The following is a 48344-nucleotide window of genomic DNA, read 5'->3' as shown; positions in this document are numbered from 1 at the left end:
CGGCGAGCGCGGCCAGGGCGGCCCACCGCGCGTCCCCCGTCGCGACGACGAGCGGCGCGGCCCCCGCGAGGAGGCACACGGCGGCCGTGAGGGTGGGCACGACCGCGCGCGCGAGCCGGGTCCGGCGCGCGCCGAGCGGGACGAGGGCGTCGACGACGGGCGCCATCTCCGCGGTGCGCGCGCCCTCGGCCCCGAGCACGGCGGCGCCGAGGCCGGCCACGACCAGCACACCGAGGAGCCCGAGCCCGGAGCCGAGACCGGGGACCTGCTGCGCGACGACGGTCAGCGCGCCGAGGCCGACGAGCTGCGCGAGCGCGGAGGGGCTGCGACCGAGGAGCACGAGGTCGGCCGCGACGACGGCGCCGAACGGGCCCCGCACGACCCCGAACCGCCGCGGCCGCCGGACGCGCACCCGGGCTGCGCCCGCCCGGCGCAGGGCGCGGCCGAGGTCGCGCGTGTCGACCGAGAGCACGGCGCCGCCCACCTGGTCCGCGACCGCGCTCTGCGCGCGCAGGACGGTCGCGCCGAGCGACTCCAGCCCGCGCCACCAGCGCAGCACGAGGACCGCGGCGACCGCGAGGAGCCCGACCGCGACGAGCGGGGGCGCGGCGAGCGCGGGCAGCCCGGGGCGTCCGGCGGCGACGAGCGCGAGGCCCGCCACCGGCACGGCCGCGACGGCGACGTCGCTCGCCCGCGCGAGCACGGCCGCGGCGCGGGGCGACGGCTGGGCGAGCCCCGCGACCGTGACGAGCAGGAGACCGAGCGCGCCGCCCGTGAGCACGGCCCGCAGCGACGGGCCGGCGTCGAGACCGGCGGCGACCGCGACGACCGCGGTCCCGACCGCGCCGACGACGCCGCCGAGCAGCACCGCCCGGACGAACGACGGCACGACGAGCCCACGCCGGTCCGCCGGCGTGGGCACCCACCAGCGCACGCCCGCGCTGCCCACGCCCACCGGCCCGAGCCGCACGACCGTCCCCGCGAGGAACGCGAGCAGCGCGGCCGTCCCGAGCGCCTGGACCCCGCCCGGCCCGAGCACCTGCCCCGAGCCGGTCGCGGCCCCGCCGTCGAGCGACGAGCGGAGCATCGTGGCGAGCCCGACCACCCAGACCGTGGCGAGCGCGACGGACACGACCGCGTACGCGACGTCGACGACGATCTCCCCCGGTCCGGCGTCCGCGCGCGCCGCCGCGGCGCGCACGGTCAGGCGCCGCAGCTCGCGGCCGGTGAGCAGCTCGTCGGGGTCGGTCCGCGGCGCGTGCACCGCGGTGCCCTCACCGTCGTCGCGGCCCGCGCGTCGTGTCGACCCGGGAGCTCCGTCGGGGCGGCGCGCGTCGGCCACCGTCAGCGCACCGCCAGGAGCGCGTCGTGCGCATCCGCCGGGTCCAGCGCGACGCACGCGTCGTCGCCGACGAGCAGACCGCGGGCGCCGGTCCGGGCGACGAGATCGGGGTCGTGCGTCGCGAGGACCACCGCGACGCCGTCCCGCGCGTCGTCGACGAGCAGGCCCGCGAGCCGCTCGCGCATCCCCGGGTCGAGACGCTGCTCGGGCTCGTCGAGCACGAGCAGCTCGCGCGGGCGCGCGAAACCCGACGCGAGGAGGAAGCGGCGGCGCTGGCCCGACGAGAGCGCCGACGGCAGCGCGCCCGCCTGGTCGGCGATCCCGAACCGGTCGAGGAGGGCGTCGACCACGGCGCCCGCCCGGGCCACGCCGTGCCCGCGCGCGACGAGCACGAGGTGCTCGCGCACGGTGAGCGCGGGGAAGAACGCGTCGTCGTCGAGCACGCCCGCGACGCGCGCGCGGAAGTCCCGCTCACGCTCGTCGACGTCGCGACCGAACGCCCGCACGACGCCGCCGAGCGGCGCCTGCAGGCCGAGGACCGTGCGCAGGAGCGTCGACTTGCCGCTGCCGTTCGCGCCGATGACGACCACGAGGTCGCCGGGCGCCACCGTGAGGTCGACGGGAGCGCAGACCGCGACGTCCGCGTAGCCGACGCGCAGGCCGCGCGCCTCGAGGACGGGAGCCGCGGACGGCACCGTCAGGCCTCGGTCGCGGGCCCCGTGGACCCCGCGTCCGCGGCGAGGATCTCGCGGACGCGCGCGACGTCGTCGTGCATCTGGGCGACGAGGGGCTCGATCCCGTCGAAGCGCAGCGTGGGGCGCAGCCGCTCGACGAGCTCGAGGACGACGTCCTCGTCGTAGAGGTCGAGGTCCGCGCGGTCGAGCACGTAGGCCTCGACGCGGCGCTCCACCCCGTCGAACGTCGGGTTGGTCCCGATCGAGATCGCGGCCGGGAGCCGCACGTCCGGGTGCCCGGGGTCGGCGCTCGCGAGCTGGGGCCGCTCGAGCCAGCCCGCGTACACGCCGTCAGCGGGAACCATGCCGCTGATCGCGCCGAGGTTCGCCGTGGGGAAGCCGAGCTCGCGGCCGCGCGCGTCGCCGTGCACGACCGTGCCGCGCACGCGGTGCGCCCGCCCGAGGATGCGCGCGGCCTCGCGCACGTCGCCCGCCGCGAGCAGCGCGCGCACGCCCGTGGAGGACCACCGCACCTGCGAGTCACCGGGTGTCGCCTCGTCGGTGACGGGCACGCCCTGGTGCTGGCCGACGTCGTCGATCGCCACGACGTCGAAGCCGTGGCGCGCGCCGAGCTCGACCATCGTCGCCATGGTGCCCGCGTTGTCGCGCCCGAACCGGACGTCGTGCCCGACGACGACGGCCCCGGCGTGCAGACCGTCGACGAGGTAGGTGCGCACGAACTCCTCGGGGGTCTGGCGGGCGAAGTCGAGCGTGTACTCGACGAGCAGGACGGCGTCGAGACCCGTCCCCGCGAGCAGCTCGACCCGGTCGGCGATGCCCGTGATGAGCTCGGGCGCGCTCTCGGGGCGGTGTACGACGGCCGGGTGCGGGTGGAACGTCACCGCCACGGCGCGCGCGCCGCGCTCGCGGGCGAGGTCGACGATCCGACCGAGCACCTGGGCGTGGCCGCGGTGGACGCCGTCGAAGTTGCCGATCGTCACGACCGACGGGCCGAAACCCGGGGGAACCTGGCTGAGGTCCGTCCACAGGTGCACGCGAGAACTCCTCAGGTGAGCGGGTGGCCGGCGACGTGCGGCCCGGGCGGGCCGACCGCGCCGCCGGAGGTCGGGCGGGCCGCCGGGGAGACGTCGGCACCGCGCTGGACAAGACTGCCACGCCCGGCGCCCCGCGCCGAACCGGAGGGTCAGGCGGGGGCGAGCACGAGCACGGGTCGCGCGAGGTCCGCGCCGCCGCGGCGGGTGTCCTCGACGAGCGCGACGAGCTCGCCCGCCGGGGAGATCGCCGCCGTCGTCCCGGGCGCCCCCGTCGCGGGCACCCACTGCCCGTACGACAGCGCCGTCGCCTCCGGCGCGGTGAGCTCGCGCACGGGGAACGTCGCGCGCGCGGCGTCGGCGAGGGGCAGCGTCGCGAGGACGCCGTCCCGGTCAGCCTGCGCCTCGAGGTCCTCGAGCGTCGAGGCGACGTCGAGCCCGTAGCCGCCCACGCGCGTGCGGCGCAGCGCCGTGAGGTGCCCGCCGACCCCGAGGGCGTCGCCGAGGTCGCGCGCGAGGGCGCGCACGTACGTGCCCGAGGACACGGTCACGGCGACGTCCACGTCGAGCGCGGGTGGCGCGTCGTCGGGCAGACCGGCCTCGCCCGGCGCCACGGGACGCACGTCGAGGACGTCGAAGCGCGAGACGACGGCGGGCCGCGCGGCGAGCGCGACGTCCTCGCCCGCGCGGGCCCGGGCGTAGGCGCGCTTCCCGTCGACCTTGATCGCGCTCACCGTGCTCGGCACCTGGAGGATCTCTCCCGTGAGGTCGGCGACCGCGCGGTCGAGGTCGGCGCGCGCGACGCCGGACGCGTCGGCCGCGGCGACGAGCTCGCCCTCGGCGTCGTCGGTCGTCGTGGCGGCGCCGAGCCGGATCGTCGCGTCGTAGTCCTTGTCCGCGCCGACGACGTACGTGAGGAGCTTCGTCGCGCGGCCGACGCCGAGCACGAGCACGCCCGTGGCCATCGGGTCGAGCGTGCCGGCGTGGCCGACCTTGCGCGTGCCCGCGAGGCGTCGGGCGCGCCCCACGACGTCGTGGCTCGTCCACCCGCCCGGCTTGTCGACGACGACCAGGCCGTCGGGCGCGGTCGGCGGCCGACGCGGGGCACGGTCGCGCGGGCCCTCGGTACGCGCGCTCATCGGGCCTCCCCCGCCGCCGCGCGGCCGGGACCGTCCGACGGGTCGACCGTGCACCGCACGAGCACCGCGAGCACCGGGTCGTCGTCCGCGTGGGCCGGGGCCTGGACGGCGAACAGCGTGTTGAGCAGCATGCCGCGCGCCACGAAGTCCCGCGCCTCCTCGTCGCTCGCCCCGGCGCGCGTGCGGTACAGGTCGAACGCGCGGGCCAGCACCTCGCGCGCCCGGGTGCCGAGCACCGGGTCGGAGCCGAGCACGAACCCGTGCATGAGGACGCGGAGCTGGTCCGGGTCGGCGATGAGCCGCGTGTACGCCTCGCCCATCGCCGACTTCGCGCCGGGGCCGGGCGGGACGGCCTCGAACCGCGCGACGATCTCGCTCGCGACGCGGTCGAACACCTCGCGGAACAGCTCCTCCTTGGTCCCGAACAGCCGCACGACGTACGGCTGGGACACCTGCGCCGCGCGCGCGACCTGGTCGGTGCTCGTGCCCGCGTAGCCGCCCCGGGCGAACACCGCGGTCGCCGCGTCGAGGATCTGCTCGCGGCGCTCGTCGCGCGTCATGCGCCGGGCCGGTGCGTCGGAGGTCATGGTTGACAGGTTATCAGTCGATAACTAGCGTCACTCAGGTAGTAATCAATCAATGCTTACAGTCTGGGAGGCCTCGGCCATGTCACTCCCCTCGACCCACGTCGCACCCGGTCGCGCGACCGTCGCGGACGCCCCGGAGCGCCGCCCGCCCGCCGCGGACACGCCCACCGCCCTGCGCGCGACGGAGCGCCGCCCGCGGCCCGTCGCGCTCGCCCTCGCCGCGGCGTCGCTGCCCATGTTCATGGCGACGCTCGACAACCTCGTCGTCACCGGGGCGCTGCCCGTGATCTCCGAGGCGCTCCGGCCGACCGTCGAGCAGCTCCAGTGGTTCGTCAACGCGTACACGCTCGCCTTCGCCACGCTCATGCTGCCCGCGGCCGCGCTCGGCGACCGCCTCGGCCGGCGCCGCGTCTTCGTCGGCGGCATCGCGCTGTTCACGCTCGCCTCGGCGGCCGCCGCCCTCGCCGACACCCCGGGCGCGCTCGTCGCGGCCCGCGCGGTCCAGGGCGCGGGCGCGGCCGCGATCTTCCCGCTGTCGCTCACCCTCCTCGTCGGGGCGGTCCCGGCCGCGCGCCGCGCGCTCGCGATCGGCGTCTGGGGCGGCGTCTCCGGCCTCGGCGTCGCCCTCGGCCCCCTCGTGGGCGGCGCCGTCGTCGAAGGGCTGAGCTGGCAGGCGATCTTCTGGCTCAACGTTCCGGTCGCGGCCGTCGGCGTGCCCCTCGTGGTCGCCGCGCTGCGCGAGTCCTTCGGCCGCCGGCAGCCGTTCGACGTGCCCGGCCTGCTCCTCGCCGGCGGCGGTGTCCTGCTCGCCGTGTGGGGCATCGTCGACGCCGAGCGGCGCGGCTGGGGCTCGGCCGCGACCCTCGCGACGCTCGCCGCCGCGGTGACGCTCCTCGTGCTCTTCGTCGTGCGGGAGTCCCGCACGGCGCACCCGCTCGTCCCGTTGCGCCTGTTCCGCTCGCGCAGCTTCAGCGCCGCCAACGTCGCGAGCCTCGCGTTCGCGGTCGGGATGTTCGGCGCGGTGTTCCTGCTCACCCAGTTCCTCCAGGTGGGCCAGGGCTACTCCCCGCTCGAGGCCGGCGTCAGGACCCTCCCCTGGACGGCCGCGCCCATGGTCGTCGCGCCGCTCGCGGGCGTGCTCGCATCCCGGGTCGGCGTGCGCCCGCTCGTCGTCACCGGCCTCGCGCTGCAGACCGTCGCGCTCGGCTGGATGGCCCTCCTCGTGGACGCCGACCCGAGCGCCTACGGCACGCTCGTCCCGGCGTTCGTCCTCGCCGGGGTCGGCATGGGCCTGACGTTCGCACCCGTCGCGACGGCGGTGCTCGCCGAGGTCGCGGACGCCGACCACGCGACCGCGAGCAGCGTCAACGCGACCCTGCGGGAGATCGGCGTCGCGCTCGGAGTCGCCCTGCTCACCGCGGTGTTCCTCGCCGCGGGCGGCGCGCTCACGCCGACCGCCTTCGCGACCGGGCTGGTCCCGGCCCTCGTCGTCGGGACCGTCGTGCTCGCCGTCGCGACCGCCGCCGCGCTCTTCCTCCCGCGGGGCGCCGGACGCTGACCGCGCCCCGGGCACGACGAAGGGCCGGTGATCGCACGCGCTGCGTGCCGCCACCGGCCCTTCGTCCGCGGTCGGCGAGGTCAGCCCTCGTCCGCCTCGTCGTCCTCCGCCGTGCGGTACGGGTCCGCGTCCCCGGCGAAGGTCTTCCCCTCGCGCAGGGCCGCGAGCTCCGCGTCGCGGCGCCGTGCCTCGACGAGCGCGGCGTCGAGGTGCGCGGCCGTCTCGGGGACCGAGTCCAGGTGGAACTCGATCGTCGGCGTCAGGCGGATCCCCGTCTGCTTGCCGACCTCGGACCGGATGAGGCCCTTCGCGCTCTCGAGCGCCGCGGCCGTCCCGGCCCGCTCCTCGTCCGAGCCGTAGACCGTGTAGAACACCGAGGCGTTCTGCAGGTCGCCCGTGACGCGCACGTCCGTCACGGTGACGAACCCGAGGCGCGGGTCCTTGATCCGCGTGTCGAGGAGCTGCGCGACGATCTCCTTGATGCGGTCGGCGAGCTTCCTCGCCCGAGGGTTGTCGACCATGTCTTCTTCCTTTCGTGCCGAGCGTTCCGGCCACCGGCGACGACGGACGCCGACGTGCCCCGGGTGGAGAGACGCCCGGGGGCGGCCACGAACCGTGACCGCCCCCGGGCGTGACGAACGTCAGGAGCGCGGCTTCTCGCGCATCTCGAACGTCTCGATCGTGTCGCCGACCTGGAGGTCGTTGAACGAGCCCAGACCGATACCGCACTCGAAGCCCTCGCGGACCTCGGTCGCGTCGTCCTTGAACCGCTTGAGCGACTCGACCGTGAGGTTGTCCCCGATGACCTTGCCGTCGCGCAGGACCCGCGCCTTGGCGTTGCGGCGGATCTCGCCCGAGCGGACGATCGACCCGGCGATGTTGCCGAACTTCGAGGAGCGGAAGATCTCGCGGATCTCCGCGGTGCCCAGCTGGGCCTCCTCGTACTCCGGCTTGAGCATGCCCTTGAGCGCGGCCTCCACGTCCTCGATCGCCTGGTAGATGATCGAGTAGAAGCGGACGTCGACGCCCTCGCGCTCGGCCAGGTCCTCGACGCGCTCGCCGTACTTCACGTTGAAGCCGATGATGATCGCGTTGTCGACCGTCGCGAGGTTGACGTCGTTCTGCGTGATGGCACCCACACCGCGGTGGATGACGCGCAGCTGGACCTCGTCGCCCACGTCGATCTTGAGCAGCGCGTCCTCGAGGGCCTCGACGGCACCGGACACGTCGCCCTTGAGGACGAGGTTGAGGGTCTCGACCTTGCCCTGCTGGAGGGCCTGCGTGAAGTCCTCGAGGCTGATGCGCTTGCGGCGCTTGGCCAGGAGGGCGGCGCGCTCGGCGGCCTCGCGCTTCTCGGCGATCTGGCGCGCGGTGCGCTCGTCGGGCGCCACGAGGAACGTGTCGCCCGCGCTCGGCACCGACGCGAGACCGAGCACGAGGACCGGACGGGCGGGGCCCGCCTCGGTCACGGCGTTGCCGTGCTCGTCGAACATCGCGCGGACGCGGCCGTGGGCCGTGCCGGCGACGATCGCGTCACCGACGTGCAGCGTGCCGGACTGGACCAGGACGGTCGCGACGGCGCCGCGGCCCTTGTCCAGGTTCGCCTCGATGGCGACACCGCGCGCGTCCTTGTCCGGGTTGGCGCGCAGGTCGAGCGAGGCGTCCGCCGTGAGCAGGACGGCCTCGAGGAGGTCGTCGATGCCCATGTTCTGCTTCGCGGACACGTCGACGAACATCGTGTCGCCGCCGTACTCCTCGGCCACCAGGTTGTACTCGGTGAGCTGCTGGCGGATCTTGGCGGGGTTGGCCCCCTCCTTGTCCACCTTGTTGACCGCGACCACGATCGGCACGTCCGCCGCCTGGGCGTGGTTGAGCGCCTCGATCGTCTGCGGCATCACGCCGTCGTCCGCGGCCACCACGAGGATCGCGATGTCCGTGACCTGGGCGCCACGGGCACGCATGGCGGTGAACGCCTCGTGACCCGGGGTGTCGATGAACGTGATAGCCCGCTCGGTGCCCTCGTGCTCGTGGCGCACCTGGTACGCACCGATGTGCTGGGTGATGCCGCCGGCCTCGCCCGCGACGACGTCCGTCTGGCGGATCGCGTCGAGGAGCTTGGTCTTTCCGTGGTCGACGTGACCCATGACCGTGACGACCGGCGGACGAGCCATCAGCTCGTCGTCGCCCTCCGCCTCGAGCTCGGCGTCCAGGTCGATGTCGAAGGACCCGAGCAGCTCGCGGTCCTCCTCCTCGGCCGAGACCATCTCGATGACGTAGCCGAGCTCGGCCGCGAGGGTCCCGAAGGTGTCCTCGTCGAGCGACTGCGTCGCCGTCGCCATCTCACCGAGGTGGAACAGGACGGTCACGAGGCTCGCGGGGTTCGCGTCGATCTTGTCGGCGAAGTCGTTGAGCGAGGAGCCGTGGCGCAGGCGCACGACGGTCGAGCCGTTCCCGCGGGGAACCTGCACGCCGCCGAGCGACGGCGCCTGCATCTGCTCGAACTCCTGGCGCTTCGCGCGCTTCGACTTGCGCCCGCGGACCGGACGACCGCCGGCGCGCCCGAAGGCGCCCTGCGTGGAACCACGACCCGCGCCACCGCGGCCGCCGCCACCGGGACGACCGGCGAAGCCGCCGCCGGGGGCACCGCCACCGGGACGACCGCCAAAGCCGCCGCCACCGCCGCGACCTCCGCCGCCACCGCCCGGACGACCACCGGGAGCGGGGCGCTCACCGGGGCGACCGATGGAGGTGCGGCCGGGCATCATGCCCGGGTTGGGGCGGGGGCCGCCGGGGCGCGGGGCGGGACGCGGCCCGCCCGGACGGGGACCGCCCGCACGGTCGCCGGACGCCGCCGCGGCACCCTCGGTGCGCTCGGGACGCTGGCCGGGCCGGGGCATGCCCTGGCTCGACGCGAACGGGTTGTTGCCCGGGCGCGGGGCGCCGGGACGCGGGCCGCCCTGCCGGGGCATGCCCTGGCTCGGGGCGAACGGGTTGTTGCCCGGGCGCGGCGCGCCGGGACGCGCACCCGAGCCACCGGGACGGGGCGCGGGCGCGTTCGTGCCGCCACCCGGCTTGGGGGTCGCGGTGGGCTTCTTCTGCCCCGGCGCGGGCGCGGGACGCTGCGCGGCGGGGGCCTGCGGTGCCGGGGCCTGAGAGGCCGGGGCGGCAGGGGTCGGGGCCTGCGGCTCCGCGGGACGCGGGGCGGCGGGAGCGGGAGCCGGCGCCGAGGGCGCGGCGGGCTCGGCCTTGGCCGCGGGCTTCGGGGCCGGCTTCGGCGCGGCCGGACGGGCGGGGGCGGGTGCCGCCGCGGGCTTGCTCGCGCCGCCGCCCCCGGCGGGGAAGGCGTCGCGCAGCTTGCGGACCACCGGTGGCTCGATGGTCGAGGATGCCGAGCGGACGAACTCACCGAGCTCCGTCAGCTTGGTCATGATGGTCTTGCTCTCCACCCCGAGCTCCTTCGCGAGCTCGTAGACGCGGACCTTTGCCACAACTCTCCTGTCTCGGCCCGCCCCGGACAGGGAGGACCGTCGTTAGTGCTGGGTGCTCATCGCTGGGTACTCATCGGGTGCCCATCGGCTTCTAACCCGCTTCCTTGTCGACGTGTCGTGCAGTGCGGTCCCGCGGGACGGGACCGTGACGCATGGCTCAGCCGTGCTCCTCCGCCTGCGCCTCGATCACGGTGCGGACCGCGGCGAGGTCGAGGGGCCCCGCGACGCGCAGGGCCCGCGGGACGGCCCGCCGGCGTTCCGCCGCCTCGAGGCACCGGGTCGACGCGTGGAGCCACGCACCGCGACCCGGCAGCGACCGCCCGGCGTCCACCACGAGCCGCGGCTCGTCGGTGCTCGCGCCGGACCGGTCGAGGACCAGACGGAGAAGAGCTGACCGCAGGTCGCGCTCCCGGCATCCGACGCACGTGCGGACAGGACCCGGGCCCGTCGGGACGGGGCGGGTCGTGGTGTCCGGGGGCATGGTCGAGGTGCGGGCGCGCGGCCCGGTCGATGACAGTCTACCGCGCCGACCCGTCATCCGTGACCGTTCCACGCCCGGCAACTACCGGTCGGCAGTGCGAGGACCTGCGGGAGCGGCCCCGTCCGACCCCTCGGCCGGCGCGCCGCCCTCGTCCGAGCGGATGTCGATGCGCCAGCCCGTGAGCTTGGCGGCGAGGCGGGCGTTCTGCCCCTCCTTGCCGATCGCGAGCGAGAGCTGGAAGTCCGGGACGACGACGCGCGCGGCGCGAGCCGCCTCGTCGACGACCGTGACGGAGGACACACGCGCCGGGGACAGCGCGTTGGCCACGAACTGGGCCGGGTCGTCGCTGTGGTCGACGATGTCGATCTTCTCCCCGTGCAGCTCGGCCATGACGGCCCGCACGCGGGAGCCCATCGGACCGATGCACGCACCCTTGGCCCCCAGGCCCGGGACGCGCGACCGCACCGCGACCTTGGTGCGGTGGCCCGCCTCGCGGGCGATCGCGGTGATCTCGACCGATCCGTCCGCGACCTCGGGCACCTCGAGCTCGAAGAGCTTGCGCACGAGGTTCGGGTGCGTCCGGCTCAACGTGATCTGCGCGCCCTTCATTCCCCGCGCGACCTCGAGCACGTACGCGCGCAGACGCTCGCCGTGCACGTACTCCTCGGTCGGCACCTGCTCGTGGGGCGGGAGCACGGCCTCCGTGCCGCCGACGTCGACGAGCACGACGCGCGGGTCGCGCCCCTGCTGGATGACGCCCGCGAGGACCTCGCCCTCCTTGCCGCGGAACGTGCCGAGGATCTGGTCGTCCTCCGCGTCGCGCAGTCGCTGCACGATGACCTGACGCGCCGTCGACGTGGCGATCCGGCCGAAGTCGGCCGGGGTGTGGTCGAACTCGGGACCGTACTCGACCGGGCCGCGCGGCACGTCGGGGTCGTCGGACTCGGGCGCGGGCAGCTCCTCGCGCGCCCACACCGTCACGTGCCCCGTCTTGCGGTCGAGCTCGACGCGCGCGCGGGTGTACGCGTCCGGGGTCCGGTGGTAGGCCGACAGCAGGGCCTGCTCGATCGCGGCGACCAGGACGTCGAGGCTGATGTCCCTCTCGCGCTCCAGCAGGCGCAGCGCGCTCATGTCCACGTCCATCGTCAGGCCTCCTCGTCGTGGGCGGTCGTGTCGTCGGTCGAGGCGTCGTCCGCGTCGTCGAGCCCGGGCAGGTCGGCCTCGAGCGCACGCTTGAGCTCGACCTCCACGTGGCCACGGACGACGTCCGCCAGAGGCACGACGCGCTCCGTCACGACCCCGCGCTTGCCGGGGACGTCCAGGTGCAGCTCGGTCTCGACCGGGGAGCCGGACCGCAGGCGCCCCTCGACCGTGCCGCCGTCGGCGAGCACGAGGCGCACGAGACGGCCGCGCGCGCGCCGGAAGTGGCGCGGCTCGGTGAGCGGGCGGTCGGTGCCGGGCGTGGAGACCTCGAGCGTGTACGCACCGTGGAGCCGGTCGACCGCGTCGAGCGCGGTCGAGATCGGGCGCGTCGCCTCGGCCACGGTGTCGAGGTCGAGGTTGCCCTCGACGTCGTCCGGGAGGTCGAGGACGACCCGCACCACCGACCGCGCGCCGGCGCGCGACACCGCGACGTCCTCGAGGTGGAGTCCTGCGTCGCGGACCGCGGGCTCGACGGCCTCGCGGACGCTCTCGCGGAGCGCGTGCGTCGCCGCGTCGCCTCCTGATGCCTTGCCGGGCTGACCGCCCGCCTGCCCTGCCATCACTCAGCTCCTGTCCGTGTCCCACGCCGGGTACCCAGACGACCGGTGTGTTGTTGTCGCGGTTCTCCCGGCGATCCGCTCGCCGGGACGTTCGACCGGGGACCAGCCTAACGACTCGCAGGCCCCGAACGTGACATCATCGCCCCCGATGACTCCCCACGCGACCCCGGACGACGCCGCGGCACGGCCCCGACGGCCCCGCGCGGCCCGCACGAGCCGCCGGGCGCACGCCGTCGTGCCGGTGCTCGCGGCGGTCCTCGCGACGAGCGTCCTGGCGGCCGGGTGCGGCGTCCGCCTCGAGACGCCGCCGCCCGCCGAGCCCTCCCCCGACGCGGTCGAGACGGCGCGCGCGGGCGCCGTGGACGACGCGCTCGCGGTCGCCGGTCTCGTGGCGGACGTCACGCCGCTCGTCACCGACCCGGCGGCCCTGGAGGTGCTCGAGCAGGCGTCCACGTTCGCGACGCAGCACGCCGACGCGCTCGGCGGCGTCTACGACTCGGGCCTGGGCGACCTCCTCGACCCCGACGACGGCGCGTCGGTGGGTGCGGACGGCGCACCGGACGAGCCCGCGCCGGAGGAGGCCGCGACCGATGGCGTCACGACAGGCGACGTCGCGACCGACGACGTGGTCGCGGCGCTCGTCGACGCCGCGCAGCGCGCCGGCGCCTCGGCCGACGTCGTGCCCGACGCCGGGCTCGCGCGCCTCCTCGCGTCCGTCGCCGCGTCCGAGCACCTCACGGCGCAGCGGCTCGCCGCGGTCACCGGCTCGACCGTCCCGGACGCCGCGGTCCCGCCCGCGCCCGTCGTCGAGGACGCGCCGGCGGGGGTCGGCGCCGCGGACCTCGCGACGCTCGTCGAGAGCGAGGACGCCGCCGGGTACGGCTACGAGGTGCGCGCGGCCCAGACCGACGGGGACGTGCGCACCGCCGCCGTCGCGCGCGCGGCCGAGCACCGGGCGCGCGCCCAGGCGTGGGCGGTGGTCGCGGGCACCGACGGGACCGCGCAGGACCCGCGGCGCGTCGCCTACGCGCTCCCCGACGACCAGGACGCCGCCGCGCTCGCGCGTCAGGTCGAGTCCGACCTCGCGCAGGCGTACGCGAGCCTCGTCGCCACCGCCGCCGCGTCGTCACGGTCCGCCGCGGTCGCGCTCCTCGCGGAGACGTGGGCGAGCGCGGTCGCGTGGGGCGCCGAGCCCGTCGCGTTCCCCGGGCTCCCGGAGCGGGCCGCGGGCTGACGCCCGCAGGTGCCGCCGCAGGACCGACACCACGACGACGCCGACGCCGACACGGGTGATGCCACCAAGGTGACGCCACGAGGGTGACGCGATGTGGGTGACGCCGCGGCGCGCGAGGACCGGCGCACCGGTCCCCCCGCACGGCGCGTCAGCCGAGCAGCTCGGCCACGCGGGCCGCGACGTGCTCGACGGCGTCCGCGACGGGCACCTGGACCGACTCGCCCGCGCGCGGGCGGACCTCGACGACGCCGTCGGCGAGGCCGCGGCCCACGACGAGCAGGAGCGGCACGCCGAGCAGCTCGGCGTCCTTGAACTTCACGCCGGGCGAGACCTTGGGACGGTCGTCGTAGACGACCTCGACGCCCCGGGCCGTGAGCTCGGTCGCGAGGCGCTCGGCCTCCTCGAACACGCTCGCGTCCTTGCCCGTGGCGAGCACGTGCACGTGCGCCGGCGCGACGTGCGCGGGCCACGCGAGCCCGGCGTCGTCGTGGTTGGCCTCCGCGAGCGCCGCGAGCACGCGCGTGACGCCGATGCCGTACGAGCCCATGGTCACGACGACCTGCTTGCCGTTCTCGTCGAGCACGGTGAGGCCGAGCGCCTGGGCGTACTTGCGCCCGAGCGCGAAGATGTGGCCGATCTCGATGCCTCGCGCGAGCTCGAGCGGGCCCGACCCGTCGGGCGCGGGGTCGCCCGCGCGCACCTCGGCGGCCTCGACGGTGCCGTCGGCGGCGAAGTCCCGCTCGGCCACGAGGTCGAACACGTGCTTGCCGGGCTCGTTCGCTCCGGTGATCCAGCGCGTGCCCGCGACGACGCGCGGGTCGAGGAGGTAGCGCACCGAGTGCCGCTCGGGCACCTCGCCCTCGGCGACGGTCGCGTCCGCGGGGGCCTCGCGGCGCGCGTTCGGGCCGAGGACCTGCGGGCCGATGTAGCCCTTGACGAGCTCGGGGTGCGCGGCGAAGTCGGCGTCCGTGGCGGGCTCGACCTCGGCGGGCTCGAACGCCGCGCCGACGCGCTTGAGGTCCACCTCGCGGTCGCCGGGCAGCCCGACGACGACGACCTCGCGGCGGCCGTCGGGGTGCGTGAGCGCGAGCACGACGTTCTTCAGCGTGTCCGCCGCCGTCCACGCGCGGTCGGGGCGCGGGAAGCGCGCGTTCGCGAGCGCGACGAGCGACTCGATCGTCGGGGTGTCGGGCGTGTCCTCGACGTGCGCGGCCGGGGCGTCGGCGTAGTCGACGTCCTCGGGGACGGGCGTGACGACCGCCTCGACGTTCGCCGCGTACCCGCCCGGCGAGCGCACGAACGTGTCCTCGCCGATCGCGGTCGGGGTGAGGAACTCCTCCGAGCGCGAGCCGCCCATGGCGCCGGACGTCGCGGCGACGATCACGTACTCGAGACCGAGCCGGTCGAAGATGCGCCGGTACGCCGCGCGCTGCGCCTCGTACGAGCGCTCGAGGCCCTCGTCCGTCGTGTCGAACGAGTAGGCGTCCTTCATGACGAACTCGCGGCCGCGGATGAGGCCCGCGCGCGGGCGCGCCTCGTCGCGGTACTTGGTCTGGATCTGGTAGATCGTCAGCGGCAGGTCCTTGTACGACGAGTACAGGTCCTTGACGAGGAGCGTGAACATCTCCTCGTGCGTGGGCGCGAGGAGGTAGTCGGCCTCCTTGCGGTCCTTGAGCCGGAAGATGTTGGGTCCGTACTCCGTCCAGCGGCCCGTCGCCTCGTACGGCTCCTTGGGCAGCAGCGCCGGGAAGTGCACCTCCTGCGCGCCCGCGGCCGCCATCTCCTCGCGGACCACGTCCTCGACCTTGCGCAGCACGCGCAGGCCGAGCGGGAGCCAGGTGTAGATGCCGGGGGCGGCACGACGGATGTAGCCCGCCCGCACGAGGAGCTTGTGGCTCGCGACCTCGGCGTCGGCCGGGTCCTCGCGCAGCGTCCGGACGAACAGGGTGGACAGGCGCAGGAGGTCGGCGCCCCGGACACGGGTGGAGCCCGCGGCGGGCGCGCCGGACGTGACGGAAGACATGCGCCCCACCCTACCGGCGGGGAGGATGTCCCCATGCCCGAGCTGCCCGAGGTCGAGGCCCTCGTCCGGTTCCTCGACGACCGCGCGACCGGCCGCACCGTCGTCACCGCGGACGTCGCGCAGATCGCCGCGCTCAAGACGTTCGACCCGCCGGTGACGGCGCTCATCGGCCGGGTCGTCGTGGGGGCGCGACGGCACGGCAAGTGGCTCGACCTGGTGCTCGCGCAGCCTCCGGGCGGCCCGGCGACCACGGCGCCCGACGCCGAGCTCCACCTCGTGTTCCACCTCGCCCGGGCCGGGTGGCTGCGCTGGTCGGAGAAAGCCCCGACGACGCCGGTGCGCCCGCGTCTCGGCGGGGGCGGCGGCGGCAAGGCCGCGGTGCTCGCGCTGCGCGTGCGGTTCGACGACGGGTCGGGCTTCGACCTCACCGAGGCGGGGACGCGCAAGCGTCTCGCCGTCCACGTGGTGCGTCGGCCCGAGGAGGTGCGGGCCGTCGAGACGCTGGGGATCGAGCCGCTCGACCCGGCCTTCACGCCCGAGGCCCTCGGCGCGCTCATGGCGGCGCGCAACCAGCAGGTCAAGGGGCTGCTGCGCGACCAGTCGTCGATCGCGGGGATCGGCAACGCCTACTCCGACGAGATCCTCCACGCGGCCCGGACGAGCCCGTTCAAGCTGACGCGCTCGTTCACGCCCGACGAGGTCGCGCGCGTGCACGCCGCCGTGGGCGAGGTGCTCGCCGAGGCGGTCGCGGCGTCGTCGGGCAAGCCGGCCGCCGAGCTCAAGGACGCCAAGCGCGCGGGGATGCGCGTGCACGGACGCACGGGGCTGCCGTGCCCCGTGTGCGGGGACACGGTGCGCGAGGTGAGCTTCGCCGACCGCAGCCTGCAGTACTGCGCGACGTGCCAGACGGGCGGGCAGGTCCTCGCCGACCGCCGGATGTCGCGCCTGCTCAAGTGAGGCCGGGGCCGGGCGCCGGACTCAGAACAGCACGGTCGCGTACGTGCCGACCTGCTCGAACCCGACCCGCCGGTACGTGGCGAGCGCGCGCGTGTTGTAGTCGTTGACGTAGAGCGAGACGACGGCCGGGCGGTGCCCGGCCGCGCCGTCGCCGTGCACCTCGCGCGCGAGCCGCACGACGGCGGCCATCCCGGGCGCCGCGAGGCCCTGGCCGCGGTACCGCGGGTCGACCCACACGCCCTGCACCTGCGCGACGAGCGGCGTCACCGCGCCGAGCTCTGCCTTGAACACGACGTGCGGCGCGCCCTCGCGCTCCCCCGCCGTCCGGACGAACGAGCGGCCGGCGAGCACGAGCGAGCGCACGCGCTCCTCGTACGCGCGCCCTCCGCCCTCGACGGGCGAGTAGCCGACCTCCTCGGTGAACATCGCCACGCACGCCGGGAGCACGATCGGCACCTCCGCCGGGACGGAGCGGCGCACGCCCGGGTCCGGCGCGACGTCCGGCTCGCGGTCGATCGCGAGCGACGGCTGGTTCGCGCGGATCTCGCGCGGGCTCGGCCAGTGCGGGGCGAGCAGGTCCCACAGCGCGAGCACCGCGTCCCGCTCCCCCACGACCGAGGACGAGCGCCGCCCCGCGTGGCGCGCGAGCTCGGCGAACGCCGTGACCGCCGCGTCGGCGCGTGACGCGTCGAGGGTCCGGGGCACCACGGGGACGAGGTTCGCGCCCGCCCAGCACACGGCCTCGAGCGGCCCGGCCGCGGGGAAGCCCCACGCCTGGCCGCCCGCGGCGTGCAGGCCCGCACGCTGGGCGACGACGAGCCGTGCCGCCGCGAGCGTCGACGCGACCGGGTCGCCCGCGCACACCGCGAGCGCCTCCGGGACGTCCGCGTCGAGGAGGACGCGCGCCCGCGCGTCGAGCCCGGTGCGCGCCCGTGGCCGCAACGCCGGGACGGACGGACGCCAGCGGGCCACGGGGACGTCAGCCGACCGTGACGACCGGGGGTCCGGCCTGGGCGTCGTTCTCCGGCGTCATGGTCTCCGCGATGCGCAGCGCCTCCTCGATGAGCGTCTCGACGATCAGCGACTCGGGCACCGTCTTGACGACCTCGCCCTTGACGAAGATCTGGCCCTTGCCGTTGCCCGACGCGACGCCGAGGTCGGCCTCGCGGGCCTCGCCCGGGCCGTTGACGACGCAGCCCATGACGGCGACGCGCAGCGGCACCTCCATGCCCTCCAGGCCGGCGGTGACCTTCTCCGCGAGCGTGTAGACGTCCACCTGGGCGCGGCCGCACGAGGGGCACGAGACGATCTCGAGCTTGCGCGGGCGCAGGTTGAGCGCCTGGAGGATCTGGTTGCCGACCTTGACCTCCTCGACCGGCGGGGCCGAGAGGGAGACGCGGATCGTGTCGCCGATGCCCTTGCTCAGCAGCGCTCCGAACGCCGTCGCGGACTTGATCGTGCCCTGGAACGCCGGGCCCGCCTCGGTCACGCCGAGGTGCAGCGGCCAGTCGCCCGCCTGGGCGAGCAGCTCGTACGCGCGCACCATGACGACCGGGTCGTTGTGCTTGACCGAGATCTTGAAGTCGTGGAAGTCGTGCTCCTCGAAGAGCGACGCCTCCCACACGGCCGACTCGACGAGCGCCTCGGGCGTCGCCTTGCCGTACTTCGCGAGCAGGCGCGGGTCGAGCGAGCCGGCGTTGACGCCGATGCGCAGCGACACACCGGCGTCGGAGGCGGCCTTGGCGATCTCCTTGACCTGGTCGTCGAACTTGCGGATGTTGCCCGGGTTCACGCGCACCGCGGCGCAGCCCGCGTCGATCGCGGCGAACACGTACTTGGGCTGGAAGTGGATGTCCGCGATGACGGGGATCTGCGACTTCTTCGCGATCGCCGGCAGCGCGAGCGCGTCGTCCGCGCTCGGCACGGCCACGCGCACGATGTCGCAGCCCGACGCGGTGAGCTCCGCGATCTGCTGGAGCGTCGCGTTGATGTCCGTCGTCGGGGTCGTCGTCATGGACTGGACGCTGATCGGTGCGTCGCCGCCGACCTCGACCTTGCCGACCTTGATCTTGCGACTGGCACGTCGCGGCGCGAGGACCGGCGGAGGGGCGGCAGGCATTCCGAGGTTGATGGGTACGCTCACGCCCCTAGTATCCCCCGCCGGGCGTCCGACGCCGCACGTCGGGGGTGTCCGGGACGTCACCTTCCCGCCGGGTCCGGCGCATCTTCGCGGACCCTCCACGCGCGAGACGCCGGGCGCGCGCACGCCGACGGCGGTCGGCGGCGCTAGGTGAGCCGTATCGGGTTCAGGACGTCGGCGAGGATGAGCACCGCCCCGACCCCGAGCAGGACGAAGAACATCACGTACGCGACCGGCATCATCCGGGCGACGTCCGCGGGACCCGGGCGCGGGAGCCCCCGCACCCGGGCGACGGTGCGCTTGGCCCCCTCGTAGAGCGCGTTCACCACGTGCCCGCCGTCGAGCGGCAGGAGCGGGATGAGGTTGAACACGAAGAGCGCGACGTTGAGCGCGGCGAGCAGCGAGAGGAACCCCGCGACCTGCGTCACCACGGCGTTGTCGCTGTCGGCGATCGCGACGGCGATCTGCCCGACCCCGACGATGCTCACGACGCCGTTCGGGTCCCGCTCGCCCCCGCCGAACGCGGCGGACGCGGCGTCGGCGACCTTGACGGGGAGGGTCGCGATGATGCCGACGGTGCCGCTGACCTGCTGCCACGTCAGCTCGAGCGCGGGGCCGACGCCGGCCGACCGGCGCTCCGCGGTCGGCGTGAACCCGACGTACCCCGCGGGCTCCGTGACGGGCTCGCCCACGTCGTCGACCACGAGGGTGCCGTCCGCCGCGACCACCTGCCGCTCGACGGGGACCGGCGTCATGGTGAGCTCGACCCGCTGCCCGTCGCGCTCCACCACGACGGGCACGGTCTCGTCGGCGGCCCCCTGGATCGCCCCCGACAGCTCGTCCCACGAGTCGACCGGGACGCCGTCGAACGCGACGATCGTGTCGCCCGCCTCGAGGCCGGCGGCGGCCGCCGGCGACTGCGGGTCGGTCGCGCCGCACTCGCTCTGCTCCGCCGTGACGGCCGGGGGGACGCACGGCGTGACGTTGCCGACCGTCGTCGTCACCGTCGGCACGCCGATGCCCACGGCGACGACGAGCGTGAGCACCACGGCGACGAGGAGGTTCATGACGGGGCCGCCGAGCATGACGACGACCTTCTTGGGCGCGGAGAGGTTGTAGAACGCCCGGTGCTCCTCGCCGGGGCGGATCTCCTCCGTGCTCGCGTCCCGCGCGTCGGCGACGACCTGCGAGAAGAAGCCGTTCCGTCGTGGACGCGCTCCGGCCGGTGCGGGCGGGTACATGCCGACGAGCCGCACGTAGCCGCCGAGCGGGACCGCCTTGAGGCCGTACTCCGTCTCGCCCTTCGTGCGAGACCACAGCGTCGGGCCGAACCCGACCATGTACTGGCTCACCCGGACGCCGAACCGCTTCGCGGGCACCATGTGGCCGATCTCGTGCAGGCCGATGGAGACCACCAGGCCCACCACGAAGACGGCGATGCCGATCACCCAAGCCATACGGTCCTCACTCGGTCGTTCTCGTCGTCGGTCGCCGCCCGACCGCGCTCAGCGGCGGTCCAGCAGCTCGTTCGCGCGGGCGCGCGCCCACGCCTCGGCGTCCGCCACGTGGTCCAACGTCACGGCGTCCGCGGGGGTTCCGTCGTGCGCCGCGAGCACGCGGTCCACGGTCGCCACGATGTCACCGAAACCTGCGCGTCCGCTGAGGAACGCGGCGACGGCCTCCTCGTTCGCCGCGTTGTACACGGCGGGGTGCGTCGCGCTCGCCGCGACGGCCGCCCGCGCGAGCCCCACGGCCGGGAACGCCGCGTCGTCGAGCGGCTCGAACGTCCACGACGTGGCCGCCGACCAGTCGCACGGCGGGGTCACGGGGTCGAGCCGGTCGGGCCACGAGAGGCCGAGGGCGATGGGCAGGCGCATGTCCGGCGGCGACGCCTGCGCGATCGTGGAGCCGTCGACGAACTCGACCATGGAGTGCACCACGGACTGCGGGTGCACGACGACCGTGATGTCGTCGGCCGGGACGTCGAACAGCAGGTGCGCCTCGATGAGCTCGAGGCCCTTGTTCATGAGGCTCGCGGAGTTCACCGTGACGACCGGGCCCATCGCCCACGTGGGGTGCGCGAGGGCCTGGTCGACGGTCGCGGACTTCACGGCGTCGGCGTCCCAGCCGCGGAACGGGCCGCCCGACGCGGTGAGGATCAGCCGTCGCACCTCCGCGCGCGTGCCGGACCGCAGGCACTGGGCGATCGCCGAGTGCTCGGAGTCCACGGGCACGATCTGGTCGGGGCGCTGCTGCGCGGCGCGCACGAGCGCGCCCCCGGCCACGAGCGACTCCTTGTTCGCGAGCGCGAGCGTCGAGCCGGCGCGCAGGGCCGCGAGCGTCGGGCCGAGGCCGACGGACCCCGTGACGCCGTTGAGCACGACGTCGCTCCCCCGGCCCGCGAGGTCGGCGGCCGCGTCCGGACCGGCGAGCACCTCGGGGACGTCGCCGCCCGCGGACGCGGCGGCCAGGGCCGCGACGAGGGCGTCGGCCCGGGCCGGGTCCGCCACGCCGACGGCGCGCGCGCCCGTCTCGACGGCCTGACGTGCCAGCAGGTCCACGTCGCCGCCCCCCGCGGAGAGCGCGTCGACGCGGAACCGGTCCGGGTGCCGGCGGACGACGTCGATCGCCTGGGTGCCGATCGAGCCCGTCGAGCCGAGGATCGTCACGGTGCGGGAAGTGCTGCGCGGGGTGGAGTCGGGCATGGGCCCATCCTCCCAGGACCTCGGGGCGCGCGCGGACGTCCCGGCCGCCCGAGCGTCGGTCAGCACGCCGGTCAGCGCGCCGTCCACGCGAGCGTCCAGCGGAAGAAGAGCCGGCGCCGCAGGCGCGCGCCGGGCAGGACCGCGCGCGCGACGCGCGCGATCTCGTCGACCGAGTGCTCCGGGTCGCGCACCGGCATGCCGCGCGTCCACGGCACGGTCTCGCCCGGGCGGGCACGCCGCGGGTGACGGACGAGGCCGACGAGAGGGCTGAGAACGGCCGAGACGAGGTCGACCGCGAGGTCGCGACCGGTCCGGACCCGCGCCAGGCCGACGACGAGCAGCCGGCCGCCCGGGGCGAGGAGGTCCCGGGCGTGCCGGAGCGCCGGCTCGAGCTCGAGGTGGTGCAGGACGGCGACCATCGTCACCGCGTCGTACGCGTCGGGCGAGGCGCGCCCGGGCTCGGGCGCGCGGACGTCGCCCGGTCCCCGGACGTCGTCGAACCTCGCCAGCCGCACCGTCACGTGCGGGTCGCCGGCGAGCCGCGCCGTCGCGGCGGCGACCATGCCCGGGTCCGCGTCGACGCCGTGCACCTCGGCCGCACGCCTGCGCAGCGCGCCGACGAGCGCGCCCGCGCCGCACCCGACGTCGAGCACGACCCGCGCGCCGCGCGGCACCCGGCGCACGACCCAGGGGTGGAAGTGCGCGTTGTGGTCCCACGGGTGCCGGGCGTTGACCGCGGCCAGCCACGCGGCGGCGCGCCGGACGAGACGGTGCGACGACGTCCGGGGGTCGAGGGTCACGGTCGGGCCGTCACTCGACGCCGAGCAGCACCTCGATCGCGCGGGCGAAGAACGCGTCGACGGGGCCCTCCGCGTAGCCGTCGCGACCACGCGCGCGACCGAACGTCGCGGAGCGGATCTCCGCCGCGGTGATCGGCACCTGCCGGTCGAAGTAGGCGACGAGCCGGTCGCACAGGTCGTCGACGTCGTCGATGTCGTACGCGGGCTTGCCCCGCTCGGCGAGCGCGAACTTCTCGCCGTCCGGGCGTCCGAGCCGGCCGTAGAGCGTGCGCGCCCGCTCGGCGAGCGCGTTCATCCACGCCTGCTGCCCGTGCGCGGCCACGTACTCGGCGCGCTGGCGCGCGATGAACGCGCCCTCGAGACGGTCGAGCGCGGCGTCGACCTCGTGCGTGTCGTACCCGCCGCGGACCAGGTCGAAGACCGACGCCTGGATGTCGGTGCTGGTCAGACGGTCCGCCACGCGACCCTCGTACACGTCGCGCGCGTGCTCGAAGAACTCGTCGACCTCCTCGGGGTCGTACCCGTTCCGGGTCCTCGAGACCGTGGTGAACAGCGAACTCACTCGTCCTCCTCTGCAGCGAGCTGCCCGCAGGCGCCGTCGATGTCACTGCCGCGGGTGTCACGGATCGTCGTCGGGATCCCGTGCCCGCGCAATCGTGCCACGAACTCCGCCTCGACGGCAGGGTCGCTGGCCGTCCAGATCGAGCCCGGGGTGGGGTTGAGCGGGATCGGGTTGACGTGCACCCAGCCGCGACCGCGCGCGTTGAGCTTCTCGCCGAGCAGGTCCGCGCGCCACGCGTGGTCGTTCATGTCCTTGATGAGCGCGTACTCGATGCTCACGCGGCGCCCGGTCACCTCGAAGTAGTGCCGCGCCGCGTCGAGCGCCTCGTCGACGCTCCACCGCGTGTTGATCGGCACGAGCTCGCCGCGCAGGTCGTCGTCCGGGGCGTGCAGCGACAGCGCGAGCGTCACGGGGATGCCCTCGTCGGCGAGCTTGCGCATCGCCGGGACGAGGCCGACCGTCGAGACGGTGATGTTGCGCGCGGACATCCCCAGGCCGTCCGGCGCCGGCGCGACGAGGCGCCGCACGGTGCCCATGACGGCCTTGTAGTTCGCGAGCGGCTCGCCCATGCCCATGAACACGAGGTTGTTCAGGCGCGCCGGGCCACCGGGGATCTCACCGTCGGCGAGCGAGCGGGCCGCCGCGCGCACCTGCTCGACGATCTCCGCCACGGAGAGGTTGCGCGTGAGGCCGAGCTGGCCGGTCGCGCAGAACGGGCACGCCATGCCGCAGCCCGCCTGGCTCGACACGCACAGGGTCGTGCGCTGCGGGTAGCGCATGAGCACCGACTCGACCTTGGCGCCGTCGAACAGGTGCCACAGCGTCTTGACGGTCGTGCCGCCGTCGGCCTCCATGCGGCGCGCGGCGGTGAGCAGCGGCGGGAACAGCGCCTCCGCCAGCAGGTCCCGCGTCGCCTTCGGCAGATCCGTCATCGCCTCGGGGTCGCGCGTGAGGTGCGCGTAGTAGTGCGTCGCGAGCTGCTTGGCACGGAACGGCTTCTCGCCGAGCTCGACGACGGCGTCCCGCACCTCCTCGGGCGCGAGGTCGGCGAAGTGGCGCGGCGGCTTGCCGCGCCGCGGCGCGGACATGACGAGCGGGAGCGGCTTCGACTCCGCGGAGGGGCGGACGGAACGGACGGTCATGAGGAGGTCCAAGCGTGGGGGGGTGTCGCGGACAGGGCGCCCGCGGGAGATCAGACGGCCAGCGCGAGCAGGACGTACACGAACGGGGCGGTGAGGAGCATGGAGTCCAGCCGGTCCAGGATGCCTCCGTGGCCGGGCAGGAGCGACCCCATGTCCTTCAATTCTAGGTCCCGCTTGATCATGGACTCCGCGAGGTCGCCCACGGTGGCCGTCAGGGGGGCCAGGACGCCGAGCGCCACGCCGATGAGAGGGCTCGCGCCGAGGCCCACGACCGCGCCGACGACGCCGACAGCAGTCGCGAGGACGAACGACCCCGCGAGACCCTCCCAGGACTTCTTGGGGCTCACCGAGGGCGCGAGCGGGTGCCGGCCGAACAGCACGCCCGCGACGTACCCGCCGACGTCGTTCGCGACGGCGAGGAGGATGAAAAGCAGCACGCGCACGCGCCCGTCCGGGGCGGCGAGCATGAGCATGACGAAGCCCGCCATGAACGGCAGGTAGGCCGCGGCGAACGTGGCCGCCGCGGCGTCGCGCACCGCGGCCGTGCCGGATCCGTCGATCACGCGCCACACCACGGCGCCCGCGACCGTGAGCATGAAGGACACGAGCAGCGCCTCGGGCCCCGAGTAGTACGACGACACGAGGATGCCGACCGTGCCGACGAGCAGCGGCAGGAGCGGCAGGTGCAGCTCCCGCCGCCGGAAGGCCTGGGCCAGCTCCCACAGCGCAGCCCCGACGGCGACGGTCGCGAGCAGCACGAAGAACTCGGGCCGGAACGCGAGGCTCGCGCCGACGAGCGCGAGCAGGCCGAGGCCCACCGCGATCGCCACGGGGAGGTTGCGGCCCGCCTTGGGGGCGCGCGCCGCGGAGGTGCTGTCGCCGGCGGCCGTCGGGGAGGTGTCTGTCATCGGTGCGTGGAAGAGGTCGCCGACGAGGCGCTCAGACCTCGAGCAGCTCGCTCTCCTTGCCCGCGAGGAGCGCGTCGACCTGCTCGACGTGCGCCTTCGTCAGGGCCTCGAGCTCCTTCTCCGCACGACCGACCTCGTCCTCGCCGGCCTCGCCGTCGCGCGCGATGCGGTCCAGCTCCTCCTTGGCCCGGCGGCGGACGTTGCGGATCGAGACGCGCGAGTCCTCGGCCTTCGCCTTCGCGAGCTTGACGAAGTCGCGACGGCGCTCCTCGGTGAGGGCGGGCAGCACGACGCGGATGACGTTGCCGTCGTTCGAGGGGTTCACGCCGAGGTCCGAGTCGCGCAGCGACTTCTCGACGGCCGTGATCGAGCTCTTGTCGAACGGCGAGACGAGGATCGTGCGCGCCTCCGTCACCGTGAACGACGCGAGCTGCTGCAGCGGCGTCGGGGCGCCGTAGTAGTCGACCGTGATCTTGTTGAACATCGCGGCGTTCGCACGGCCCGTGCGGATCGCGGCGAAGTCCTCCTTGGCCACCTCGACGGCCTTGTCCATCTTCTCCTCGGCCTCGAGGAGGGTCTCGTCGATCACCAGTGCTCCTTCGTCGTTCGTCGTGGTCGGTCGTGTCCGTCGGGCGAACCGGCGTCAGTCGGTCGTGACCAGTGTGCCAATATTCTCGCCGACCAGGGCACGCGTGACGTTCCCCGGCTCGTTCATGCCGAACACGCGCATGCGCACGTCGTTGTCGCGGCACAGGCTCAGCGCCGTCGCGTCCATGACCGCGAGGTCGTTGACGAGGGCGTCGGTGTACGTGAGGTGGTCGAGCTTCGTGGCGGACGGGTCCGTGCGCGGGTCGGCGGTGTAGACCCCGTCGACGCCGTTCTTGCCCATGAGGACCTCCTGGCAGTGCGTCTCGAGGGCGCGCTGCACGGAGACGGTGTCCGTCGAGAAGTAGGGCATCCCGGCGCCCGCGCCGAAGATCACGACGCGACCCTTCTCGAGGTGGCGGATCGCCCGCAGCGGGATGTACGGCTCGGCGACCTGACCCATCGTGATGGCGGTCTGCACGCGCGTCTTCACCCCCGCCTGCTCCAGGAAGTCCTGCAGCGCGAGGCAGTTCATGACCGTGCCGAGCATGCCCATGTAGTCGGCACGGGCGCGGTCGAGGCCGCGCTGGGAGAGCTCCGCGCCGCGGAAGAAGTTGCCGCCGCCGACGACGATGGCGACCTGGACGCCCTGGGCGACCGCGTCCGCGATCTCCCGGGCGACGCGCTGGACGACGTCGGGCGCGAGACCGATCTGCCCGCCGCCGAACGTCTCGCCCGAGAGCTTGAGGAGCACGCGCCGGTGCGCGGTACCCGTCTCGGGCGTGGTCTGCTCGCCTGCCGTCACTGTCGACACCTGTCCTTCGTCCTGGGCCCGGTGGGGCGGTCATCCTGCTCCGACGTCGCCCACCCGATGGTGCGCCACGACGGCGGTCGTCGCGCGCCCGGGCCACCCCCGGGTGCGCGGTCGGCCCGGCCCCGTCGTCGAGGGACGACGCGGCCGGGCCGACGGAGGCGTCAGGCGCCGACGCGGTACCGCACGAACTCGGTGATGGTGCCGCCGGCCTCGGAGACGACCTGGCCGACCGTCTTCTTCGGGTCCTTCGCGAGCGGCTGGTCCACGAGGACGACGTCCTTGAAGAAGCCGTTGAGGCGACCCTCGACGATCTTCGGGAGCGCGGCCTCGGGCTTGCCCTCGTTGCGCGAGGTCTCCTCGGCGATGCGGCGCTCGTTCTCGACCGTCTCGGCCGGCACCTCGTCGCGCGACAGGTACGTCGGGGACATCGCGGCGACGTGCTGCGCGACGTCCTTCGCGACGGCCTCGCCCGCGGCGTCGGTCGCGACGACCACGCCGATCGACGGCGGCAGGTCGCGCGCCGTGCGGTGCAGGTAGGCGGTGACGCGCTCGCCCGCGACGCGGGTCACGCGGCGCAGGACGATCTTCTCGCCGAGCGTCGCGGCCTGGTTGTCGATGACCTCCTGGACGGTCTCGCCGTCCGCGTCCGCGGCGAGCGCCGCGTCCGCGTCGCGGGCACCGGCGTCGGCCGCGGCCTTGAGCACGCGGTCCGCGAGGGAGATGAACGTCTCGTTCTTCGCGACGAAGTCCGTCTCGGAGTTGAGCTCGATGAGCGTCGCGACCTGGCCGCCCTCGGTGTCGCGGATGTCGACCGCGACGAGGCCCTCGGAGGTCGAGCGGCCCTCGCGCTTGGCGACGCCCTTCAGACCCTTGACGCGGATGATCTCGAGCGCCTTCTCCGCGTCGCCGTCCGCCTCGTCGAGAGCCTTCTTGACGTCGAGCATGCCGGCGCCGGTGCGCTCGCGCAGGGCCTTGATGTCAGCGGCGGTGTAGTTCGCCATGGTGGTTCCTCACTCGTGGTTCGTCACGGGTACGTCGTCACAAGGGACGTGCTGGTGGGGGCACCGCTGCGGTGCCCGGAGACGGTGGGACGGCGCGGGGTGCGCGGCGGTCCCCCGCCGCGCACCCCGGGGCGTCACTTGGTCTCGTCGGCCTCGGCGTCGGCGACGACGGCCTCGGCGTCGGCGACGACCGCAGCCTCGGCGGCGGCCTCCTCGACGACCTCGGCGGCGGCGTCCCCGGGCTCCTCGGCGGCGACCTCGGCAGCGGCCTCGGCCACGCCCTCGGCCGCGGCGGCCTCGACGTTCGCCTCGGCGGCCTTCTCGTCGGCCGCGAGCTGCTGCTCGGCACCGGCGAGGAGCTCGCGCTCCCACTCGGCCAGCGGCTCGGCGGACGCGCCCGACTCGGCCTCGGCGCCCGAGCGGCCGGAGTGGCGCTGGAGCAGACCCTCGGCGGCGGCGTCCGCGATCACGCGCGTGAGCAGCGTGACCGAGCGGATGGCGTCGTCGTTGCCCGGGATCTTGTAGTCCACGACGTCGGGGTCGCAGTTGGTGTCGAGGATCGCGACGATCGGGATGCCCAGCTTGCGCGCCTCGTCGACCGCGAGGTGCTCCTTGTTCGTGTCGACGATCCACACGGCGGAGGGGACCTTCGCCATGTCGCGGATGCCGCCGAGCGTGCGGGCGAGCTTGTCCTTCTCGCGACGCAGGACGAGGAGCTCCTTCTTGGTCAGACCGGAGCCGGCGACGTCGTCGAAGTCGATCTCCTCGAGCTCCTTGAGGCGCTGGAGACGCTTGTGCACCGTGGTGAAGTTCGTGAGCATGCCGCCGAGCCAGCGGTGGTTCACGTAGGGCATCCCGACGCGCGCGGCCTGCTCGGCCACGGGCTCCTGGGCCTGCTTCTTGGTGCCGACGAAGAGGATGGAGCCGCCGTGCGCGACGGTCTCCTTGACGAACTCGTACGCGCGGTCGATGTACGACAGCGACTGCTGGAGGTCGACGATGTAGATGCCGTTGCGCTCGGTGAAGATGAAGCGCTTCATCTTCGGGTTCCAACGGCGGGTCTGGTGCCCGAAGTGGACACCGCTCTCGAGGAGCTGGCGCATGGTCACGACGGCCATGACACGTCCTTTCACCGTGCGGCCCGGGATCCACCCGGTGCGCGCACGCTTCTGGCGGCCCCTCCGCAAGGACGGGCCGCGGTGCGGTTGTCGGTGACGACCCTGGTGGTCGCACCCCTGGCGCCACCCGTGCCGACGCCTGCCGCGCACCCTCGAGGGGTGGAACGGTCAGGACCGACGCCGGACGCGGCCCCGCTCCGCACCGGCAGGACCGGAAAGGGGGCGAGGACGTGACGCGCGAAGTCGACCGGCTCCGTCCTCGGCCGAGGTGTGAACCTCGGGCCGGGCACGGCGAACGCGCCGGTCGCAGCGGCCAGTCTACCCGACCGCAGCGGCGACCACAGCCGCCCTCCCCCGCCCGTCGGCCGACGACGCGCGGACCGTCCGTCCACAGCCGTCGCCCGCACGCACCCGCCCGACGGCCGGGCTGCGGCAGCCTGGGCCGGTGCCTCCTCACCACCCGGCCCCCGTCCGTCCCGCGCGCGCGGCCGTCGCCGCCGCAGCCGTGGCGCTCGCCCTGCTCGGTCCCGCGGCCGTCGCCGCGCCGGGTCCCGTCGCCGGCGCCGCGCCCCACGCCGAGATCGGGGCCTGGGTGCCTCCGCTCGACCGGTCGCTCGACGACCTCGGCGTGATCGCACCGTTCGACCCGCCGGAGCACGACTGGCTGCCCGGGCACCGCGGCGTCGATCTCGACGCGGCGGCCGGTGAGCCGGTGCGGTCGCCGGCGCCGGGCGTCGTGACGTTCGCCGGTCCGGTCGCCGGGCGCGACGTGCTCGTGGTGACGCACGACGACGGGCTGCGCACGTCGCTCGAGCCCGTCACGGCGACCGTGCCGCGCGGGACGCGCGTCGCGTCCGGCGGCGTCGTCGGCACGGTGCAGGTCGCCGACGGCACCGTCGCGAGCCACTGCGCGAACGCGTGCGTGCACTGGGGCGTGCGGCGCGGCGAGCGCTACGTGGACCCGCTCGCGCTGCTCGGCGACCGCCCGCCGATCGTCCTGCTGCCGCTCGCCTGAGGCGCCCGGACCAGATCCGGCGCGTGACCGGCCGTCGCCCGTCTCCCCGACCCTCAGCCACACGTGGCGCGCGCTGCTCAAGATCACGCACGTGCCCGAGCGGGTTGTCGCCGGGACGACCGTCCGTCGTGACCGAGCGCCACGGAGCCGGCGCGCCGGCGTCAGGCGCGGGGGAACGCCTGCTCGAACGAGGCACGGAGCCGTTCCGCGGTGACGTGGGTGTAGCGCTGGGTCGTCGCGAGCGAGGAGTGACCGAGGATCTCCTGCACGCTGCGCAGGTCGGAGCCGCCCGCGAGGAGGTGCGTCGCGGCGCTGTGCCGCAGGTCGTGCGGCGCGACGTCGTCGACGCCGGCCTCGGCGGCGAGGCGGTGCACGGCCTCGCGCACCTGCCGCTGGCCCCACCGGCCGCCGCGGTCGCCGACGAGCAGCGCGGGCCCCGACCGCTCGGTCGCGAGCGCCGGCCGCCCGACGTCCAGCCACCGCGTGACCGCCCGTGCGGCGGGCACGCCGAACGGCACGACGCGCTCCTTGTCGCCCTTGCCCAGCACGCGCACGACGCGCTGCGCGAGGTCCACGTCGTCCACGTCGACGCCGGCGAGCTCGCCCACGCGGATCCCGGCTCCGTACAGGAGCTCGGCGGCGGCCCACGTGCGCAGTCGCGCGGGCTCGCCGCCCGTCGCCGCGTCCCGGGCCGCGTCGAGCATCGCGCCCGCCGCGTCGACCGCGAGGACGGTCGGCAGCGTCCGCGGCACGCGCGGGCTCGCGAGCCGGACGGCGGGGTCGGTGCGCACGCGCCCGGTGCGGCGCGCCCAGTCGAAGAACGCGCGCGCCGCGGCCCCGCGGCGGGCGAGCGTCGCACGCGCGAGCCCGCGCTCCGACTGCTCCGTGAGCCACGCGCGCAGGGCCGCGAGGTCGACGTCGTCCGGCGCCGTCGCGCCGTGACCCGCGGCGTGCCGCAGCAGCGCCTCCACGTCGCCCGTGTACGCGCGGACGGTGTGCGCGGACGTCCCCTGCGCGACCTCGAGGTGCTCGGCGAAGTCCGCGAGCGCCGCGCCCATCGCGTCCGGGAGGGGCTCGGCGGCTTCGGCGGTCGGGGACCCGGCGTCGCGGCCGGCGGTGCTGCGTGCCACCCGCCCAGTGTGGCGCGGGCGGCCGTCACCGGGGCGGAGGCGCTCCGGCGACGGCCGCTCACGGTGTCCGCACGCGCCGCCACCCGCCGGGCGTCCGCTCGGCGAGCCCGCGGATCTCGAGCCGCCCGAGCGCGCCGACCGCGTCCGCGACCGCGAGCCCGGCCGACCGCGCGACGGCCTCGGTCGGCACGCCCGACCGGACCGGGAGCGCGTCCCACGCGCGGGTCTCGACGTCGTCCAGCCCGTCGTACGCGGCCCGCCGAGGTGCACCGCGGGCGTCCCCCGGTGCGGACGGCGCGGCGTCCCGCGACAGGACGCCCGCGAGCTCGGCGACCTCGTCGGCGTCGGTCACGCACACGGCGGCACCGTCGCGCAGGAGCCGGTGGCACCCGGCGGACGCCATCGACGTGACGGGTCCCGGGACGGCGCCCACGGGGCGGGAGAGCTCGGCGGCGCGCACCGCCGTGCTCAGGGACCCGGAGCGCCACGCCGCCTCGACGACGACCGTCGCTCCCGCGACCGCCGCGATCAGTCGGTTGCGCAGCAGGAACCGCACGCGGCTCGGCACGGAGCCCGGCGGCACCTCGGAGACGACCGCACCGCCCGACGCGACGACCTCCCGGAGCAGCTCGGTGTTCCCGGCCGGATAGAACCGGTCCACGCCACCGGCGAGGAACGCGACGGTCGGGCCGCCGGACACGACGGCGGCGCGGTGCGCGGCGGCGTCGATCCCGTACGCACCGCCCGAGACGACCGTGAACCCCCGTGCGGCGAGCCCCGCCGCGATCTCGCCGGTCACGTGCCGCCCGTAGTCCGTGCACGCACGGGCGCCCACGACCGCGACCGACCGCTCCGCCAGGGCAGCGAGGTCGCGGTTGCCCCGGACCCACAGCGCCAGCGGGCGCACGGGGCCGAGGTCGTCGAGCCCCACGGGCCAGCCCGCGTCCCCCGGGACGAGGAGCTCCCCGCCGAGCCGCTCGAGGACCCGCAGCTCGCGCCGTGGGTCGAGCCCGTCGAGCCGCGGCGCCCAGCGCGCGACCGCGCGCAGCAGCCGGGCGACGGCCCGGCTGCGCACGTCGCGGTCGGCACCCGCGGGCGCGCGGTCCGCCGGCAGCGCGCCGACCACCCCGTCGACCGCGAGCGGGTCCGGTGCCGCGCCCTCGCCGTCGGCGACGGCCCCCGCACCGCCCGCCTCCGCGAGCCCGACGAGCGCACGCCGAGCCTGCGCCGGGTCCCGTACGGCCTCGTACAGCCACGCGAGCGCGGGCCCGGGGCCGAGCTGGTCGACGAGCGCGACGGCGACCTCGTCACCCGGCTCCGCCAGGCGCGACCACGCGGCCCGCGCGAGCCGTGGGTCGTCGACGTCGAACACCGGGGGCCCCGCGACCGCGGGCGTCACGCGCCGCTCAGCCACGGTAGCCCCGGGTGCGGAGCGCGAGCCCGGCCCCCACGTCGGCCCGGGTCGGGGCGGTGCGCCCGGCGAGGTCGGCGACGGTCCAGGCGAGACGGAGCACCCGGTCCGCACCGCGCAGGCTCAGCGTGCCCCGGTCGAGCGCCGCGTCCACGTCGGTGAGAAGAGCGGGGTCCGCGCCCAGCCGCTCGCGCAGCCAGGTGCCGGGCACCTCGGCGTTGGTCCGCCACGGCGTGCCCCGAAGACGCTCGGCCGCCGCCTCGCGCGCAGCGGCCACGCGCCGCGCGACGACCGCGCTGGACTCCGGACGGTCGGAGACCGCGCGCTCGACGCGCGAGACCGGTCGGACCTCGACCTGGACGTCCACGCGGTCGAGGAGCGGTCCGGACAGCCGCCCGAAGTACCGGCGCTGCGCCACGGGCGAGCACGTGCACTCGAGCCCCTTGCCGACGCCCTTGCCGCACGGGCACGGGTTCGCTGCGAGGACGAGCTGGAAGCGCGCGGGGTAGCGCGCGGTCCCGGCTGCCCGGTGGATCACGAGCTCGCCGTGCTCGAGAGGCTGGCGCAGCGTCTGCAGAACGCGCGCGCCGAACTCGGGCGCCTCGTCGAGGAAGAGCACGCCGCGGTGCGCCCGCGACGCGGCACCCGGGCGGGGCAGTCCGCTGCCCCCGCCGACGATCGCCGCGGGCGTCGCGGTGTGGTGCGGGTCCTCGTAGGGCGGGCGGCGGACGAGTCCCGTACCGGGGTCGAACACGCCCGCGACGGAGTGCACGGACGTCACCTCCACCGCCTCGCTCTCGGTGAGGTCCGGGAGGATCCCCGGCAGGCGTGACGCGAGCATCGTCTTGCCCGCCCCGGGCGCGCCCACCAGCAGGAGGTGGTGCCCGCCCGCGGCCGCGACCTCGAGCGCGTGGCGCGCCTCGTCCTGCCCCACGACGTCCGCGAGGTCGCCCGGGAGCGGTCGCACGCCGGACGGCCGCGGCACGGTGACGGGCGCCGTCGGTGCGTCGGCGGCGTCGATCGTCGCCCCGTGCAGCCGTGCGACGTCCGCGAGCGTCGCCGCGCCGGCCACGCTCGCGCCCGGCACGAGGCGGGCCTCCGCGACGTCGGCCTCCGGCACGACGACGTGCCGGAACCCGGCCGCGACGGCCGCGGCCACCGCGGGCAGGACGCCGCGCACGGGCTGGAGGCGGCCGTCGAGACCCAGCTCGCCCAGGTGCACGACGTCCTCCACCGCGCCGGCCGGGACGACCTGCGCCCCCGCGAGCAGCGCGACGGCGATCGCGACGTCGAAGCCCGTCCCGGACTTCGGCAGCGCCGCGGGCGAGAGGTTGATCGTGATCTTGCGCTGCGGCCAGGGGATGCCGGACGAGGTGACCGCCGCGCGCACGCGGTCGCGCGACTCGCTGAGCGCGGTGTCGGGGAGCCCGACGAGCACGAACCCGGGCACCGACGCCGCGAGGTGCGCCTGCACCTCGACGACGTGACCCGAGAGCCCGACCAGAGCGACGGCGCGCGTGGTGCCGAGCCCCATCAGGCGCTCACCCCCACGAGGTGCTCGACGTGCGCCGCCCCCGCGCGGGCCACGAGCACCGCGACGACGTCGATGCGGACCGAGCGGGCGCGCACGTCGTGCGTCGCGAGCCACTCACCCGTGAGCCGACGCAGGCGCCCGAGCTTCGCGGGCGTCACGGCCTGGGCCGGGTGCCCGAACCCCGTGCCGCGCCGGGTCTTGACCTCGACGGCGACGAGGACGTCGCCGTCGAGCGCGACGACGTCGAGCTCGCCGCGCGTGCCGCGCCAGTTGCGGTCGAGCAGCGTCCAGCCCGCCTCGACCAGGTGGGCCGCGGCCACCCTCTCCCCGTACCGCCCGACGGCGTCGTTCGCTCCCATGGGCTCACCTCCGCGGCCCACCGTGGCGGCAGGGAGCGGCGGCGCGCCACCGGCTCGGTCAGGCCCGGGGAAGGAACCCACGCGCGGGGGTCCTGTGGACGGCCAGGAGGCCGATCAGAGCTGGAGCTCGGCCTTGGCGAGCTCCTCGACGTTCACGTCCTTGAACGTCACGACGCGCACCGACTTCACGAAGCGTGCCGAGCGGTACACGTCCCACACCCACGCGTCGGCGAGCCGCAGCTCGAAGTACACCTCACCCGCGGCGGAACGCACCTGGAGGTCCACCTGGTTCGCCAGGTAGAAGCGGCGTTCGGTCTCCACCACGTACGAGAACAGGCCCACCACGTCGCGGTACTCGCGGTACAGCGCGAGCTCCATCTCGGTCTCGTAGTTCTCGAGGTCTTCGGCACTCACGCGTCCATCATGGACCATGGAGCCCCGCCCGCCCGCCACGAAGGGGCGTCAGCTCGTGGGCAGGCCGAGGTCCGGGTCGAGCTCGAGGACGTCGACGGGCTCGCCGTACGCCGCGACGTCGAGCGCCGGGTCGCCGCGCTCGGGCAGCCGCCAGGAGCGCCGGTGCTGCGGCGTCGGCCCCAGCCCGCGCAGCGCCTCGACGTGCGCCGCGGCCCCGTAGCCCTTGTTCTGGTCCCACCCGTAGGCGGGGTACTGGCGCGCCAGGCTCGTCATGAGGCCGTCGCGCTCGGTCTTGGCCAGGACGCTCGCGGCCGCGACCGACGCGCACTGCAGGTCCGCCTTGACGAGGGTGCGCACGCGCGGGTCGGCGACCTTCTCGCCGTCGTGGGGGTCGAGGTCGAACGCCTCGAACAGGTCGACCGCCGACGGCCGGCTGAGCCAGTCGTGCTTGCCGTCGAGGAGGACGGCGTCGACGTCGCCGACCGTGCGGCGCACCTGCGCGAGCGCGCGGCGGCCGGCGAGGCGCAGCGCCCCGACGATCCCGTGCGCGTCGATCTCCGCGGGCCCGGCGTGCCCGACGGCCCAGGCGAGGCACCACGAGCGCGCGAGCGGGACGAGGGCCTCGCGCGCGCTCGCGGTGAGCAGCTTGGAGTCGGTGAGCCCCGGCGGGCAGGGCTTCGTCCCGAGGTCCACGACGACGACACCGACCGACACGGGACCGGCCAGCGCGCCGCGCCCGACCTCGTCCATGCCCGCCACGAGGCGGGCGCCGTCGCGGAGCATCGCGCGCTCCTGGCGGAGGTCGGGACGGCGTCGGGCGGGCGCACGCCGTGCCGGCGCCGCGCCGCGCCGGGCGGTGCGGGTCCGTCCGTCGACCGCGTCGAGGGTCACGGCTCCACCTCGGGCACGTCCGCGAACACGTCGCCGGGGTTGCGCAGGAGACCGAGGTGCGACAGCGGCCACACCTTGACGAACGCCGTGCCGACCACGTTGCCCATCGGCACGAACCCGCCGCCCGGCTTGCCCGTGTTGTACCGGGAGTCCGCGGAGTTCTGCCGGTTGTCCCCCATGACGAACAGCATGTCCTCGGGGACGGTGCGGTCGAACTCGTCCTGGCTCGGGACGGAGCCGGGCTTGATGTAGGTCTCGTCGATCGGCTCGCCGTTCACGCTCACGCGGCCCTCGGCGTCGCAGCACACCACGTGGTCCCCGGGGACGCCGACGACGCGCTTGATGAGGTGCTCCCCCGTGTCCTGCGGCAGCAGGCCGACGAACGTCAGCGCCGCGCGGACGGCCTCCGACACCGGGCTCTCGTCCTGCGGCGCGGGCGGCGGGAGCCAGCCGCCCGGGTCCTTGAACACGACGACGTCGCCGCGGTGCACGTCGAACGCCCCGGGCACGAGCCGCGACACCATGACCCGGTCGCCCTCGACGAGCGTGTCCTCCATGGACGCGCTCGGGATGAAGAACGCCTGCACGAGGAAGGTCTTGATGAGGAGCGACAGGACGAGCGCGCTCACGACGATGATGGCCGTCTCGCGCAGGAGCGACCCCTTGCGCGCGGGGCGCTGCTCGCGCGCGGGCTCGTCGGCCTCCGCGCGGTGGTCGGCGAGGTCCTCGTGCGGGGACTCCGCGTCGTCGCGGCCGCCGAGCGCCGCGCGCTCGGTGCCGGCGTCGGGCTGCGGGCCGCGGGGCGGGGCGCTGTCGGTCACGCGTTCACAATGCCACCTCGGGCCGCGATCCGGGAAACGCGACCGGCCGGCAGACGGCGTGCACGACGACGGCGGCCGCCCCGGAGGGACGGCCGCCGTCGTACGAGCGGAGCGGCGTGGCTGCCGATCAGCGAGCGGGCGCGGTCTCGCGCTTCTCCTTGATCTTCGCCTTCTTGCCGCGCAGCGAGCGCAGGTAGTACAGCTTGGCGCGACGCACGTCACCGCGCGTCACGACCTCGATCGACTCGATGGTCGGCGAGTGCACGGGGAACGTGCGCTCGACGCCGACGCCGAAGCTGATCTTGCGGACCGTGAACGTCTCGCGGATCCCGCTGCCCTGGCGGGCGATGACGACGCCCTGGAACGCCTGGACGCGGGAGCGGTTGCCCTCGACGACCTTGACGTTGACCTTGAGCGTGTCACCGGGACGGAACTCCGGGACGTCGCTGCGCAGCGATGCTGCGTCGACGCTGTCCAGCGTGTGCATGATGCTTCTCCTCGCCCGCCACAGGTCGGACGCGTGCTCGTGGCCCGGGAGCGCCGGGCCGGTGTCGTCTCGTCGGGGTGCGCCGTGCTGTGCGACCACGCAGCCCCGCCGCCTCGCGGGGCCGGGGTCCGTGGTCGTGCCAGTCCGCCCGAGATCCGGGCGCGGTCTCCCCTGTGGCAGAGGTCCGGGGCGGCACACACCGATCGACCATTCTGCCACACGCGCGGTGGTGCGCCCCAGCCGGGGTCGCGCCGCGGCGTCCGGACCGCCGGGGACGCCCGCGCGTCATTCGACGTCGGGAGTGTCGGTGACGAGGCGACCGTCGACGACGGCCCACCCCTCCTCCGCGAGGACGGCCAGGTCGTGCCGGTCGAGCGCGTCGACGTCGAGGGCGCGCACCATGTCCGGTCGGCGCGCCGCGGTCCGGCGCAGGGCCTGGTCGCGGCGCCAGCGGTGGATGCGCGCGTGGTGCCCGGAGAGCAGCACGTCGGGCACCTCGAGGTCGCCCCACGCGGGCGGCTTCGTGTACACGGGGTACTCGAGCAGGCCGGCCGCCCCGTGGGACTCCTCGACGAGCGACTCGGGGTTGCCGACCACGCCCGGCAGGAGCCGCCCGACGGCCTCGACCATGACGAGCGCCGCGACCTCTCCCCCGTTGAGTACGTAGTCGCCGATGGAGAGCTCGCTCACGCGCATCCCCGCGGCGCGGTAGTGCTCCGCGACGCGCGCGTCGATCCCCTCGTACCGGCCGCACGCGACGACGAGGTGCTCCTCGCGCGCGAGGGCCTCGGCGGTGCGCTGCGTGAAGGTCTCGCCCGACGGCGTCGGCACGACGAGGTGCACGCCGCTCGCGTCGCCCGCGGCGCCCCCGGCGCCCGTGACCCCCGACACGTCGTCGATCGCGCGGCCCCACACGTCGGGGCGCATGACCATCCCGGCGCCCCCGCCGAACGGCGTGTCGTCCACGGTGCGGTGGCGGTCGGTCGTCCAGTCGCGCAGGTCGTGCACGCGCAGGTCGAGGATGCCCGCCGCGCGTGCCTTGCCCACGAGGGACAGGTCGAGCACGGCGAGGTAGTCCGGGAAGATCGTGACGACGTCGATCCGCACGTCAGCCCTCGCCCTCGGCGTCGTCAGCGGCCGGCCCGCCCTCGCGCGGCGCGGGCTCGTCGGTCCCGGGCGCCGCGACCTCGAGGCGGTCGGCGTCCGACGCGAGCAGCCCGCCGGGCGGGTCGAGCACGACGCGGCCGCCCGCCACGTCGACCACGGGCACGATCTGGCGGACGAACGGCACGAGCGTGCGCTCGCCGCCGGTCTCGCGGAGCACGAGCACGTCGTGCGCGGGCAGGTGCTCGAGGCCGTCGATGCGGCCGAGCTCCCGACCCTCGGTGTCCTCGGCCCGGAGCCCCACGAGCTCGTGGGGGTACCACGCGTCCTCCTCGTCGGAGGCGTCCTCCTCGACGACGAGCTCGACCCCGCGCAGGGCCTCGGCGGCGGTGCGGTCACGCACGCCCTCGAACCCGACGAGCCAGCGGCCCTGGTGGACCCGCACGGTCGCGACGGTCAGCGGCCCGGCCTGCGCCGGCCGGGTCTCGAGCCGCGAGCCGACGGCGAGCCGCTCCTCGGGCTCGTCGGTGCGCAGGTCGAGCGCGACCTCGCCGCGCAGGCCGTGCGCCTTGCCGACGCGAGCGACGGTCAGCTCCATCGTCGTGACTCCTCGGGTGGTGGTGGTGGTCGGGTCCCGCCGACGTCAGGTCGGCGGGATGCAGCAAGGCCCGGCCCGCCGGTCGGCGGGCCGGGCCTTGCCCGTCGCCCCGTGGGAGGGGCGTCGTTCGTCGCGGGCCTCAGCGGCGGTCGACGTCCACGACGTCGACGCGGACCGGCCCGTCGGTCGCGAGCGCGCCGATCACCGTGCGCAGCGCACGGGCAGTGCGCCCGCCGCGACCGATCACGCGGCCGAGGTCGTCCGGGTGCACCCGGACCTCGAGCAGGTCACCGCGACGCAGCGTCTTCGCGTTCACCCGGACGTCGTCCGGGTTGTCCACGATGCCGCGCACGAGGTGCTCGAGCGCCTCCGCGATCATCAGGCCTGCTCGTCGGCCGCGTCGCCGGACTCCTCGGCGGGAGCCTCGGTCTTCTTCTCGGCGGCCTTGGCCTTCACTTTCTCGGCGTCGGCAGCGGCGGCCTCGATCGCGGCGGCCGGGTCGGCCTTCTCGCCCTTGACCTTGAGCGTTCCCTCGGCGCCGGGCAGGCCCTTGAACTTCTGCCAGTCGCCCGTGATCTTGAGGAGCGCGAGCACCTGCTCGGTCGGCTGCGCGCCGACGCCGAGCCAGTACTGGGCGCGGTCCGAGGTGATCTCGATGAACGAGGGCTCCTCGGTCGGGTGGTACTTGCCGATCTCCTCGATCACGCGACCGTCACGCTTGGTGCGCGAGTCCGCGACGACGACACGGTAGTACGGCGCCCGGATCTTGCCGAGACGCTTCAGACGAATCTTGACGGCCACAGTGGTGGTCTCTCCTGGTTCTGGTTCGGGCGAACCCGGACCCGTCCCGTGGGGACAGGACGAGGAAGGGGTTCAGGACACGGCACACGCCGGAGAGAGGGGCCGGGGCACGCCGAGTACCGGGACATTGTGCCAGACCCGGCAGGCATCGACCAACCTGCGCGGGACCCTCAGGCCGTGACGGGCGCGACGATCTCGCCGCGCAGCACGACGGCCGTCGGGGCGCGCAGCACCCCGACGTCCTCGCGCGGGTCCTGCGGGTAGACGACGAAGTCCGCGGACGCGCCCTCGACGAGCGACGTGTACCCGAGGTACTCGCGGCCCTGCCAGCTCGCCGCGGCGACCACCGCGGCGTCGGGGATGCCTGCGGCGACGAGCTCGGCGCACTCGTCGGCGAGCCGGCCGTGCCCGATCGTCCCGCCGGCGTCCGTGCCGACGAGGATCTGGATCCCGGCCTCGTACAGGGCGCGGGCCTGCTCGTAGCGGCGCGCGTGCAGGCGGCGCATGCGCGCCGCGAAGACCGGGTACTTCTCGTCGGCCTGGCGCGCGATCGTCTCGAACTGCCCGATCTGCAGGAGCGTCGGCGTGACCGCGACGCCGCGCTCGGAGATCTCGTACATGAGGTCCGGGTCGATCCCCGTGCCGTGCTCGATCCCGTCGACGCCCGCGGCGAGCAGGGACGGGATCACCTCCTCGGAGAACGCGTGGACGGTGACGCGCGCGGCCTCGGCGTGCGCCGCGGCGACGGCCTCCGCGAGGACGTCGTCGGGCCACAGCGGCCGCAGGTCGCCCTCGGCGCCGAGGTCGCGGTCGATCCAGTCGCCGACGATCTTCACCCAGCCGTCGCCCTGGCGCGCCTCGCGCCGCACGGCCTCGGGGAGCTGCGCGACGTCGTCGAGCTCGAGCCCGTAGTGCCGCAGGTAGCGCTTCGGGCGTGCCACGTGGCGCCCGGCCCGCACGAGCCGCGGCAGGTCGCGACGCCCGTGCACCCACCGCGTGTCGAGCGGCGAGCCGGCGTCGCGCACGAGGAGCACGCCGCTGTCGCGGTCCGTCGTCGCCTGGGCCTGCGCGGTCGCGGCGTCGACCGCGCCCTGCGCCCCGAGCCCGACGTGACAGTGCACGTCGACGAGCCCGGGCAGGACCCAGCCCTCGAGCTCGACCATGTTCGTGCCCTGCGCGGACGGGCGCGTGAGGCTGATCCGACCGTCCTTGACCCACAGGTCGCCCACCTCGCGGTCGTCGCCGACGATGACGTGGCCGCGGACGTGCAGCGAGGGGCCTTCCAGCGCGGACATGCGGCTCCTGGGTGAGGACGGTCAGGGACGGCCCGGTCGGGGCGGGGTGCGGCGCCCGGGCGGGGCCACGGACATAACCTAGCGCCCGGTCGGCGCCGGGTCGCACGCGGGCCGGGTCCCGGGCCCGTCCGGAGGACGGCGCGCGTCAGCGGCCGAGCAGCTTCTCGAACCCGGGCGGGAGCTGCAGGTCGTCGGGCGTCGAGGGCGCGCCACCGGTCGTCGGCGGGACGCCGAACGCGGAGCCCTGGGGCGCCGCCGGGGCCTCGCCGGCCGCACGGGCCGCGGCGGCCCGCTCCTGCGCGGCGCGCTTCGCCGGGTTGCCGGACTTGCCCTTGACCTTGCGCTGCGGCGCCTGGCGGCCGCGCGCCTTCTTGCCGCCCATGGCCGGGAGGTTGCCCATGCCCGGCATCCCTGGCATGCCTCCGCCGCGGCTCATCTGGCGCATCATCTTCTGCGCGCCCGCGAACCGCTCCAGGAGCTGGTTGACGTCGCTCGTCGTGACGCCGGAGCCGCGCGCGATGCGCGCACGGCGCGACCCGTTGATGATCTTGGGGTTCTCCCGCTCGGCGGGCGTCATCGAGCGGATGATCGCCTCGATGCGGTCGACCTCGCGCTCGTCGAAGTTCTCGATCGCCTCGCGCATCTGGCCCATGCCCGGGAGCATCCCGAGCATCTTCTTCATCGAGCCCATGTTCTTCATCTGCTGCATCTGCACCAGGAAGTCCGCGAGCGTGAAGTCCTGCCCGGTGGCGACCTTCTCCGCCATCTTCGCGGCCTGCTCGGCGTCGAACGCCTTCTCGGCCTGCTCGATGAGCGTGAGGACGTCGCCCATGTCGAGGATGCGCGACGCCATGCGGTCCGGGTGGAACGCCTCGAAGTCCGTGAGCTTCTCGCCCGTCGAGGCGAAGAGGATCGGGCGACCGGTGACCCCGCGCACGGACAGCGCCGCACCGCCGCGCGCGTCGCCGTCGAGCTTGGTGAGCACGACGCCCGTGAAGTCGACGCCCTCCTCGAAGGCCTTCGCGGTCGCGACGGCGTCCTGGCCGATCATCGCGTCGATGACGAACAGGACCTCGTCCGGCTGGACGGCGTCGCGGATGTCGGAGGCCTGCTGCATGAGCACCGCGTCCAGGCCGAGGCGGCCCGCGGTGTCGACGATGACGACGTCGTGCTGACGCTGGCGCGCCGCCTCGACGCCCTCGCGTGCGACGGCGACCGGGTCGCCGATGACGTCGTCGACCTCGACGCCGCTCTGGTTGCCCGGGTGCGGCGCGAACACCGGGACCCCGGCACGCTCGGCGACGACCGTGAGCTGTGTGACGGCGTTCGGGCGCTGGAGGTCGGCCGCGACGAGGAGCGGCGTGTGGCCCTGCTCGCGCAGGTGCAGCGCGAGCTTGCCGGCGAGCGTCGTCTTCCCGGCGCCCTGGAGGCCGGCGAGCATGATGACGGTCGGCGGGTTCTTGGAGAACCGCAGGCCGCGGCTCTCGCCGCCGAGGATGCCGACGAGCTCCTCGTTGACGATCTTGACGACCTGCTGCGCCGGGTTGAGCGCGCCCGAGACCTCGGCCGAGAGGGCGCGCTCGCGCACCGTCGCGGCGAACTCGCGCACGACGGGCACCGCGACGTCCGCGTCGAGCAGCGCGCGCCGGATCTCGCGGATCGTCGCGTCGATGTCCGCCTCGGACAGCCGGCCCTTCGAACGCAGGTTCTTGAAGGTCGAAGTCAGTCGGTCCGACAGCGTGTTGAACACCGCGTCATCCTCACCAGTCGTCGGAAGTCTCGTCCGCGGCGGCTCCCGGTGCCGCGTGCGCCGTCGGGCGCAGGGCGGGGCCGTCCGCGGAGGTCCAGCCTACCCGGGCGCGGCCGGGTTCCCCGGCACGGCGTCCTGCACGCGCAGCGCCCGGCCCACGAGGTCGTCGACGAGCCGGGCCCGCCACGCGGTCCACGCGCTCGGGCCGAGCGACGACGCGTCCGCCTCCGTGAGCGCGCGCAGCACCTCGAGCAGGTCGGCGCGCCCGTCGACGGCCTCGACGAGCTCCGCGACGGTCGCGGGGTCGTCGGGGTCCTCGCTCACGGCGAGCCGCGAGAGGGTGAGGTGGTGGCGCACGAGGCGCTCGACGTCGGCCACGACGTCGGGCTCGAAGCCCATCCGCCCGAGGATCGCGGGCACGAGGCGCGCGCCCTCGACCGAGTGGTCCGTCGCGCTCGCGCGCTTGCCGATGTCGTGCAGGACAGCGGACAGCAGGAGCAGGTCGCCACGCTCGACCTCCTTGCGGTCGCGCGCGGCGCGCGCCACGACCTCGACGAGGTGCCGGTCGACCGTGTGCCGGTGCACGGCCGCGCGCTGCGGCCGGTTCCGCACGCCCGCCCACTCCGGGATCCACGTCGTCACGACGCCCGCGAGGTCGAGCGCCTCCCAGACCGCGACCTGGGCCTGCCCCGACCCGAGGAGCGACAGGAAGGCCGCGCGCGCCGCGCGGGGCCAGGGCTCGGGCAGCGGCGGGCACTGGGCCAGGCTCGCGACCGAGACCGGCGACAGCGTGAGGCCCGTGCGGGCCGCGGTGGCCGCCGCGCGCAGCGAGAGCAGGGGGTCCGACTCCGGGTGGGCGTCCACGGCGAGGACGAGCTCGCCGTCGTGCTCGACGAGCCCGTCGCCGACCGACCGCAGGCGCGGCGCCGCGCGGCGCCCGCGGATCAGGACGGGGCGCCGCGTGGTCGACGGTCGCTGCAGCGCCTGGCGGGCACGCCGCACCGTGGTGTCGAGCGCGTAGGAGATCTCCCGGCCCGCCGCCGCGAGGCTCGCGAGCAGCTCGTCCGGGTCGTCGTACCCCGAGAGCGCGGCGACCTCGTCGAGGTCGGCGAGCAGCAGCCGGCTCGTGTGCCGGCCCGTGACGACCTGCAGCGTGTCGCGCACGTCGAGCAGGTGCGCGGCGGCGCGGTCGACCGACCCGTGCGGCCGGTCGGTGAGCCACGTCGCCGCGAGCGCCGACAGCACCACCGCGTCCCGGATGCCGCCGCGGGACTCCTTGAGGTCGGGCTCGACGAGATAGGCGAGCTCGCCCGACCGCTCGGCGCGCTCGCGCGTCGAGGAGAGCAGGTCGGGCAGGCGACGGCGCGAGGCCGAGCGCCAGTCGGTCAGCACGGCCGACGACGCGCGGTGCACGACGAGCGCGTCACCCGCCACCGCCCGCACGTCGAGCCAGCCGACCGCCGCGGGCACGTCCTTGGACGCGACCTGGCGGCACTGCGACAGCGAGCGGACCGCGTGGTCGAGGTCGACGCCCGCGTCCCACAGCGGGTACCAGAGGCGCTCGGCGACGCGCGCGATCTCGTCGGCGGTGTGGCTGCGGCCGTCGTGCACGAGGACGAGGTCGAGGTCGCTCACGGGACCCATGTCGCCGCGGCCGAGGCTCCCGACGGCGGCGAGCGCGATCCCGTCGGGCGCGACGCCCCGGGTCGCGTCGTCCCACAAGCCCTGCAGGGACCTCGTGACGAGGTCGACGACGGCGGCCCGCCGGGTGACGCCGCTGCGTCCGGGGCCGCTCATGGACCGCGCGGTCTCGAGCATGCGCGCGCGGAGGTCCCGCACCCCCTCGGGGTGCGGGACCTGCGCGCCGTGCTCGCCCGGCCCTGCCGGGCCCTCCGCCGATCCCCCCGCGACCCCGCCCGTGATCGGGGTGTCGGCGTGGTCGGTCATCCGGTGGTCCGCCGCCTCACAGGGCGCCGGGGCCGTGCTCGCCCGTGCGCACACGGGCGACGTCGTCCACCGGGACCGTCCAGACCTTGCCGTCACCGATCTTGCCGGTCTGCGCCGCCTTGACGATGACGTCGGTGACCACGGTCGAGTCCGCGTCGTCGACGAGGACCTCGATGCGGACCTTGGGGACCAGGTCGACCGTGTACTCGGCACCGCGGTAGACCTCGGTGTGGCCCTTCTGGCGGCCGTACCCGCTGGCCTCGCTGACCGTCATGCCCCGCACGCCCGCGGCCTCGAGCGCCGACTTCACGTCGTCGAGACGGTGCGGCTGGATGATTCCCGTGACGAGCTTCATGCCCGCACCTCCTTGATGACGCTGCCCTGCTGGATGGTCTCGTACGCCGTCTCGCCGTGGACCGCGAGGTCGATGCCGCCGACCTCGGCGTCCTCGCTGACCCGCCAGCCGAGCGTGGCCTTGAGGGCGAGGGCGATCACCGCGGTGACGACGAGCGAGAACGCGACGGCGACGAGCGCGATGATGACCTGGACGACGAGCTGGTTCACGCCGCCACCGTAGAAGAGGCCCGTCTCGGTCGCGAGGAAGCCGATGCCGACGGTGCCCCACAGGCCGGCGACGAGGTGGACGCCGACGACGTCGAGCGAGTCGTCGTAGCCCCACTTGTACTTCAGGCCGACGGCGAGCGCGGACAGGACGCCCGCGACGACGCCGAGGATGATCGAGCCGAGCGGGCTCAGGCTGCCTGCGGCCGGCGTGATGGCGACGAGGCCCGCGACGACGCCGGAGGCGGCGCCCAGGGACGTCGCGTGGCCGTCGCGGATCTTCTCGGTCGCGAGCCAGCCGATGATCGCCGCGGCGGTCGCCGTGGTCGTGTTGACCCAGGCGAGACCGGCGTCGCCCGTCGCCCCGTACGCGGAGCCGGCGTTGAAGCCGAACCAGCCGAACCACAGCAGTGCGGCGCCCAGCATGACGAAGGGAAGGTTGTGCGGGCGCATCGGCTCGGACCCGAAGCCCTTGCGCTTGCCGACCACGAGCGCGAGGACGAGCGCTGCCGCACCGGCGTTGATGTGCACGACCGTGCCACCGGCGAAGTCGATCGGCTCGGCGATGGACGCGAACGGCCCGTCGCCGGAGAGGAGGCCGCCGCCCCAGACCATGTGCGCCATCGGGAAGTAGCTCAGCGTGACCCACAGGCCCGTGAACACGAGCCAGGTGCCGAACTTCACGCGGTCGGCGATCGCGCCGGAGATGAGGGCCACCGTGATGATCGCGAACGTCACCTGGAAACCGACGTCGACGATGACCGGCAGACCCTCGGACATCGCGTAGACGTAGCCGTCGGGCGTCGACTCGAAGATGCCCTTGAGCCCGAACTGCTCGACCGGGTTGCCGAACAGGCCGCCCACGCTCGAGCCGTAGGACATCGACCAGCCCCAGAGCACGTAGACGACGCCGATCACGGCCATCGCGCCGAACGACATCATCATCATGTTCAGGACGGACTTGCTGCGGACCATGCCGCCGTAGAAGAACGCCAGCCCCGGAGTCATGAGGAGCACGAGCGATGCCGAGACCAGCATCCACGCAGTGTTCCCCGCGTCCAGCGCACTGCCGTCCCCGAGGACTTCAGCCACGACCATCGGATCCATCTCCCTTCGCCGGCCGGGCGGCCGGTCGGGGACTACGGTGGTGCGGCCGGGTTTCCCCCGCGGTGTCGCCGTGTTACGCGGGTGTGACAAGGACTCCTCGGACGTAAACGTTCCGTTTCACCCGGCCGGCCGGGCCGCGCGACGTCCGGATCGCGACACTCCCGTGATCACGACGTGACACCACCGTGACCTGTCGCGAGCACGTCGCGACAGGCCACGGTGCGCGGCCAGGTCCCGCTCAGTCCCCGAGGAGCCCGTCGACGAACTGCTCGGGGTCGAACGGCGCGAGGTCGTCGGGGCCCTCCCCCAGGCCGACGAGCTTCACGGGCACGCCGAGCTCGCGCTGGACGGCGACGACGATGCCGCCGCGCGCCGTGCCGTCGAGCTTGGTCAGCACGATGCCCGTGACGCCGGCGACCTCGCCGAACACGCGCGCCTGGTTGAGGCCGTTCTGGCCGGTCGTCGCGTCGAGCACGAGGAGCACCTCCGCGAGGGGCGCCTCCTTGGTGATGACGCGCCGGATCTTGCCCAGCTCGTCCATGAGGCCCTGCTTGTTCTGGAGGCGGCCCGCGGTGTCGACGAGCACGACGTCGGCGCCCTGGGTGCGGCCGCGACGCACGGCGTCGAACGCGACGGCGGCCGGGTCGGCGCCGTCGCGGTCGGAGCGGACGGTCGGCACGCCGACGCGCGAGCCCCACGTCTCGAGCTGGTCCGCGGCCGCGGCGCGGAAGGTGTCGGCGGCGCCGAGGACGACGCTGCGGTCCTCGGCGACGAGGACGCGCGCGAGCTTGCCGACGGTCGTCGTCTTGCCCGTCCCGTTGACGCCGACGACGAGCACGACGGCGGGCACGGCCGAGCCGTCCTCGCCGGTGCGGGGCGTGGTCGCGAGCGAGCGGTCGAGCGTCGGGTCGACGAGCGCGACGAGCTCGGTGCGCAGGAGGTCGCGCACGCTCGCGGCGTCGCGGACGCCGAGGACGCGGACCTTGGTGCGCAGGGCGTCGATGAGCTCGCCCGCGGGACCCGCGCCGACGTCGGCGAGCAGCAGGGTCTCCTCGAGCTCGTCCCAGTCGTCCTCGGACAGGTGGTCGCGCGAGAGCACGGACAGCAGCCGGGCGCCGAGCGGCGACCCGGAGCGCGCGAGGCGCTCGCGCAGGCGCACGAGCCGGCCCCCGACGGGCTCGGGGCGCTCGATCGCCGGGGCTGCCTCCGCCGCCTCGGGCTCCTCGACCTCGGGCGGGGCCTCGACGGCCTCGGGTGCGACGGCGCCGTCGTCCACCGCGACGGGGGGCGCGCTCGGCGCCGGCGGCGGCTCGACGACGTCGCGGCGCCCGCGCCGGCGGACCGAGACGGTGCCGAGCGTGACGAGGCCGACGACGAGCAGGACGGCGAGGACGATCCAGAGCGGGAGGAGGTCGTTCACCCGGGAAGTCTCTCAGACCGGCGCGGCGCGCGACGGGTCGGGCGGGCGCCCGGCGCGGCCAGGCGGCCGCCCGACGTCATGCCTCGGGGGTGCGCTCCCCCGGGTGCAGCGGGCGCACGCGCTCGCGCGCGCGGTGCAGCACGTCGGTGAGCTCCTCGGCGTCGACGTACGCGTTCGAGGTCACCTCGGTCGCGGTGAAGAAGTCGTCCATGCTGGTGTCGACCGGCCGCGGCATGCGGACCGTGCCGACGTGGTGCGCCTCGAGCGCGCCGCGCCGTCGGCGCAGGCGCACGCCCGAGCGGAAGTCGCGCCACCACGCGCGCAGGCCCTGCTCGTCGGGCCGGTCCCCCGGCACACCCGACGACTGGGCGTCGGAGCGCGCGACGACGCTCGCGAACAGGAACACGACGGCGGCGACGCCGAGCGTGAGCCCCAGCCACACGAACATCCAGACCATGACGACCAGTATCCGGGTCGTCGCGCGGAGGGCCAGACGAGCCACGCCGGGCCGCGCCGATCAGCACCACATCTTCACAAGGCGCGGAATTCCAACGATTCGGGGGCTTTCGCCCGAGTCGCGGCGCGGGCTTGCGCGACGCCGCAGGTCACACCGCGACCTCGTCGCGCGCGTCGTTCATGCGCTGGCTGATCACGGTCGTCACGCCGTCGCCGCGCATCGTCACGCCGTACAGCGCGTCGGCGATCTCCATGGTGCGCTTCTGGTGCGTGATGACGATGAGCTGCGAGTCCTCCTGGAGCTCGCGGAAGATCTCCAGGAGCCGGCCGAGGTTGACGTCGTCGAGCGCCGCCTCGACCTCGTCCATGACGTAGAACGGCGACGGGCGGGCCTTGAAGATCGCGACGAGGAGCGCGACCGCGGTGAGCGAGCGCTCGCCGCCCGAGAGCAGCGACAGCCGCTTGACCTTCTTGCCCGCCGGGCGGGCCTCGACCTCGATGCCCGTGGTGAGCATGTCGTCCGGGTCGGTGAGCACGAGCCGCCCCTCGCCCCCGGGGAACATGCGGGCGAACACGCGCTCGAACTGCTCGGCCGTGTCGCGGTACGCGTCGGCGAACACGCGCTCGACGCGCTCGTCGATCTCCTTGACGATCTCCAGCAGGTCGGCGCGCGACTTCTTGAGGTCGGCGAGCTGGTCCGCGAGGAACTTGTGCCGCTCCTCGAGCGCCGCGAACTCCTCGAGCGCGAGCGGGTTCACACGCCCGAGGCGGCCGAGGTCGCGCTCGGCGGCCCGCAGGCGCTTCTCCTGCGCGGCGCGGTCGTACGGCACCGAGCGGGGCTCGTCGTCGTCGGAGGGGACGGGGACGTCGCGGTGCGGGCCGAACTCCTCGACCAGCACGGCCGGGTCGAGGCCGAGCTCGTCGACGCTGCGCGCCTGGAGCTGCTCGATGCGCAGCTGCTGCTGGGCGCGTGCCACCTCGTCGCGGTGCGCGACGTCGGTGAGCTCGCGCAGGCGTGCGGACAGGTCGTCGACCTCGCGGCGGGCCGCGGTGACGGCCTCGTCCCGCTCCGCCCGCGCCGCCTCGGCGGCATCGCGCTCGGCACCGGCGCGCGCGAGCGACCGCTCGACCGCGACGAGGGCGCGCGCCGCGCCGTCGCGCACCGCCGAC

At 75.1% G+C, this 48344-nt stretch carries 47 protein-coding genes; 4 read left to right on the top strand and 43 right to left on the bottom strand.

The genetic code is table 11. The annotated features are described in order from the left end of the window. The 5 genes from GJV82_RS12595 to GJV82_RS12575 form a co-directional block, all read right to left on the bottom strand. On the bottom strand, positions 1–1264 hold a 1264-nt coding region (locus GJV82_RS12595; protein ID WP_155099460.1), incomplete at its 3' end, for a DUF6297 family protein. An 80-nt stretch (positions 1265–1344) separates the two neighbouring features. Next, positions 1345–2037, bottom strand: a complete 693-nt coding sequence (locus GJV82_RS12590) for an ABC transporter ATP-binding protein (RefSeq protein ID WP_115942375.1) — start codon at positions 2035–2037, stop codon at positions 1345–1347. Positions 2038–2039: 2 nt separating this feature from the next. Then, entirely contained in the window at positions 2040–3071 is a 1032-nt protein-coding gene (locus GJV82_RS12585; protein WP_318657599.1) for a bifunctional riboflavin kinase/FAD synthetase, read from the bottom strand. A gap of 149 nt (positions 3072–3220) precedes the next feature. After that, the gene (truB, locus tag GJV82_RS12580; protein ID WP_155099458.1) at positions 3221–4207 is read right to left on the bottom strand and encodes a tRNA pseudouridine(55) synthase TruB; all 987 of its coding nucleotides are present in this window, start codon (positions 4205–4207) and stop codon (positions 3221–3223) included. Continuing rightward, complete coding sequence (locus tag GJV82_RS12575; protein WP_225873321.1) at positions 4204–4794, bottom strand: TetR/AcrR family transcriptional regulator; 591 nt, start codon at positions 4792–4794, stop codon at positions 4204–4206. Before GJV82_RS12575 ends, truB begins: the two co-directional genes overlap by 4 nt. Before the next feature lie 79 nt (positions 4795–4873). Between GJV82_RS12575 and GJV82_RS12570 the strand changes: the two genes are divergently transcribed. Continuing rightward, positions 4874–6352, top strand: a complete 1479-nt coding sequence (locus GJV82_RS12570; RefSeq protein WP_155099457.1) for an MFS transporter — start codon at positions 4874–4876, stop codon at positions 6350–6352. Between the two features lie 80 nt (positions 6353–6432). On the opposite strand, the gene rbfA is transcribed toward GJV82_RS12570, so the two are convergent. The 5 genes from rbfA to rimP all read right to left on the bottom strand — a co-directional run bounded on the left by rbfA (position 6433) and on the right by rimP (position 12084). Further along, on the bottom strand, positions 6433–6873 hold the full coding sequence (gene rbfA / locus GJV82_RS12565) for a 30S ribosome-binding factor RbfA (RefSeq protein WP_024840550.1): 441 nt from the start codon (positions 6871–6873) through the stop codon (positions 6433–6435). 120 nt (positions 6874–6993) lie between these two features. After that, positions 6994–9840, bottom strand: a complete 2847-nt coding sequence (gene infB / locus GJV82_RS12560) for a translation initiation factor IF-2 (protein ID WP_318657598.1) — start codon at positions 9838–9840, stop codon at positions 6994–6996. Between the two features lie 157 nt (positions 9841–9997). Next, a complete protein-coding gene (locus GJV82_RS12555; protein WP_225873320.1) occupies positions 9998–10321 on the bottom strand; it encodes a YlxR family protein in 324 nt (107 codons plus the stop codon). Between the two features lie 81 nt (positions 10322–10402). Further along, positions 10403–11464, bottom strand: a complete 1062-nt coding sequence (nusA, locus tag GJV82_RS12550) for a transcription termination factor NusA (RefSeq protein WP_155099455.1) — start codon at positions 11462–11464, stop codon at positions 10403–10405. A gap of 2 nt (positions 11465–11466) precedes the next feature. After that, on the bottom strand, positions 11467–12084 hold the full coding sequence (gene rimP / locus GJV82_RS12545; protein WP_115942369.1) for a ribosome maturation factor RimP: 618 nt from the start codon (positions 12082–12084) through the stop codon (positions 11467–11469). 148 nt (positions 12085–12232) lie between these two features. On the opposite strand from rimP, the gene GJV82_RS12540 reads away from it, so the two are divergent. Further along, a complete protein-coding gene (locus GJV82_RS12540) occupies positions 12233–13318 on the top strand; it encodes a DUF4439 domain-containing protein (RefSeq protein WP_155099454.1) in 1086 nt (361 codons plus the stop codon). A gap of 148 nt (positions 13319–13466) precedes the next feature. Here the strand turns inward: GJV82_RS12540 and GJV82_RS12535 are convergent, their stop codons facing one another. Further along, the gene (locus GJV82_RS12535) at positions 13467–15341 is read right to left on the bottom strand and encodes a proline--tRNA ligase (RefSeq protein WP_115943614.1); all 1875 of its coding nucleotides are present in this window, start codon (positions 15339–15341) and stop codon (positions 13467–13469) included. 33 nt (positions 15342–15374) lie between these two features. Here GJV82_RS12535 and GJV82_RS12530 point away from each other — a divergent pair, with 33 nt between their 5' ends. Next, the gene (locus GJV82_RS12530; protein ID WP_155099453.1) at positions 15375–16298 is read left to right on the top strand and encodes an Fpg/Nei family DNA glycosylase; all 924 of its coding nucleotides are present in this window, start codon (positions 15375–15377) and stop codon (positions 16296–16298) included. 21 nt (positions 16299–16319) lie between these two features. Here GJV82_RS12530 and GJV82_RS12525 read toward each other — a convergent pair whose 3' ends face one another. The 12 genes from GJV82_RS12525 to rpsB all read right to left on the bottom strand — a co-directional run bounded on the left by GJV82_RS12525 (position 16320) and on the right by rpsB (position 28073). Beyond that, entirely contained in the window at positions 16320–17270 is a 951-nt protein-coding gene (locus GJV82_RS12525; RefSeq protein ID WP_318657597.1) for a GNAT family N-acetyltransferase, read from the bottom strand. A gap of 7 nt (positions 17271–17277) precedes the next feature. Next, a complete protein-coding gene (gene ispG, locus GJV82_RS12520) occupies positions 17278–18417 on the bottom strand; it encodes a flavodoxin-dependent (E)-4-hydroxy-3-methylbut-2-enyl-diphosphate synthase (RefSeq protein WP_155099470.1) in 1140 nt (379 codons plus the stop codon). Positions 18418–18584: 167 nt separating this feature from the next. Further along, positions 18585–19895, bottom strand: coding sequence for a M50 family metallopeptidase (locus tag GJV82_RS12515; protein WP_155099452.1), 1311 nt, complete (start codon positions 19893–19895; stop codon positions 18585–18587). Between the two features lie 48 nt (positions 19896–19943). Next, entirely contained in the window at positions 19944–21143 is a 1200-nt protein-coding gene (dxr, locus tag GJV82_RS12510) for a 1-deoxy-D-xylulose-5-phosphate reductoisomerase (RefSeq protein ID WP_115943613.1), read from the bottom strand. Between the two features lie 71 nt (positions 21144–21214). Further along, complete coding sequence (locus GJV82_RS12505; protein ID WP_318657596.1) at positions 21215–21943, bottom strand: class I SAM-dependent methyltransferase; 729 nt, start codon at positions 21941–21943, stop codon at positions 21215–21217. A gap of 10 nt (positions 21944–21953) precedes the next feature. After that, on the bottom strand, positions 21954–22505 hold the full coding sequence (locus GJV82_RS12500; RefSeq protein ID WP_024840537.1) for a DivIVA domain-containing protein: 552 nt from the start codon (positions 22503–22505) through the stop codon (positions 21954–21956). Next, complete coding sequence (rlmN, locus tag GJV82_RS12495; RefSeq protein WP_216859235.1) at positions 22502–23593, bottom strand: 23S rRNA (adenine(2503)-C(2))-methyltransferase RlmN; 1092 nt, start codon at positions 23591–23593, stop codon at positions 22502–22504. Before rlmN ends, GJV82_RS12500 begins: the two co-directional genes overlap by 4 nt. 104 nt (positions 23594–23697) lie before the next feature. Beyond that, entirely contained in the window at positions 23698–24555 is an 858-nt protein-coding gene (locus GJV82_RS12490; protein WP_024840535.1) for a phosphatidate cytidylyltransferase, read from the bottom strand. Between the two features lie 31 nt (positions 24556–24586). Beyond that, complete coding sequence (frr, locus tag GJV82_RS12485) at positions 24587–25144, bottom strand: ribosome recycling factor (protein WP_024840534.1); 558 nt, start codon at positions 25142–25144, stop codon at positions 24587–24589. 54 nt (positions 25145–25198) lie between these two features. Continuing rightward, the gene (gene pyrH, locus GJV82_RS12480) at positions 25199–25954 is read right to left on the bottom strand and encodes a UMP kinase (protein WP_024840533.1); all 756 of its coding nucleotides are present in this window, start codon (positions 25952–25954) and stop codon (positions 25199–25201) included. A gap of 161 nt (positions 25955–26115) precedes the next feature. Then, complete coding sequence (tsf, locus tag GJV82_RS12475; RefSeq protein ID WP_024840532.1) at positions 26116–26955, bottom strand: translation elongation factor Ts; 840 nt, start codon at positions 26953–26955, stop codon at positions 26116–26118. A 134-nt stretch (positions 26956–27089) separates the two neighbouring features. Then, a complete protein-coding gene (gene rpsB / locus GJV82_RS12470) occupies positions 27090–28073 on the bottom strand; it encodes a 30S ribosomal protein S2 (RefSeq protein WP_024840531.1) in 984 nt (327 codons plus the stop codon). A 445-nt stretch (positions 28074–28518) separates the two neighbouring features. On the opposite strand from rpsB, the gene GJV82_RS12465 reads away from it, so the two are divergent. Then, entirely contained in the window at positions 28519–29088 is a 570-nt protein-coding gene (locus tag GJV82_RS12465) for a murein hydrolase activator EnvC family protein (protein WP_318657595.1), read from the top strand. A gap of 161 nt (positions 29089–29249) precedes the next feature. Here the strand turns inward: GJV82_RS12465 and GJV82_RS12460 are convergent, their stop codons facing one another. The 20 genes from GJV82_RS12460 to GJV82_RS12365 all read right to left on the bottom strand — a co-directional run. After that, positions 29250–30146 carry a tyrosine recombinase XerC gene (locus tag GJV82_RS12460; protein ID WP_155099466.1) on the bottom strand — a complete coding sequence of 299 codons (897 nt, stop codon included), beginning with the start codon at positions 30144–30146 and terminating at the stop codon, positions 29250–29252. A gap of 130 nt (positions 30147–30276) precedes the next feature. Further along, on the bottom strand, positions 30277–31617 hold the full coding sequence (gene dprA / locus GJV82_RS12455) for a DNA-processing protein DprA (protein WP_318657594.1): 1341 nt from the start codon (positions 31615–31617) through the stop codon (positions 30277–30279). A 7-nt stretch (positions 31618–31624) separates the two neighbouring features. Continuing rightward, positions 31625–33163, bottom strand: coding sequence for a YifB family Mg chelatase-like AAA ATPase (locus GJV82_RS12450; RefSeq protein ID WP_024840527.1), 1539 nt, complete (start codon positions 33161–33163; stop codon positions 31625–31627). Then, entirely contained in the window at positions 33163–33522 is a 360-nt protein-coding gene (locus tag GJV82_RS12445) for a YraN family protein (protein WP_024840526.1), read from the bottom strand. The genes GJV82_RS12450 and GJV82_RS12445 overlap by 1 nt, the downstream gene beginning before the upstream one ends. 114 nt (positions 33523–33636) lie before the next feature. After that, the gene (locus GJV82_RS12440; protein ID WP_024840525.1) at positions 33637–33936 is read right to left on the bottom strand and encodes a DUF2469 domain-containing protein; all 300 of its coding nucleotides are present in this window, start codon (positions 33934–33936) and stop codon (positions 33637–33639) included. A 48-nt stretch (positions 33937–33984) separates the two neighbouring features. Continuing rightward, entirely contained in the window at positions 33985–34719 is a 735-nt protein-coding gene (locus GJV82_RS12435; protein WP_081772324.1) for a ribonuclease HII, read from the bottom strand. A gap of 104 nt (positions 34720–34823) precedes the next feature. Then, positions 34824–35648, bottom strand: a complete 825-nt coding sequence (lepB, locus tag GJV82_RS12430) for a signal peptidase I (RefSeq protein WP_024840523.1) — start codon at positions 35646–35648, stop codon at positions 34824–34826. Between the two features lie 127 nt (positions 35649–35775). Further along, entirely contained in the window at positions 35776–36135 is a 360-nt protein-coding gene (rplS, locus tag GJV82_RS12425) for a 50S ribosomal protein L19 (RefSeq protein WP_024840522.1), read from the bottom strand. Between the two features lie 285 nt (positions 36136–36420). After that, positions 36421–37242 carry a tRNA (guanosine(37)-N1)-methyltransferase TrmD gene (gene trmD, locus GJV82_RS12420; RefSeq protein WP_318657593.1) on the bottom strand — a complete coding sequence of 274 codons (822 nt, stop codon included), beginning with the start codon at positions 37240–37242 and terminating at the stop codon, positions 36421–36423. A 1-nt stretch (position 37243) separates the two neighbouring features. Next, positions 37244–37837 carry a ribosome maturation factor RimM gene (gene rimM, locus GJV82_RS12415; protein ID WP_155099449.1) on the bottom strand — a complete coding sequence of 198 codons (594 nt, stop codon included), beginning with the start codon at positions 37835–37837 and terminating at the stop codon, positions 37244–37246. A 139-nt stretch (positions 37838–37976) separates the two neighbouring features. Next, positions 37977–38216 carry an RNA-binding protein gene (locus GJV82_RS12410; RefSeq protein WP_024840519.1) on the bottom strand — a complete coding sequence of 80 codons (240 nt, stop codon included), beginning with the start codon at positions 38214–38216 and terminating at the stop codon, positions 37977–37979. Then, a complete protein-coding gene (gene rpsP, locus GJV82_RS12405; RefSeq protein ID WP_024840518.1) occupies positions 38216–38638 on the bottom strand; it encodes a 30S ribosomal protein S16 in 423 nt (140 codons plus the stop codon). Before rpsP ends, GJV82_RS12410 begins: the two co-directional genes overlap by 1 nt. Positions 38639–38808: 170 nt before the next feature. Beyond that, positions 38809–39933: an amidohydrolase family protein gene (locus GJV82_RS12400; protein WP_034604227.1), complete on the bottom strand. Its 1125-nt coding sequence runs from the start codon at positions 39931–39933 to the stop codon at positions 38809–38811. A gap of 145 nt (positions 39934–40078) precedes the next feature. Further along, on the bottom strand, positions 40079–41683 hold the full coding sequence (gene ffh, locus GJV82_RS12395) for a signal recognition particle protein (RefSeq protein WP_318657592.1): 1605 nt from the start codon (positions 41681–41683) through the stop codon (positions 40079–40081). 99 nt (positions 41684–41782) lie between these two features. Then, positions 41783–43630 (bottom strand): [protein-PII] uridylyltransferase, encoded by a 1848-nt coding sequence (locus GJV82_RS12390; protein WP_155099448.1) that lies wholly within the window; start codon positions 43628–43630, stop codon positions 41783–41785. A gap of 16 nt (positions 43631–43646) precedes the next feature. Further along, positions 43647–43985 (bottom strand): P-II family nitrogen regulator, encoded by a 339-nt coding sequence (locus GJV82_RS12385; protein ID WP_024840514.1) that lies wholly within the window; start codon positions 43983–43985, stop codon positions 43647–43649. Then, positions 43982–45229 (bottom strand): ammonium transporter, encoded by a 1248-nt coding sequence (locus tag GJV82_RS12380; protein ID WP_269319934.1) that lies wholly within the window; start codon positions 45227–45229, stop codon positions 43982–43984. Before GJV82_RS12380 ends, GJV82_RS12385 begins: the two co-directional genes overlap by 4 nt. Before the next feature lie 307 nt (positions 45230–45536). Then, complete coding sequence (gene ftsY / locus GJV82_RS12375; RefSeq protein WP_318657591.1) at positions 45537–46718, bottom strand: signal recognition particle-docking protein FtsY; 1182 nt, start codon at positions 46716–46718, stop codon at positions 45537–45539. Between the two features lie 76 nt (positions 46719–46794). Further along, positions 46795–47175: a hypothetical protein gene (locus GJV82_RS12370; protein ID WP_024840511.1), complete on the bottom strand. Its 381-nt coding sequence runs from the start codon at positions 47173–47175 to the stop codon at positions 46795–46797. Positions 47176–47323: 148 nt separating this feature from the next. Further along, a partial coding sequence (locus GJV82_RS12365) for an AAA family ATPase (RefSeq protein ID WP_155099447.1) occupies positions 47324–48344 on the bottom strand: 1021 nt, incomplete at its 5' end.

Origin of the sequence: Cellulosimicrobium composti, assembly GCF_009711085.1 — a bacterium.
Classification (GTDB): domain Bacteria; phylum Actinomycetota; class Actinomycetes; order Actinomycetales; family Cellulomonadaceae; genus Cellulosimicrobium; species Cellulosimicrobium composti.
Note: the sequence above shows the minus strand (reverse complement) of the source record. Positions and strands in the feature narration are given on the sequence as shown.

What these genes read in the sequence shown, in the direction of transcription:
- truB (WP_155099458.1), bottom strand. Translation starts at nt 4,207, where the DNA reads ATGAGCGCGCGTACCGAGGGCCCGCGCGACCGTGCCCCGCGTCGGCCG.
- GJV82_RS12575 (WP_225873321.1), bottom strand. Translation starts at nt 4,794, where the DNA reads ATGACCTCCGACGCACCGGCCCGGCGCATGACGCGCGACGAGCGCCGC.
- GJV82_RS12570 (WP_155099457.1), top strand. Translation starts at nt 4,874, where the DNA reads ATGTCACTCCCCTCGACCCACGTCGCACCCGGTCGCGCGACCGTCGCG.
- rbfA (WP_024840550.1), bottom strand. Translation starts at nt 6,873, where the DNA reads ATGGTCGACAACCCTCGGGCGAGGAAGCTCGCCGACCGCATCAAGGAG.
- GJV82_RS12555 (WP_225873320.1), bottom strand. Translation starts at nt 10,321, where the DNA reads ATGCCCCCGGACACCACGACCCGCCCCGTCCCGACGGGCCCGGGTCCT.
- nusA (WP_155099455.1), bottom strand. Translation starts at nt 11,464, where the DNA reads ATGGACGTGGACATGAGCGCGCTGCGCCTGCTGGAGCGCGAGAGGGAC.
- rimP (WP_115942369.1), bottom strand. Translation starts at nt 12,084, where the DNA reads ATGGCAGGGCAGGCGGGCGGTCAGCCCGGCAAGGCATCAGGAGGCGAC.
- GJV82_RS12540 (WP_155099454.1), top strand. Translation starts at nt 12,233, where the DNA reads ATGACTCCCCACGCGACCCCGGACGACGCCGCGGCACGGCCCCGACGG.
- GJV82_RS12535 (WP_115943614.1), bottom strand. Translation starts at nt 15,341, where the DNA reads ATGTCTTCCGTCACGTCCGGCGCGCCCGCCGCGGGCTCCACCCGTGTC.
- GJV82_RS12530 (WP_155099453.1), top strand. Translation starts at nt 15,375, where the DNA reads ATGCCCGAGCTGCCCGAGGTCGAGGCCCTCGTCCGGTTCCTCGACGAC.
- ispG (WP_155099470.1), bottom strand. Translation starts at nt 18,417, where the DNA reads ATGCCTGCCGCCCCTCCGCCGGTCCTCGCGCCGCGACGTGCCAGTCGC.
- GJV82_RS12515 (WP_155099452.1), bottom strand. Translation starts at nt 19,895, where the DNA reads ATGGCTTGGGTGATCGGCATCGCCGTCTTCGTGGTGGGCCTGGTGGTC.
- dxr (WP_115943613.1), bottom strand. Translation starts at nt 21,143, where the DNA reads ATGCCCGACTCCACCCCGCGCAGCACTTCCCGCACCGTGACGATCCTC.
- rlmN (WP_216859235.1), bottom strand. Translation starts at nt 23,593, where the DNA reads ATGTCCGCGCCGCGGCGCGGCAAGCCGCCGCGCCACTTCGCCGACCTC.
- GJV82_RS12490 (WP_024840535.1), bottom strand. Translation starts at nt 24,555, where the DNA reads ATGACAGACACCTCCCCGACGGCCGCCGGCGACAGCACCTCCGCGGCG.
- tsf (WP_024840532.1), bottom strand. Translation starts at nt 26,955, where the DNA reads ATGGCGAACTACACCGCCGCTGACATCAAGGCCCTGCGCGAGCGCACC.
- rpsB (WP_024840531.1), bottom strand. Translation starts at nt 28,073, where the DNA reads ATGGCCGTCGTGACCATGCGCCAGCTCCTCGAGAGCGGTGTCCACTTC.
- GJV82_RS12460 (WP_155099466.1), bottom strand. Translation starts at nt 30,146, where the DNA reads ATGGGCGCGGCGCTCGCGGACTTCGCCGAGCACCTCGAGGTCGCGCAG.
- GJV82_RS12450 (WP_024840527.1), bottom strand. Translation starts at nt 33,163, where the DNA reads ATGGGGCTCGGCACCACGCGCGCCGTCGCTCTGGTCGGGCTCTCGGGT.
- GJV82_RS12445 (WP_024840526.1), bottom strand. Translation starts at nt 33,522, where the DNA reads ATGGGAGCGAACGACGCCGTCGGGCGGTACGGGGAGAGGGTGGCCGCG.
- GJV82_RS12435 (WP_081772324.1), bottom strand. Translation starts at nt 34,719, where the DNA reads ATGCTCCGCGACGGCGCCCGCCTCGTGGCGGGCATGGACGAGGTCGGG.
- rplS (WP_024840522.1), bottom strand. Translation starts at nt 36,135, where the DNA reads ATGCACACGCTGGACAGCGTCGACGCAGCATCGCTGCGCAGCGACGTC.
- rimM (WP_155099449.1), bottom strand. Translation starts at nt 37,837, where the DNA reads ATGGAGCTGACCGTCGCTCGCGTCGGCAAGGCGCACGGCCTGCGCGGC.
- GJV82_RS12410 (WP_024840519.1), bottom strand. Translation starts at nt 38,216, where the DNA reads ATGATCGCGGAGGCGCTCGAGCACCTCGTGCGCGGCATCGTGGACAAC.
- GJV82_RS12400 (WP_034604227.1), bottom strand. Translation starts at nt 39,933, where the DNA reads ATGTCCGCGCTGGAAGGCCCCTCGCTGCACGTCCGCGGCCACGTCATC.
- GJV82_RS12390 (WP_155099448.1), bottom strand. Translation starts at nt 43,630, where the DNA reads ATGACCGACCACGCCGACACCCCGATCACGGGCGGGGTCGCGGGGGGA.
- GJV82_RS12385 (WP_024840514.1), bottom strand. Translation starts at nt 43,985, where the DNA reads ATGAAGCTCGTCACGGGAATCATCCAGCCGCACCGTCTCGACGACGTG.
- GJV82_RS12380 (WP_269319934.1), bottom strand. Translation starts at nt 45,229, where the DNA reads ATGCTGGTCTCGGCATCGCTCGTGCTCCTCATGACTCCGGGGCTGGCG.
- GJV82_RS12370 (WP_024840511.1), bottom strand. Translation starts at nt 47,175, where the DNA reads ATGGTCTGGATGTTCGTGTGGCTGGGGCTCACGCTCGGCGTCGCCGCC.